Source organism: Variovorax sp. Root473, from assembly GCF_001426505.1.
GTDB lineage: Bacteria > Pseudomonadota > Gammaproteobacteria > Burkholderiales > Burkholderiaceae_C > Variovorax.
In genome coordinates, this window is sequence record NZ_LMEV01000017.1 from 342,329 (window position 1) to 398,278 (window position 55,950).

The 55,950-nt window shown below is 67.5% G+C and carries 51 protein-coding genes and 1 pseudogene (1 of these 52 running past the window's edge); 23 read left to right on the forward strand and 29 right to left on the reverse strand.

Annotation, left to right across the window (positions count from 1 at the left end; translation table 11 throughout):
- The first annotated feature begins 9 nt into the window (after window positions 1-9).
- Window positions 10-906, forward strand: coding sequence for a lipid A hydroxylase LpxO (gene lpxO / locus ASD34_RS14900; RefSeq protein WP_056578810.1), 897 nt, complete (start codon window positions 10-12; stop codon window positions 904-906).
- Between the two features lie 10 nt (window positions 907-916).
- Here lpxO and ASD34_RS14905 read toward each other — a convergent pair whose 3' ends face one another.
- Entirely contained in the window at window positions 917-1,570 is a 654-nt protein-coding gene (locus ASD34_RS14905; protein ID WP_235510076.1) for a phosphatase PAP2 family protein, read from the reverse strand.
- Between the two features lie 158 nt (window positions 1,571-1,728).
- Between ASD34_RS14905 and ASD34_RS14910 the strand changes: the two genes are divergently transcribed.
- The 3 genes from ASD34_RS14910 (at window position 1,729) to ASD34_RS14920 (ending at window position 4,061) form a co-directional block, all read left to right on the forward strand.
- The gene (locus tag ASD34_RS14910; protein WP_056578816.1) at window positions 1,729-2,409 is read left to right on the forward strand and encodes a response regulator transcription factor; all 681 of its coding nucleotides are present in this window, start codon (window positions 1,729-1,731) and stop codon (window positions 2,407-2,409) included.
- A 61-nt stretch (window positions 2,410-2,470) separates the two neighbouring features.
- Window positions 2,471-3,823 (forward strand): sensor histidine kinase, encoded by a 1,353-nt coding sequence (locus tag ASD34_RS14915; RefSeq protein ID WP_056578819.1) that lies wholly within the window; start codon window positions 2,471-2,473, stop codon window positions 3,821-3,823.
- A 16-nt stretch (window positions 3,824-3,839) separates the two neighbouring features.
- Window positions 3,840-4,061 carry an oxidoreductase-like domain-containing protein gene (locus ASD34_RS14920; protein ID WP_056578822.1) on the forward strand — a complete coding sequence of 74 codons (222 nt, stop codon included), beginning with the start codon at window positions 3,840-3,842 and terminating at the stop codon, window positions 4,059-4,061.
- A 70-nt stretch (window positions 4,062-4,131) separates the two neighbouring features.
- Here the strand turns inward: ASD34_RS14920 and ASD34_RS14925 are convergent, their stop codons facing one another.
- The 9 genes from ASD34_RS14925 to ASD34_RS14965 all read right to left on the reverse strand — a co-directional run bounded on the left by ASD34_RS14925 (window position 4,132) and on the right by ASD34_RS14965 (window position 13,948).
- Complete coding sequence (locus tag ASD34_RS14925) at window positions 4,132-4,608, reverse strand: nucleoside deaminase (RefSeq protein WP_056578825.1); 477 nt, start codon at window positions 4,606-4,608, stop codon at window positions 4,132-4,134.
- A gap of 11 nt (window positions 4,609-4,619) precedes the next feature.
- Window positions 4,620-5,390 carry an ABC transporter permease gene (locus ASD34_RS14930; RefSeq protein WP_056578828.1) on the reverse strand — a complete coding sequence of 257 codons (771 nt, stop codon included), beginning with the start codon at window positions 5,388-5,390 and terminating at the stop codon, window positions 4,620-4,622.
- Between the two features lie 10 nt (window positions 5,391-5,400).
- Window positions 5,401-6,264: an ABC transporter ATP-binding protein gene (locus ASD34_RS14935; protein ID WP_056578831.1), complete on the reverse strand. Its 864-nt coding sequence runs from the start codon at window positions 6,262-6,264 to the stop codon at window positions 5,401-5,403.
- On the reverse strand, window positions 6,264-7,298 hold the full coding sequence (locus tag ASD34_RS14940) for an ABC transporter substrate-binding protein (RefSeq protein ID WP_056578835.1): 1,035 nt from the start codon (window positions 7,296-7,298) through the stop codon (window positions 6,264-6,266). The genes ASD34_RS14935 and ASD34_RS14940 overlap by 1 nt, the downstream gene beginning before the upstream one ends.
- Before the next feature lie 154 nt (window positions 7,299-7,452).
- Window positions 7,453-8,451: a TRAP transporter substrate-binding protein gene (locus ASD34_RS14945; protein ID WP_056578838.1), complete on the reverse strand. Its 999-nt coding sequence runs from the start codon at window positions 8,449-8,451 to the stop codon at window positions 7,453-7,455.
- Window positions 8,452-8,504: 53 nt separating this feature from the next.
- Entirely contained in the window at window positions 8,505-9,770 is a 1,266-nt protein-coding gene (locus tag ASD34_RS14950; protein WP_056578841.1) for a TRAP transporter large permease, read from the reverse strand.
- 1 nt (window position 9,771) lies between these two features.
- On the reverse strand, window positions 9,772-10,389 hold the full coding sequence (locus ASD34_RS14955; RefSeq protein ID WP_056578845.1) for a TRAP transporter small permease: 618 nt from the start codon (window positions 10,387-10,389) through the stop codon (window positions 9,772-9,774).
- Between the two features lie 36 nt (window positions 10,390-10,425).
- Window positions 10,426-11,340 (reverse strand): dihydrodipicolinate synthase family protein, encoded by a 915-nt coding sequence (locus tag ASD34_RS14960; protein WP_056578848.1) that lies wholly within the window; start codon window positions 11,338-11,340, stop codon window positions 10,426-10,428.
- A gap of 307 nt (window positions 11,341-11,647) precedes the next feature.
- A complete protein-coding gene (locus ASD34_RS14965; protein ID WP_056578851.1) occupies window positions 11,648-13,948 on the reverse strand; it encodes an NADP-dependent malic enzyme in 2,301 nt (766 codons plus the stop codon).
- 219 nt (window positions 13,949-14,167) lie between these two features.
- On the opposite strand from ASD34_RS14965, the gene ASD34_RS14970 reads away from it, so the two are divergent.
- A complete protein-coding gene (locus ASD34_RS14970) occupies window positions 14,168-15,505 on the forward strand; it encodes an NAD(P)/FAD-dependent oxidoreductase (protein WP_056578855.1) in 1,338 nt (445 codons plus the stop codon).
- 98 nt (window positions 15,506-15,603) lie between these two features.
- Here ASD34_RS14970 and ASD34_RS14975 read toward each other — a convergent pair whose 3' ends face one another.
- From ASD34_RS14975 to gcl, 3 genes are read right to left on the reverse strand one after another with little or no spacing between them, the layout of a single operon-like run.
- The gene (locus ASD34_RS14975) at window positions 15,604-16,521 is read right to left on the reverse strand and encodes a 2-hydroxy-3-oxopropionate reductase (RefSeq protein ID WP_056578858.1); all 918 of its coding nucleotides are present in this window, start codon (window positions 16,519-16,521) and stop codon (window positions 15,604-15,606) included.
- Between the two features lie 23 nt (window positions 16,522-16,544).
- Window positions 16,545-17,330 (reverse strand): hydroxypyruvate isomerase, encoded by a 786-nt coding sequence (gene hyi, locus ASD34_RS14980; protein ID WP_056578862.1) that lies wholly within the window; start codon window positions 17,328-17,330, stop codon window positions 16,545-16,547.
- 17 nt (window positions 17,331-17,347) lie between these two features.
- On the reverse strand, window positions 17,348-19,141 hold the full coding sequence (gene gcl / locus ASD34_RS14985; protein WP_056578865.1) for a glyoxylate carboligase: 1,794 nt from the start codon (window positions 19,139-19,141) through the stop codon (window positions 17,348-17,350).
- A gap of 110 nt (window positions 19,142-19,251) precedes the next feature.
- On the opposite strand from gcl, the gene ASD34_RS14990 reads away from it, so the two are divergent.
- Window positions 19,252-20,154 carry a LysR family transcriptional regulator gene (locus tag ASD34_RS14990; protein WP_056578869.1) on the forward strand — a complete coding sequence of 301 codons (903 nt, stop codon included), beginning with the start codon at window positions 19,252-19,254 and terminating at the stop codon, window positions 20,152-20,154.
- Window positions 20,155-20,292: 138 nt separating this feature from the next.
- Here the strand turns inward: ASD34_RS14990 and ASD34_RS14995 are convergent, their stop codons facing one another.
- The 6 genes from ASD34_RS14995 to ASD34_RS15020 form a co-directional block, all read right to left on the reverse strand.
- Window positions 20,293-21,795, reverse strand: coding sequence for a carotenoid oxygenase family protein (locus tag ASD34_RS14995; protein WP_056578872.1), 1,503 nt, complete (start codon window positions 21,793-21,795; stop codon window positions 20,293-20,295).
- Between the two features lie 10 nt (window positions 21,796-21,805).
- Complete coding sequence (locus ASD34_RS15000) at window positions 21,806-22,243, reverse strand: DUF2141 domain-containing protein (RefSeq protein ID WP_056578875.1); 438 nt, start codon at window positions 22,241-22,243, stop codon at window positions 21,806-21,808.
- A 145-nt stretch (window positions 22,244-22,388) separates the two neighbouring features.
- Entirely contained in the window at window positions 22,389-23,498 is a 1,110-nt protein-coding gene (locus ASD34_RS15005; RefSeq protein ID WP_056578878.1) for an AI-2E family transporter, read from the reverse strand.
- 160 nt (window positions 23,499-23,658) lie between these two features.
- Window positions 23,659-24,366 (reverse strand): GntR family transcriptional regulator, encoded by a 708-nt coding sequence (locus tag ASD34_RS15010; RefSeq protein ID WP_056578882.1) that lies wholly within the window; start codon window positions 24,364-24,366, stop codon window positions 23,659-23,661.
- 5 nt (window positions 24,367-24,371) lie between these two features.
- A complete protein-coding gene (locus ASD34_RS15015; protein ID WP_056578884.1) occupies window positions 24,372-25,712 on the reverse strand; it encodes a C4-dicarboxylate transporter DctA in 1,341 nt (446 codons plus the stop codon).
- Between the two features lie 288 nt (window positions 25,713-26,000).
- Entirely contained in the window at window positions 26,001-26,711 is a 711-nt protein-coding gene (locus ASD34_RS15020) for a GntR family transcriptional regulator (RefSeq protein ID WP_082548708.1), read from the reverse strand.
- Between the two features lie 176 nt (window positions 26,712-26,887).
- Here ASD34_RS15020 and ASD34_RS15025 point away from each other — a divergent pair, with 176 nt between their 5' ends.
- From ASD34_RS15025 to ASD34_RS15050, 6 genes are read left to right on the forward strand one after another with little or no spacing between them, the layout of a single operon-like run.
- A complete protein-coding gene (locus ASD34_RS15025; RefSeq protein ID WP_056578890.1) occupies window positions 26,888-27,925 on the forward strand; it encodes a porin in 1,038 nt (345 codons plus the stop codon).
- A 49-nt stretch (window positions 27,926-27,974) separates the two neighbouring features.
- Window positions 27,975-28,970 carry a Bug family tripartite tricarboxylate transporter substrate binding protein gene (locus ASD34_RS15030; protein ID WP_056578893.1) on the forward strand — a complete coding sequence of 332 codons (996 nt, stop codon included), beginning with the start codon at window positions 27,975-27,977 and terminating at the stop codon, window positions 28,968-28,970.
- 40 nt (window positions 28,971-29,010) lie between these two features.
- Complete coding sequence (locus tag ASD34_RS15035) at window positions 29,011-29,898, forward strand: alpha/beta hydrolase (protein ID WP_056578897.1); 888 nt, start codon at window positions 29,011-29,013, stop codon at window positions 29,896-29,898.
- Complete coding sequence (locus tag ASD34_RS15040) at window positions 29,895-30,272, forward strand: RidA family protein (RefSeq protein ID WP_056578900.1); 378 nt, start codon at window positions 29,895-29,897, stop codon at window positions 30,270-30,272. The genes ASD34_RS15035 and ASD34_RS15040 overlap by 4 nt, the downstream gene beginning before the upstream one ends.
- A gap of 16 nt (window positions 30,273-30,288) precedes the next feature.
- Window positions 30,289-31,038 carry an SDR family NAD(P)-dependent oxidoreductase gene (locus ASD34_RS15045; RefSeq protein WP_056578904.1) on the forward strand — a complete coding sequence of 250 codons (750 nt, stop codon included), beginning with the start codon at window positions 30,289-30,291 and terminating at the stop codon, window positions 31,036-31,038.
- Window positions 31,039-31,048: 10 nt separating this feature from the next.
- Window positions 31,049-31,390: a hypothetical protein gene (locus tag ASD34_RS15050; RefSeq protein WP_056578907.1), complete on the forward strand. Its 342-nt coding sequence runs from the start codon at window positions 31,049-31,051 to the stop codon at window positions 31,388-31,390.
- 9 nt (window positions 31,391-31,399) lie between these two features.
- Here the strand turns inward: ASD34_RS15050 and ASD34_RS27530 are convergent, their stop codons facing one another.
- The 4 genes from ASD34_RS27530 to ASD34_RS15065 all read right to left on the reverse strand — a co-directional run bounded on the left by ASD34_RS27530 (window position 31,400) and on the right by ASD34_RS15065 (window position 34,400).
- Window positions 31,400-31,555, reverse strand: a complete 156-nt coding sequence (locus ASD34_RS27530) for a hypothetical protein (RefSeq protein WP_157609691.1) — start codon at window positions 31,553-31,555, stop codon at window positions 31,400-31,402.
- 69 nt (window positions 31,556-31,624) lie between these two features.
- Entirely contained in the window at window positions 31,625-32,140 is a 516-nt protein-coding gene (locus ASD34_RS15055; protein ID WP_056578910.1) for a hypothetical protein, read from the reverse strand.
- Window positions 32,130-33,077 (reverse strand): universal stress protein, encoded by a 948-nt coding sequence (locus ASD34_RS15060; RefSeq protein WP_056578912.1) that lies wholly within the window; start codon window positions 33,075-33,077, stop codon window positions 32,130-32,132. Before ASD34_RS15060 ends, ASD34_RS15055 begins: the two co-directional genes overlap by 11 nt.
- 294 nt (window positions 33,078-33,371) lie before the next feature.
- Window positions 33,372-34,400 (reverse strand): AraC family transcriptional regulator, encoded by a 1,029-nt coding sequence (locus ASD34_RS15065; RefSeq protein WP_056578915.1) that lies wholly within the window; start codon window positions 34,398-34,400, stop codon window positions 33,372-33,374.
- A 184-nt stretch (window positions 34,401-34,584) separates the two neighbouring features.
- Between ASD34_RS15065 and ASD34_RS15070 the strand changes: the two genes are divergently transcribed.
- From ASD34_RS15070 to ASD34_RS15085, 5 genes and pseudogenes are all read left to right on the forward strand, one after another.
- The gene (locus tag ASD34_RS15070; RefSeq protein WP_056578917.1) at window positions 34,585-35,379 is read left to right on the forward strand and encodes an SDR family oxidoreductase; all 795 of its coding nucleotides are present in this window, start codon (window positions 34,585-34,587) and stop codon (window positions 35,377-35,379) included.
- Between the two features lie 50 nt (window positions 35,380-35,429).
- Entirely contained in the window at window positions 35,430-36,671 is a 1,242-nt protein-coding gene (locus ASD34_RS15075) for a styrene monooxygenase/indole monooxygenase family protein (protein WP_056578920.1), read from the forward strand.
- 13 nt (window positions 36,672-36,684) lie between these two features.
- A pseudogene (locus ASD34_RS28545) lies at window positions 36,685-37,920 on the forward strand (styrene monooxygenase/indole monooxygenase family protein); the annotation flags it as partial.
- Window positions 37,894-38,418 (forward strand): flavin reductase family protein, encoded by a 525-nt coding sequence (locus ASD34_RS28265; protein ID WP_235510172.1) that lies wholly within the window; start codon window positions 37,894-37,896, stop codon window positions 38,416-38,418. The pseudogene ASD34_RS28545 and the gene ASD34_RS28265, both read left to right, overlap by 27 nt.
- A 51-nt stretch (window positions 38,419-38,469) precedes the next feature.
- Window positions 38,470-39,711 carry a dienelactone hydrolase family protein gene (locus tag ASD34_RS15085; protein WP_056578926.1) on the forward strand — a complete coding sequence of 414 codons (1,242 nt, stop codon included), beginning with the start codon at window positions 38,470-38,472 and terminating at the stop codon, window positions 39,709-39,711.
- Window positions 39,712-39,766: 55 nt separating this feature from the next.
- Here the strand turns inward: ASD34_RS15085 and ASD34_RS15090 are convergent, their stop codons facing one another.
- From ASD34_RS15090 to ASD34_RS15115, 6 genes are all read right to left on the reverse strand, one after another.
- Entirely contained in the window at window positions 39,767-40,126 is a 360-nt protein-coding gene (locus tag ASD34_RS15090) for a hypothetical protein (protein WP_056578929.1), read from the reverse strand.
- Between the two features lie 103 nt (window positions 40,127-40,229).
- Window positions 40,230-40,613 (reverse strand): roadblock/LC7 domain-containing protein, encoded by a 384-nt coding sequence (locus ASD34_RS15095; protein ID WP_056578932.1) that lies wholly within the window; start codon window positions 40,611-40,613, stop codon window positions 40,230-40,232.
- A 48-nt stretch (window positions 40,614-40,661) separates the two neighbouring features.
- Entirely contained in the window at window positions 40,662-41,186 is a 525-nt protein-coding gene (locus ASD34_RS15100; protein ID WP_056578935.1) for a GTP-binding protein, read from the reverse strand.
- The gene (locus ASD34_RS15105) at window positions 41,183-41,899 is read right to left on the reverse strand and encodes a hypothetical protein (RefSeq protein WP_082548714.1); all 717 of its coding nucleotides are present in this window, start codon (window positions 41,897-41,899) and stop codon (window positions 41,183-41,185) included. Before ASD34_RS15105 ends, ASD34_RS15100 begins: the two co-directional genes overlap by 4 nt.
- A gap of 347 nt (window positions 41,900-42,246) precedes the next feature.
- Window positions 42,247-43,083 (reverse strand): hypothetical protein, encoded by an 837-nt coding sequence (locus tag ASD34_RS15110; protein ID WP_056578942.1) that lies wholly within the window; start codon window positions 43,081-43,083, stop codon window positions 42,247-42,249.
- A 30-nt stretch (window positions 43,084-43,113) separates the two neighbouring features.
- Window positions 43,114-43,926 carry a 4'-phosphopantetheinyl transferase family protein gene (locus tag ASD34_RS15115; RefSeq protein WP_157609692.1) on the reverse strand — a complete coding sequence of 271 codons (813 nt, stop codon included), beginning with the start codon at window positions 43,924-43,926 and terminating at the stop codon, window positions 43,114-43,116.
- Window positions 43,927-44,263: 337 nt separating this feature from the next.
- Here ASD34_RS15115 and ASD34_RS15120 point away from each other — a divergent pair, with 337 nt between their 5' ends.
- The 6 genes from ASD34_RS15120 to ASD34_RS15145 all read left to right on the forward strand — a co-directional run.
- Complete coding sequence (locus tag ASD34_RS15120; RefSeq protein WP_200937615.1) at window positions 44,264-44,797, forward strand: sigma-70 family RNA polymerase sigma factor; 534 nt, start codon at window positions 44,264-44,266, stop codon at window positions 44,795-44,797.
- 215 nt (window positions 44,798-45,012) lie between these two features.
- Entirely contained in the window at window positions 45,013-45,150 is a 138-nt protein-coding gene (locus ASD34_RS28270) for a hypothetical protein (protein WP_235510078.1), read from the forward strand.
- A 228-nt stretch (window positions 45,151-45,378) separates the two neighbouring features.
- Complete coding sequence (locus tag ASD34_RS15130) at window positions 45,379-45,642, forward strand: MbtH family protein (RefSeq protein WP_056578955.1); 264 nt, start codon at window positions 45,379-45,381, stop codon at window positions 45,640-45,642.
- Window positions 45,642-46,391, forward strand: coding sequence for a thioesterase II family protein (locus tag ASD34_RS15135; RefSeq protein ID WP_200937591.1), 750 nt, complete (start codon window positions 45,642-45,644; stop codon window positions 46,389-46,391). Before ASD34_RS15130 ends, ASD34_RS15135 begins: the two co-directional genes overlap by 1 nt.
- Complete coding sequence (locus tag ASD34_RS15140; protein WP_056578960.1) at window positions 46,388-51,685, forward strand: non-ribosomal peptide synthetase; 5,298 nt, start codon at window positions 46,388-46,390, stop codon at window positions 51,683-51,685. The genes ASD34_RS15135 and ASD34_RS15140 overlap by 4 nt, the downstream gene beginning before the upstream one ends.
- Window positions 51,685-55,950 carry the 5' portion of a type I polyketide synthase gene (locus ASD34_RS15145; RefSeq protein WP_056578963.1) on the forward strand. Its footprint extends 306 nt past the window's final position, so only the first 4,266 of its 4,572 coding nucleotides appear in the window; its start codon is at window positions 51,685-51,687; its stop codon lies beyond the right edge, outside the window. The genes ASD34_RS15140 and ASD34_RS15145 overlap by 1 nt, the downstream gene beginning before the upstream one ends.

The following is a 55,950-nucleotide window of genomic DNA, read 5'->3' on the forward strand; positions in this document are numbered from 1 at the left end:
CTTTCACCAATGAAGTGGGTCATTCTTGCCATCTTCGTGCTCAGCGCACTCTACGTTCACTTCCGCGGCCAGGTCCGGCACAAGTTCTTCAGACAGCTCTCTGATCACTCGACCTTCCTGGCGCCGCTGAACGTCTTCATGTACCTTTTCTCGAAGGTGCCCGGCACGCCGTACCTGTCGCCGGCAGAGTTTCCCGAGATGCGCATCCTTGAGGAAAACTGGGAAGTCATTCGCGAAGAAGCGCTCGCCATGCGCAACGGCGGCAGCATCAAGGCCTCGAGCCAGTTCAATGACGTGGGCTTCAACTCCTTCTTCAAGAGCGGCTGGAAGCGCTTCTACCTGAAGTGGTACGACGATGCGCATCCCTCGGCGGCCGTGCTGTGCCCGCGCACCACCGAACTGCTGAAAGGCATCGGCACCATCAAGGCCGCGATGTTCGCCGAGCTGCCCCCGGGCAGCCGCCTCGTGCGCCACCGCGACCCCTTTGCAGGTTCGCTGCGCTACCACCTGGGCCTGTGGACGCCGGGCGTCGAGGGCTGCTACATCGACGTGGACGGCCAGCGCTACCACTGGCGCGACGGCGAGGCCGTGGTGTTCGACGAAACCTACATCCACTACGCCGAGAACACCACCGACCACGACCGCGTGATCCTGTTCTGCGACATCGAGCGCCCGCTGAAGTTCCGCTGGGCCAGCGCCGTGAACCGCTGGTTCGCGAAGAACCTGCTGGCCGCCGCCGCCTCGCCCAACGATGCGGGCGACAAGACGGGGGGCCTGAACCGCGCCTTCAAGTACATCTACCAGATCCGCGTGATCGGCAAGCGCCTGAAGGCCTGGGACAAGCGCGCGTACTACCTGGTCAAGTGGACGATCTTCGGCGGCCTCGCCCTCTGGATCTTCTGGTAACCGACGGCGCTCACGCCTCGGCCAGCACCAAGCGGGCACGCGGCGCGCGGCGCCAGCACATCACCCCCGCCAGCAGCACACCGCCAAGCACGTCGAGCAGCACGTGCTGGCGCGTGGCCAGCGTCGAGTAGACGATCCCCACGGCCCACAACCCATTCGCCCATTGCGTCCACGCGGGCGCCTGCACGCTGCGCAGCTGGCGGCCGAGCCACACGGCCGCGAACACGGCGAAGGCCACATGCAGCGACGGAAAGGCATTGCCGCCCGCATCGGCGCTCTTGAGGAACTGCAGCGCCGGGTAGTGCGACCAGTCGATCGCGAAGCGCGGCACCACCGTCGGAAAACACCAGAACACCGCCAGCCCGATGGCTGCCATGAGCGCGGCCCCGCGTGCGCAGGCCCAAAGCTCGGCCTTGTCCCGGGTGAAGGCCGGTGCGAGCGAGATGTAGAACCACAGTGAGCCATACAGCAGCATCGCCTCGTCATTCACGCCCACCCAGTGGTCGATGGCCGTGAGCGGCATCACCGTCGGCACCGACGGCGGGTGGTGCATCACCCAGAAGTACAGGACGAAGAAACCCGAGATGCCGAGCGTGGTGCCGATCATCTTCACGACCCACAGCGTGGCGAACCGCTGCCCCAGCGCCAGGTGCCAGGGCGTCACGGGGAGGGCGACGGAGTTCGGGCGGAGGGGCGTCACCGATGCGCTTTCAGGAGAGGGAAGCGCCACAGCCTAGGCGCCTGCATTGCGTGGACATTGCGCGAGCCTGTGCGAGGGCTCTCTAGAATCATCCGCCTGTCCGGTTCCTGTCCATCCCCCCAATGAGAATCCTGCTTGTCGAAGACGAAGCCGACCTGGCACAGGCGCTCGCGTCGGCGCTGCGCCAGAACCAGGCGGTGGTCGATGTGGCGAGCTCGCTGCGCGCAGCCGAGGAGGCTGCGCTCGGCGCGCCCTACGACGTGGTCGTGCTCGACCGCGGGTTGCCCGACGGCGACGGCCTCTCGCTTGTTGCGTTCCTGGCGCAGAACCACATCGCGTGCGCGGTGCTCGTGCTCACCGCCATGACCGACGTGGCCGAGCGTGTGCTGAGCCTGGATGGCGGTGCCGATGACTACCTGGCCAAGCCCTTCTCGATGGACGAACTGCTGGCGCGCGTGCGTGCACTGGCACGCCGCCCCGCGGTGCGCGCCAACTTCATCATGACGCTCGGGCAACTGCGCTTCGACCACCACACGCGGCAGGCGCATGTCGGCGAGGCCTGCCTCATGCTGCCGCGGCGCGAACTGCTGGTGCTCGAGGCACTGCTCGAACACCGCGGCCGCACCGTGCTGCGCGAGGCGTTGCAAGACCGCGTGTACGGCCACAAGGACGACATCCAGTCGAACGCGCTCGACACGCACGTCTCGCGCCTGCGCTCCAAGCTCGACAAGGCCGGCGCGCGGGTCGAGATCCACGCGATCCGCGGCGTGGGCTACCTCATGTGCACGCCTTCCTCCGCATGAGCGCAGCGCCGGGGCGTCCCAAGCAAGCTCGCGCCGCAGGGCGAAGCACGAAGGCATTCCAATGACCTTCAGCCTGCTGTCGCTGCGCTGGCGGCTGATCTGGAGCCTCATCCTCTTGCAGGTGGTGGTCGGCCTGCTCGTGATGGGCGGCTTCCTCGGGCTGGCCTGGGTGCTGGGCCGCGTGGTCGACGAGAACGGCCAGGAGACGGTGGCATCGATCCAGCGCGCGCTGATGCGCAACGCCGACGGCCAGCTCGTGGCCGAGCCGACGAGCGCGTTGCGACGGCTGCAGGAGGCCGATCCGCAGTTCTGGTTCATCGTGCGCGACAGCCACGGCGCGCAGCTGCGCCACGGCGAGGTGCCGCCCGCCTACCTGCGGCTGCTCGATGCGCTCGACGGCACCGACCGCATGGCCGTCGATCCCGAGCCCAATGGCACGCGGCCCAAGGCCCGCTTCGAACGCGTCGAATCGCGCGCGGGCCCGGTGGCCGTCATGGCGCAGACCGGCGGCCCGCTCACGCTGGAGAACACGCTCAAGGGCACCGGCATCGCCTTCCTGTTCCTCGTGGCGCCGATGGCGCTCGTGACCTGCCTGGGCGTGATCCTGGCAACCCCCTTCGTGGTGAAGCGCGGCCTGAAGGGCGTGGTGGCCACGGCGGAGCATGCCGAAGGCATCGACGTGCACGAGCGCACCACGCGCCTGCCGCTGGCCAACGTGGCCAGTGAGATCCGTCCGCTGGTCAATGCGGTCAACCGCGCCTTCGACCGGCTCAACGAAGGCTACGACCGGCAGGAGCGCTTTCTGGCCGACGCCGCGCACGAGCTGCGCACGCCCATCACCACGCTGCAGATCCATCTCGAAGGCCTGCCCAACGACCTGCTGAAGATGAAGCTCATGCAGGCCTCGGCGCGGCTGGCCACGCTGGCCGAGCAGCTGCTCGACCTGCAGCGGCTGGACCACGGCCTGTCGCTGGACCAGCAGGTGGAGTTGAAGTCGCTGTGCGAGCGCGTGGCGGCCGACATCGCGCCGCTCGCCATCCGCAGCCGCTGCACGCTGTCGGTCGATGCGCCGCAGCCGCTCACGGTGCGCGGCGATGCGCCCTCGCTGGAACGCGCGCTCACCAACCTGATCCAGAACGCCATCGAGCACGGCGGTCCGGGCTGCGACATCCAGGTGCGGCTGTGCGAGCCTTCGTGCATCGAGGTGCGCGACTCGGGCCCCGGCATCCCCGAGGCCGACCGCGAGCGCGTGGTCGCGCCGTTCCACCGGCTCGTGCCGCGCGGGCGCGGCGCCGGGCTGGGCCTGCACCTCGTGGCCGAGGTGGCGCGGCTGCATCGCGGCCAGCTGAGCATCGGCTCGAGCGAATCGGGCGGCGCGAAGATGCGGCTCGAACTGATGAACCTCGAGGCCTGAAGACAAGCCGCTTGTCATGAACGCCATCGACCGGCTGCCCGAACCCACGAACCTTGCCGGCGCGCAGGCGCTGATCGAGCGCGTGCAGGCGATGCTCGATGCCGAAGGCGTGGCGATGCGCGCGCCCCCGCCGGAGCCCACCACCTGCTGCGGGCGCGGCTGCAACGGGTGCGTGTGGGAAGGGTGGCTGGCGGCGGTGGCCTATTGGCGGGATGAGGCGTCGTTGCTGCTGGGCTGAAGAGGCGTCGCGTCGGTCGCGGAAACCGACGAGCGTTCCAGGCAAGGCGCGAACGCGCCGTGGGGCCCCACTAGCGCGATTCCCAGAACCCCCGGTGCGTGGCGATCATCTCGTCGGCCATTTTGGGCACCGGGCCGATCACCTCCACGGGTTTCTGTCCGCGCGCGAAGACCTCGCGGCAGGGCAGGCTCAGCGTCGGGTTCTCGGGGTGGTCGCCGGTGAGCGCGAGCAAGGCGGATTCTTCCGCGCCGTACACCACGCGCCCGATGTTCGCCCAGTAGCTCGTGCCCGCGCACATGGCGCAGGGCTCGAAGGTGGTCACCAGCGTGCACTGCCACAGGTACGCGGACGGCCAGTTCTGCGCCGCATGGCGCGCGAGCGTGGCCTCCGCGTGATGCACCGTGTCGATGTTGCCCTGCTCGGCGAGGATGGTCTCGCCGTCGGGGGCGACGAGCACGGCGCCGAAGGGGTGGCGGCCCATGGCCATGGCGCGTCGCGCCACGGCGTCGGCGCGGCGCAGCGCGCGGGTGATCTGTTCGGGGGTCATGCCCTCATTATTTATTGGTTCTGCGACCCGCGATGCGCCCAGCCGGTGGTGTGCTTCTCGATCAGGCTGAAGAGTTCGTACATGACCATCGCCATCGCGCCCACCACCATCAGGCCCGCGAAGGCCAGGCCCATCTGCATGGCCGAGCCGGCCGAGATCAGCAGGTAGCCGATGCCCTCGTTGGCCGCCGTCATCTCCGACACCGTGGTGCCGACGAACGCCAGCGTGATCGCCACCTTCAGCGAGCCGAAGAAGTAAGGCATGGAGCGCGGCAGGCCGATCTTGACGAGCACGTCCCAGCGCTTGGCGCCCAGCACGCGCAGCACGTCTTCCAGCTCGGGCTCGAGCGTGGCCAGGCCGGTCGCGATGTTCACCATGATCGGGAAGAAACTGATCAGGAACGCCGTGAGGATCGCCGGTCCGATGCCGATGCCGAACCACACGACGAGGATGGGCACGAAGGCCGCCTTGGGCAGCGCGTTGAAGGCGGTCATGAGCGGGTAGATCGCCGCATAGGCCAGGCGCGAGCTGCCGATCACGAAGCCCATGAGCACGCCCACCACGATCGCCAGGCCGAAGCCCGCCATCGTGACCCAGTAGGTGCGCCACGCGTGGCCCGCGATGATGGCCTTGAACTCCCAGAACTGCTCCCAGATGCGCAGCGGACTCGGAAAGATGAAGTCCGACACGCCGAAGCCCGCGCAGATCACCTGCCACAGCACGATCACCGCCACGAGCAGCAGCCAGGGCGACCAGCGTTCGAGTTGCTTGCTGTTGTTCATTGCCGCCTCCTCAGTGCGTTGCCGCCGCCGCAGCAGCGGTGGAGGTGGATGCGTTGCCGCGGATGGCGCCGATGTGGCTGCGCAGTTCGAGCACGATGTCGGTGAACTCCTTGGTGTAGGTCAGCGCCAGCTCGCGCGGGCGCGGCAGGTCGATCTCGCGCTTCACCACGAAGCGGCCCGGGCTCTTGCTCATCACGTACACCGTGTCGGCCAGGAACACCGACTCGCGCAGGTCGTGCGTGACCAGGATCACGTTGAACTGCTGTTCGGTCCACAGGTCGCGCAGGATGCACCACAGCTCTTCGCGCGTGAACGCGTCGAGCGCGCCGAAGGGCTCGTCCAGCAGCAGCATCTTGGGCTCGTGGATGAGCGCGCGGCAGATGCTCGCGCGCTGCTGCATGCCGCCCGAAAGCTGCCACGGAAACTTGTCTTCGTAGCCGCCCAGGCCCACCTTCTGCAGCAGGCGGCGGGCGCGTTCGACGTACTCCTTGCGTTTGGCCTTGAAGTTCGAGCGGTAGGGCTCGACGATTTCCAGCGGCAGCAACACGTTGTCGACCGTGGTGCGCCACGGCAGCAGCGAGGGCGCCTGGAAGGCCATGCCCGAGATCTTCAGCGGCCCGGTCACGGGCTGGCCGTCGATGCGGATCTTGCCCATCGAGGGCATCTTCAGACCCGTGGTGAGTTTCATGAAGGTCGACTTGCCGCAGCCCGAGGGGCCGACGATGGCGATGAACTCGCCGCGCGTCACCTTCAGGTCGATGGCCTCGACCGCGAAGTGGTTGGCGCGCAGCAGCTCTTCGTTGTAGGCGAGCCAGACGTCCTGGAAATCGACGAAGGGGGCGGCCGCGTCGGGTGTCGTTGCGCCGGCCGCCATCACTTGCGCAGGATTCCGCTGAGCTCGGCCGCGGGCGGGAGCAGGGCCGCGGTCCACACGGCGTCGGGGCTCACGCGCGTCTTGGTGTTGAAGGCGTCGGACACCTGCGAAGCCATGAGCGACATGCGGCCCGCGTTGACGGCGCCGAAGCCTTCGCTGCGCGCGTCGGCACTGTTGATGACGGTGTCGATGGCCAGTTGCAGACGGCGCGTCTCGAGCTTGCTGTCGATGATGCCGTCGCGCGCCTTCACCGACTCGATGCCCATGGCCGGGTTGGCGATGACTTCCTTGGCGCCCTTGGCAAAGGCCGAGAGGAACTTCTTCACCGCCGCCGGGTTGTCCTTGAGCAGCTTGGGCGAGGCGATGATGACGTTGCCGTACAGCTTCACGCCGTAGTCGGGGTAGGGCAGGATCACCACGTCGGCCGCCTTGGCGCCGCGCGCTTCCAGGTTGAGCAGCGAGGTGAAGGTGAAGCCCGTGATGGCGTCGATGTCGCCGCGCACCAGCATGGTTTCGCGCAGTGTCGGGTCCATGGCGGTCCAGTTCACGGCGCCCACGTTGTTGGCCTTCGCGAAGATCGGGAACGCGCGGCGGCCCGCGTCGAACACGGGTGCGCCGAGCTTCTTGCCGGCGAGGTCGGCCGGCTTGGTGATGCCGCTCTTCTTGAGCGCCATGACCGAGGCCGGCGTGTTGTTGTAGACCATCATCACGGCCACCGGCTTGTTCGGGCTGTCGGGGTTGTTGGCGTGGAACTCCATCAGCGCCGCCAGGTCGGCAAAGCCCATGTCGTAGGCGCCCGAGGCCACGCGCGTCACGGTGCCGCCCGAGCCGTTGCCGGCGTCGATGGTCACGTCCAGGCCGGCGGCCTTGAAGTAGCCCTTGGCCGCGGGGTGCAGGAACAGCGCGGCCGGTCCTTCGAACCGCCAGTCGAGCTGGAACTTGATCGGCGTCGGGCTCTGGGCCATGGCCGAAGACAGGCCAAAGCTGAGGGCCGAGGCGGCGAGGAAGGACTGGAGCAGGTGGCGCTTGTTCATGAAGGTTCCGAAATGTGAATGCTTCGGCATTCAAGCAAAAACGGTGCCCGCACGCGATTGGTGCGAACCCTTCCGGTGAATCACCGAGGTGCGCGGCGCGCCCAGGGCGTGTGCGGCGTGCACCGCGCCCGGGAATTGCGGCCTCGGGCCGCCGTCAGAGCGCGGCGCCGATCTTGCGCAGCTCGGCGATCTGCGGTGCCTTGGGCAGCCAGGCCTTGTCGAATTCGGCGATGACCGGCGCGGGGTTGTAGTTGCTGGCGCTCTTGAACGCGATGCCGCTGGCCTTGAATTTGTCGATCAGGCCCAGCTCGGTGGTGACGATGTCCTTGATCTGCGCGTCGAGCTGCTGCTTCACGAGGTCGGTGATGAGCGCCTTGTCCTTCGCGTCGAGCGTCTGCCAGATGCGACCCGACACCAGCGGCGCGAAGGGCATGAACAGCGCGTTCATCGGCAGCAGCGTTTTCGAGACGCGGTCGAAGCGCTGGTTCCACGAGAACTCGATGTCGGCTTCGAGCCCGTCGACCTGGCCGTTGGACATCGCGTCGAACACGCCCGGCGTGGGAATGGGCGTGGGCGCGGCGCCCAGCAGCTGGTAGAAGTCGCGGTACACCGGCGTGGGGTTGATGCGCAGCTTCATGCCCTTCAGGTCGGTGGGCGAGGCGATGTCCTTGGTCGCGAACACCACGCGCATGCCGGTGATGCCCCAGCCCAGGCCGATGGTGCCGGTCTCGCGCGGCAGCACGTCCAGCAGCTTGAGCGCCACGGGCGTGCGCACGAGCGAGGCGACGTTGGTGGTCGAGCGCACGAGGTACGGCGCGTTGATGGCCGCCACGCTGGCCACGCGCGAACCGAGTTCGGCCGCCTGGATCCAGCCCATGTCGAGCGCGCCCGACTGCAGCTGCTGCATCATGGCCGACTCGTTGCCGAGCTGGCCCGAGTGGAACACCGTGGCGCTCAGGCGGCCGTCGGTGGCCTTCTTCAGCGCCTCGCCAAAGCTCACCGCGGCGCGGTTCCACGAGTGCCCGGCGGGCGTGATGAGGCCCAGGCGGAATTCCTTGGCGGCGGCGGCACGCGACACGGTGCCGAAGAGGGCGGTCGATGCGGCGGCGGTGCCGGCGGCGGCCTGGACGAACTGGCGGCGGGAGAGGGGCATGCGTAGCTCCGGTGGGGTGAGATGAAAGAACGGGAAAGAACGCGGATCGGCGCTTACTTGATGAGCGCGAGAGAAAGACTCGGAAACAGCGACAGCAGCACGAGCGCCGCGCAGCAGATCAGGAAGAAGGGCAGCGTCACGATGAACATCTTTCCGGGCTTGGCACCCGTCACCGCCGAGGCCACGAAGAAGCTCAGCCCGACCGGCGGCGTCATCAGCCCGAGCACGAGGTTGATGACCACCACCACGCCGAAGTGGCGCGGGTCGATGCCGTAGATTTCCGTCGCAATGGGCAGCAGGATCGGCACGGTCATGATGAGACCGGGAATGCCGTCGATCACGGTGCCGATGACCAGCAGGATCACATTCACCAGCAGCAGGAAGGCGATCGGGTCTTTCGCCACGGTCTGTATCCAGGCGGCGGTGGCCTGCGGCACCTTGCCGTAGATCAGCAGCCACGAGAACACCGCGGCGGCCGCCACCAGGAACAGCACCACCGCCGAGTAGATCGCCGACTTCAGCAGGATCTGCGGAATCATCGCGAAGCGGAATTCCTTGGTCACGTAGCGCCCCACCAGCACCGCGGCCACCGCGCCCACCGCCGCCGATTCGGTGGGGTTCGCCAGCCCGCCGAGGATGGAGCCGACGATCACGATGGGAATGAGCAACGTCGGGCAGGCCGTGAGGATCGTGTGCAGCCGCTGGCGGGCGGTGCGCTTCTCGGTGCGCGGGTAGTTGTAGATCACGCCCAGGCCGGCGATCACGATGAAGAACAGCACCGTGAGGATCACGCCGGGGATGATCCCCGCGATGAGCATGTCGCCCACCGCCACCTGCGCGAGCACGCTGTACACCACGAACATCACCGAGGGCGGAATGATCGGGCCGAGCATGCCGCCGTACACCGTGATGCCGGCCGCGAAGGTCTTGTCGTAGCCCTGCTTCTCCATCTCGGGCACCATGATCTGGCTCATGATCGCCACCTGCGCGGTGGCCGAGCCGATGATCGACGACACCAGCATGTTCGCCAGGATGTTCACGTAGGCGAGGCCCCCTTTCACCGAGCCGATGAAGGCCAGCGCGAGGTCGACCAGCCGGCGCGTGATGCCGCCGCCGTTCATGATCTCGCCGATGAGGATGAACAGCGGGATCGCGATGAGGCTGTAGCTGTCGACGCCGCCGAACATCTGCACCGGGAACGACTGGAACAGCACCGTGTCGCCCGAGTTGAGGATGTAGACGATGCCCGACAGGCACAGGCAGGCACCGATCGGCACGCCGACCAGCATGATCAGCAGGAAAAAGGCAGAGGTCAGCATTTCAGTTCACGGCGTCCGCGTTGGCGACATGGAACTCGTCGTGCGCGCGCTTGGGCTGCAGGCCGAGGTCTTCGAGGAGGTTGGCCAGCGCATGCACGCTGAGGGTGAGCGAGAAAATCGGCAGGATGAGCTGCACCAGCCATGTCGGCCAGTCGAGCGTCTGCGTGCGCTCGGTGTAGAGAAAGTTGAAGCTCTCGGCCGCGAACTCCTTCGCGTCGAAGCCGTGGCGCACGATGCCGGCCGGGTCCATCCACAGCCAGCACATCGCGAGCAGGGCCAGGCCGAGCAGCAGCACGCAGCCCGAGGCACTGGCCTTGGCGAAGCGCACGGCCCGGGCGCCGAGCTTGTCGGTGAGCAGCGTCACCGCAAAGTCCAGCCGCAGCCGCGTCATCGCCGACGCACCGATGAAGGTCAGCCAGACCACGCAGTACACCGAGGCCTCGTCCACCCAGTAGATCGGAAAGCCGCCGTAGCGCGTGACCACGTTCAGCAGCACCAGCACGATGAGCAACCCCATCAGGCTGCTGAGCAGGTGGCGCTCGCAGCGCAGGACGACGTCCGACGCGTCGAGCACGCGGCGGGACAGGCCGCCGCTGTCTTTCAAGGCGTTTTCTTGCATGGTGGTCTGGGCCTTGGGGTGCGTCGCACGAAAGACTCAGGCCACCGACTGGTATTGCGTGGGCCGCGTCGCCAGTGCCTTGGCGACGACCTTCTCGATGAAGGCACGCTCTTCGCCGATGAGCGGAAGGCGCGGGCGGCGCATGTGCTCGGTGCCCACTCCGACCAGCACATCGATGAGCTTGAGGTTCTGCACCAGCTTGGTCGACACGTCCAGGTGCAGCATCGGCGTCATCCACTGGTACAGCTTGAGCGCCTCGGCAAACTTGCCCGCCTTCATCAGGTCGTACAGCGCGACCGTCTCGCGCGGGAACGCGCAGCCGACGCCGGCCAGCAGGCCGTCGCAGCCCAGCGCCAGGCCTTCGTAAGCCAGGTCGTCCACGCCCAGGAACAGCTGGTAGCGGTCGCCCACCGTGTTGCGCAGGTCGGTGATGCGGCGGATGTTGTCGGTGCTCTCCTTGATGGCGGCGATCCACTCGCAATCGGCCAGCTCGACCATGTGCTCGGGCTTCAGGTCCACGCGGTAGGCCACCGGGTTGTTGTAGACCATGATGGGTTTCTGCGCTGCGTTGGCGATGGTGCGTACGTTGAGCATCGCTTCGCGCGCGTCGGCCACGTAGATCACCGAAGGCATGACCATGTAGCCGGCCACGCCCAGCTTGTTGGCGCCGTCCACGTAGCGCAGGGCTTCGCGGGTGCTGGTCTCCGACACGTTGGCCAGCACGGGGATGCGTCCGTCGGCGGCTTCCAGGGCGATCTTGGCGACCTGCAGCTTTTCTTCGAGCGTCAACGTGCTGGCTTCCCCGAGCGAGCCACAGGTGACGAGGCCGTGGATGCCGTTGCGGATCTGGAAGTCGATGTGGCGGGCGGTGCCCTCGGCGTCGATGCTCTCGTCGGCGTGGAACTTGGTGGTGATGGCGGGAAAGATGCCTTGCCAGCGGGGATTGCTCATGAACGTGTACCTCGAAAAGAAGGGAAAGGACGCTGCGGGCAGCGGGTGGAACCAGGGTCTGAAGGCTTGGTTTTAAATATATTAGAAAGATATGTGAAATATCTGCTCAGGGTATTAGCAGATTGCGTGCCAGACGAAATGGTGGTTGGACGCTTCGAAAAGGGGCGATCGGGCACCCGCAAGCACCGCGTTGGCGCACCTGCGCACTGACGCGCCTCGGGATGCAGCGGACGAAAAAAAGCCCCGCTGCGGTGAACGCGGCGGGGCGTGCGGCTCGTGACGGAGCCGGCGGCCTGGGTCAGCTCGGTCAGTCCTGAACGCTCACCTTCGCCACGGCCAGCGCCGTCATGTTGATGATGCGGCGCACCGTCGAGGACGGCGTGAGCACGTGGGCCGAGCTTGCGCCGCCCAGCAGGATCGGGCCCACGGTGATGCCGTTCGCGCCGGTCATCTTCAGCACGTTGTAGAGGATGTGCGCCGAGTCGAGGTTGGGGCACACCAGCAGGTTGGCTTCGCCGGTGAGCGTGGTCTCGGGCAGGGCGGTGCGGCGGATCTCGTCGGACAGCGCGGCGTCGCCGTGCATCTCGCCGTCGCACTCGATGTCGGGCGCCATCTGCGAGAACAGGTCGCGTGCAAGGCGCATCTTGCGCGCCGAGCCGCGGCTGGAGGTGCCGTAGTTCGAGTGCGAGAGGAAGGCCACCTTCGGCGGCAGGCCGAAGCGGCGCACTTCCTCTGCCGCCATCACCGCGATGCTCGCCAGCAGTTCGGCGCTCGGGTCTTCGTTCACGTTGGTGTCGGTGATGAAGACGGTGCGCTTGTCGAGCGTGAGCGCGTTCAGCGTCGCAAAGCCGGGCGCGCCGCGCTTCAGGCCGATCAGGTTGCGGATGTGTTCCAGGTGCACGTCGAAGCGCCCGACCAGGCCGCAGATCATCGCGTCGGCGTCGCCCAGGTGCAGCATCAGCGCGGCGATGGTGGTGTTGGAGCGGCGCACCATGGTCTTGGCGGCCTCGGGCGTCACGCCGCGGCGGCCCATGAGCTTGTGGAAGCTCTCCCAGTAGGTGCGAAAGCGCGGATCGTCCTCGGGGTTCACGATCTCGAAGTCGGTGCCGGGGCGGATGTGCAGGCCGGCCTTCTGGATGCGTGCCTCGATCACGGCCGGGCGGCCCACCAGGATGGGCTTGGCCAGGCCTTCGTCGACGGCCCACTGGGCGGCGCGCAGCACGCGCTCGTCCTCGCCCTCGGCGTACGCCACGCGCTTGGCGGTGGCCACCTTGGCGGCGCTGAACACCGGGCGCATGAACATGCCGGTCTGGTAGACGAAGCGCGTCAGGTGCTGGCGGTAGGCCTCCATGTCCTCGATGGGGCGCGTGGCCACACCCGAGGCGGCGGCCGCCTTGGCCACGGCCGGCGCGATGCGCAGGATCAGGCGCGAATCGAAGGGCTTCGGAATGATGTAGTCGGGGCCGAAGGCCAGCTCCTGGCCGGCGTAGGCGGTGGCCACTTCCTCGCTGATGTCGGCCTTGGTGAGGTCGGCGATCTCGCGCACGCAGGCCAGCTTCATTTCTTCCGTGATCTTGCTCGCGCCGCAGTCGAGCGCGCCACGGAAGATGTAGGGGAAGCACAGCACGTTGTTGACCTGGTTCGGGTAGTCCGAACGGCCCGTGGCGATGATGCAGTCGGGCCGCACGGCCTTGGCCAGCTCGGGGCGGATCTCGGGCTCGGGGTTGGCTAGCGCCAGGATGATCGGCTGCGTGCCCATGGTCTTGACCATCTCGGCGCTCATCACGCCGGGAGCCGAGCAGCCCAGGAACACGTCGGCGTCCTTCACCACGTCGGCCAGGGTGCGCGCGCCGGTGTCCTTCTGGGCGTAGCGGGCCTTCGATTCGTCGAAGCCGCCCGCGCGGCCCATGTAGATGAGGCCCTTGGAGTCGCAGGCGTAGATGTTGGCGGGCTTGGCGCCCAGGCCGACCATCACGTCCAGGCAGGCGATGGCGGCGGCGCCCGCGCCCGAGACGGCGATCTTCACGTCCTCGATCTTCTTGCCGACCAGTTCCAGGCCATTGAGCAGCGCCGCGGCCGAAATGATGGCCGTGCCGTGCTGGTCGTCGTGGAACACCGGGATGTTCATGCGCTCGCGCAGCTTCTTCTCGATGTAGAAGCACTCGGGCGCCTTGATGTCCTCGAGATTGATGCCGCCCAGCGTGGGCTCCAGCGCCGCGATGATGTCGACCAGCTTGTCGGGGTCGTTCTCGGCCAGTTCGATGTCGAAGACGTCGATGCCTGCGAATTTCTTGAACAGGCAGCCTTTGCCTTCCATCACGGGCTTGGAGGCCAGCGGGCCGATGTTGCCCAGGCCCAGCACGGCGGTGCCGTTGGTGATGACGCCCACGAGGTTGCCGCGGGCGGTGTATTCGGCCGCGAGCGCGGGATCTTCCGCGATGTCGAGGCAGGGGTAGGCCACGCCCGGCGAATACGCCAGCGACAGGTCGCGCTGGTTCAGCAGGGGCTTGGTGGGGGTGATCGAGATCTTGCCCTTGACGGGCGAGCGGTGGTATTCGCGCGCTGCTTCTCGAAGTGCTTCTTCAGCGGGGGACAGGGATGCAGCCATTTGAAAAGTCTCCTAGGTTCTGGCGGGCAATGAGGCTACCGCAAAAGCGCGGCCTCTTCTCTCGGGGGGAACGACGAGACCTTCCATCTTCCGCCGGAATGGAAGGGCCGCCGACTCGCTAAACTTCAACACCCCCGTTTTCGGGGGGCAAATCCGTGCCGCACGGGCGGTGCGGCGAACCATCGTCCACAACCACAGAACAACACGGAGGGACATCGCATGACACCCGGACCTTTCACCGGCACCGAGCCGGACGTCGTGGTCATCGGCGGAGGCCCGTCGGGCTCCACGGTGGCCGCCTTGCTCGCAGACAAGGGCCACGACGTGGTGCTGCTCGAGAAGGCGCAGCATCCGCGCTTTCACATCGGCGAATCCTTGCTGCCGATGAACATGCCGCTGTTCGACCGGCTCGGCGTGCGCACCGAGGTCGAGGCCATCGGCCTGCGCAAGCACGGCGCCGAGTTCGTCTCGCCCTGGCACGACCACAGCAGCCATTTCGACTTCGGCCAGGCGATGGACAAGAGCTTTCCCTATGCGGTGCACGTGCGCCGCTCGGAGTTCGACGAGCTGCTGTTCCGCCATGCCGGCAAGCGCGGCGCGCGCACCTTCGAGGGCCGGCGCGTCACGGGCGTCGACATGGACGCGGGCAAGGGCACGCCCGACAACCGCCCGCTCGTGAAGGTCAAGGCCGACGACGGCACCGAGACCGAATGGCGCCCGCGCTTCGTGATCGACGCCAGCGGGCGCGACACGCTGCTGTCGAACCAGTTCGATGCCAAGCAGCGCAACCGCAAGCATGCGAGCGCGGCGCTGTACGGCCACTTCGCCAACGCCGAGCGCCGGCCGGGCCGCTTCGAGGGCAACATCTCGCTGTTCTGGTTCGACCATGGCTGGTTCTGGTACATCCCGCTGAAGGACGGCACCGTGAGCGTCGGCGCCGTGGCCTCGCCGGCGTACTTCAAGCGCCGCAAGGGCTCGCTCGAAGAGTTCCTCATGGAAACCATCGCGCTGGCGCCCAAGCTGGCCGCGCGGCTGAAGAACGCCACGCTGATGGAAGGCGCCACTTCCACCGGCAACTACGCCTACGACTCCAGGTTCTGCCGTGGCGACCGCTTCATGATGGTGGGCGACGCCTATGCCTTCGTCGACCCGATGTTCTCGTCGGGCGTGTACCTGGCGATGAACAGCGGCTTCGAGGCCGCGACCTGCGCCGACCACTGGCTCAAGGGCGAGGCGAAGGAGGCCGAGAAGGCCTTCCGGCATTACGAGAAGGTGATGAAGCACGGCCCGAAGATGTTCTCGTGGTTCATCTACCGCATCACCTCGCCCGCCATCCGCCGCCTGTTCATGGCGCCGCGCAACATCTGGCGCATGCAGGAGGCGCTCTTGTCCATCCTGGCCGGCGACCTGTTCCGCAACACGCCCATCGGGCCGCGCTTCTGGGGCTTCAAGGTGACGTACTACGCGTCGTGCCTCGGCATCCTGCCGCAGGCCGTGAAGACCTGGGCATGGCGCCGGCGCAATCTGAAAGAGTCTCTGGAAACGGCAAAAACTTAGCTTGCCCCCAGGCTGCGCGCACGTCGTGTCGCTTCGCCAACCCCCTACCGGGGGCAACACCTGAGGCCCGGCAAAGCCGGCTCCTCGGTGTTTGCTGGTCAATCCGGGGTCACCGTGTGCTGTGCCAGCGCCTCAAGCGCCTTCACCAGCGCCGAGTGGTCCAGCTGGCCATAGCCCATCGCCGCGCAGGCATTCATCAGCTGCGCCGCGTTCGCGGTCTGCGGCAGCGCCACGCCCAGCGAACGGGCGCTCTGCATCGCGAGGTTCAGGTCCTTCTGGTGCAGTGCGATGCGGAAGCCCGGCGCGAAGGTGCGCTTGATCATGCGTTCGCCGTGCACTTCCAGAATGCGCGAACTGGCGAAGCCGCCCATCAGCGCCTGGCGCACCTTGGCCGGGTCGGCGCCGGCCTTCGAGGCGAACACCAGCGCCTCGCTCACGGCCGCGATGTTCAACGCCACGATGATCTGGTTGGCCACCTTGCAGACCTGGCCGTCGCCCGCGCCGCCCACCAGCGTGACGTTCTTGCCCATCTTGTCGAGCAGCGGCTTCACGCGGCCGAAGGTGCCTTCGTCGCCGCCGCACATGATCGTCAGGCTCGCGGCCTTGGCGCCCACTTCGCCGCCCGACACCGGCGCATCGATGTAGCCGGCGCCCAGCGCGACGATGCGGCGCGCGAATTCCTTGGTGGCGATCGGATCGATGGAGCTGCAGTCCACCACGATCTTGCCCTGCGAACCCTTCAGGCCGTCGGCCACGCCTTCCGCGCCGGGGGCGCCGAACAGCACCTTCTCTACGTCCGGGGTGTCGGGCACCATGATGAAGACGATGTCGGCCTTGCGCGCCACTTCGGCGGCCGAGCCGCAGATGGTGGCCTTCGAGACGAAGGGCTCCGGCGTGTTGCCGTGCGTGTTCACGAAGAGCTCGTGGCCTGCGTCGAGCAGGTGGCCCGCCATGGGAGCGCCCATGATGCCCAGGCCGATGAATCCGATTTTTTGTGCAGTTGCTGCGGTGGTCATGTCTGTGTTTCCTTCGTGAACGTTCATTGCTTCTTCGTGAGGGCTTCGCGCCAGCCCAGGCCTTCGACAGTGGTGGCGCGGGGCTTGTATTCGCAGCCGATCCAGCCGTCGTAACCCAGCGCATCGATGTGCTGGAACAGCCACGGGTAGTTGATCTCGCCCGTGCCCGGCTCGCCGCGGCCCGGGTTGTCGGCCAGCTGGATGTGGCCGATGCGCGCCAGCTGCTTCGTGAGCGTGTTGCCCAGCTCGCCTTCCATGCGCTGCGCGTGGTAGATGTCGTACTGCACGCGCAGGTTGGCCGAGCCCACCTCGTCGATCAGCGCCAGCGCCTGGTCGGTGCGCGTGAGAAAGAAGCCGGGGATGTCGAAGGTGTTGATCGGCTCGATCAGCAGGCGCAGGCCCGCGGCTTCGAGCTCGCGCGCTGCCAGGCGCAGGTTCTCGACCACGGTCTTGTGGGCCGCGTCGGTGCTCACGCCGGCCGGCACCTTGCCGACCAGGCAATTGAGCTGCGGGCAGCCCAGCGCCGTGGCGTAGTCGATGGCGACGGCGATGCCTTCGCGGAACTCGCCGGTGCGCTCCGGGTGGCAGGCGATGCCGCGCTCGCCCTTGTCCCAGTCGCCGGCCGGCAGGTTGTGCAGCACCTGCTGCAGGCCGTTGGCGCGCAGGGCGGCTGTGAGTTCCTTCTTCTCGAAGGGGTAGGGGAAGAGGTACTCCACCGCCTCGAAGCCGGCCTTGGCGGCCGCCTCGAAGCGCTGCATGAAGGGCAGCTCGGTGAAGAGCATCGTCAGGTTGGCTGCGAACTTGGGCATGTTTCTTGTCTCCTCGGTCAGTCCAGCATCGCCACCGCGAGGGCCGTGGGTGCGTCGGCCGTGCTTTCGGCGAGTGGTTCGAATTCGTTGATGGCGTCGATCTCGGTGCCCATCGCGATGTTGGTCACGCGCTCCAGCATCACCTCGATGACGACCGGCACCTGGAACTCGGCCATGAGCGCTTCGGCGCGGGCGATGGCGGGCGCCATCTCTTCCTGCTTGTGCACGCGGATCGCCTTGCAGCCCAGGCCCTCGACCACCTTGAGATGATCGACGCCGTAGCTGCCTTCGATGCCGGCGTCGGCCGGTGCATTGATGTTGTCGAATGCCAGCTGCACGCAGTAGTCCATCTCGAAGCCGCGCTGCGACTGGCGGATCAGGCCGAGGTAGGAGTTGTTGACCACGATGTGCAGGTAGGGCAGCTTGAACTGCGCGCCCACGGCCAGCTCTTCGATCATGAACTGGAAGTCGTAGTCGCCCGAGAGCGCGACGATCTTGCGCGTCGGGTCGGCGGCGCGCACGCCCAGCGCGGCGGGAATGGTCCAGCCCAGCGGGCCGGCCTGGCCGCAGTTGATCCAGTGGCGCGGGTTGTACACGTGCAGGAACTGCGCCGCTGCGATCTGCGACAGGCCGATGGTGCTCACGTAGCAGGTGTCGCGTTCCAGGTGGTTGTTCATGCACTGGTACACGCGCTGCGGCTTCATCGGCACCGAGTCGAAGTTGGTCTTGCGCAGCAAGGTCTTCTTGCGCTCGCGGCACTCGCCGGCCCAGGCGCCACGGTCGGTGAGCTTGCCGGCGGCCTTCATTTCCTCGGCCACTTCGACGAAGAGCTCGAGCGCGGCCTTGGCGTCGGAGACGATGCCGAAGTCGGGCGTGAACACGCGGCCGATCTGCGTGGGCTCGATGTCCACGTGCACGAAGGTGCGACCCTTGGTGTAGACGTCGACCGAGCCGGTGTGGCGGTTGGCCCAGCGGTTGCCGATGCCGAGCACGAAGTCGCTCGCGAGCATCGTCGCGTTGCCGTAGCGGTGGCTGGTCTGCAGGCCGCACATGCCGGCCATGAGGGGATGGTCGTCGGGAATGGCGCCCCAGCCCATGAGCGTGGGGATCACCGGCACGCCGGTGGCTTCGGCAAAGCGCACGAGCAGGTCGGAGGCGTCGGCATTGATGATGCCGCCGCCGGCCACGATCAGCGGGCGCTCGGCCGCGTTGAGCATGGCGACGGCCTTCTCGGCCTGGGCGCGCGTGGCGGCCGGCTTGTAGGCCTTGAGCGGTTCGTAGGCGTCGATGTCGAACTCGATCTGCGCCATCTGCACGTCGAAGGGCAGGTCGATCAGCACGGGGCCCGGGCGGCCCGAGCGCATGAGGTGGAAGGCCTGCTGGAACACCTGCGGCACCTGGCCGGGTTCGCGCACGGTGACCGACCACTTGGTGACGGGCTTGGAGATCGACTCGATGTCGACCGCCTGGAAGTCTTCCTTGTACAGGCGGGCGCGTGGCGCCTGGCCGGTGATGCAAAGGATGGGAATGGAGTCGGCCCAGGCCGAGTACAGGCCCGTGATCATGTCGGTGCCCGCCGGGCCCGAGGTGCCGATGCACACGCCGATGTTGCCGGCGATGGCGCGGGTGTAGCCCTCGGCCATGTGCGAGGCGCCCTCGACGTGGCGCGCCAGAATGTGCGAGATGCTGCCGCGCTGGCGCATCGCAGAGTACAGCGGGTTGATCGCCGCGCCGGGCACGCCGAAGGCCTGCGTCACGCCTTCTTTTTCCATCACCAGAACTGCGGCCTGGACCGCTGTCATCTTTGCCATTGAAAGTCTCCTTGAGGTGGCCTCACTGTAGGAAGCAGGGCGCATTCCAAGAAGACGGCTGGGGACCATAAAACCTATTCCACCATGGAATAACTGGCTACCATCCGGCCATGGACAGATTGCTGGCAATGGAAATGTTTGTGCGCGTGGTCGAGACCGGCAGCTTCTCGAAGGCGGCGCGCGAGTTCAACACCACGCAGCCCACCGTGACCAAGCAGGTCGCGGCCACCGAGGCGCGGCTGAAGGTGCGGCTGCTCAACCGCAACACGCGCGGCGTGAGCCTCACGGAGCCGGGCGCGCTGTACTACGAGAAGTGCAAGACCATCGTGCGCGACGCCGAAGAGGCCGACAGCATCGTGCAGCTGCGCCAGAACCAGGCGCAGGGCCTGCTGCGCGTGGGCACGTCGGTGGCTTTCGGGCGGCGCGTGGTGGTGCCGCTGGCGCTCGAATACATGCGCCGACATCCGCAGGTGCAGCTCGACCTGAGCTTCGAGGACCGCTACGTGGACCTCATTGCGCAGGGCATCGACGTGGCGATCCGCATGGGCAAGCTGGCCGATTCGTCACTGGGCGCGCGTTATCTCGGCGCGAACCCGTGGGTCATGGTGGCTTCGCCGGCGTACCTGAAAAAACACGGCACGCCGAAGCGCGCGCAGGACCTGAGCGCACACGTGGCGCTGATCTACAGCAGCGTGGTGGGCGACGAGTTCTGGCGCATGCACACGCCCAAGGGCGATCCGGTGACGGTGCCGGTGTCGGGGCGTTTTCGCTCCAACAACCTGTCGGCGGTGCTGGCCGCGGCGCGTGACGGGCTGGGCATTGCGCTGATGCCGCGCTATGTGGCGAGCGAGTCGCTGGCTGCTGGAAAGGTGAATACCGTGCTGGGCGACCATGCGCTGCCTGAGCAGGAGATTCACGCGGTGTTTCCTTCGCCGAAGCTGGTGCCGGGGAAAGTGTCGGGGTTCGTGGCCTTTCTGCAGGGGCAGTTTGATGAAGGCTGGTGGGACGCCTGAGCCGTTTGTTCGGGGCGCGTGCACAGGACATCGGGTACTCCCCTCCGCGAATGTCCCCCGGGGCTGCGCCCCTCCTCCTTTATTTCGCTGCGGGGAGCACCCAATGCCCTGCGCACGAGGGCACGCTGTGGGTGAACGTCAGGCCTTCACGAAGGCGCCGTGCAGACCCAGTGGCAGCGCGTAAGGCAATGTCGCTTGCGCCACCGGCCCTGCTGCCAGGTGATCGGCCGCAAAGCACGACAACACCGTCCGCTGCTGGGAGAAATCCAGCGCCGTGCCCAACACCCAGCCGGGTTTGGTGCCGTCGGGCACGAAGACGTGTTCCTCGGCGATGGCCTGCGCGCCGTAGCTGAAGCGCTGGCTGCGTCCGGTCTCGATGTCGGTGCGCGCGACAGCGCCGAAGCCGGGCACGTCGGCGCGCGTCTGCGTGGCATGCACGACCTGGCGATGGCGCAGGCCAACGCGGCGCGGGTCGATGCGGGGGAACTCGGCTTCCAGCGGCAGTTCGCGCTGTGTGGCCTTGCCGGTGCCCAGGTCGAGCGTGGCGACGGTCAGGCGCGGCTCGTTGCGGCGCACGCGGCGCGCGCGCATCACCTCGCGGTTGCTCGTGAACACCGACTCGGCGCTCTGCGTGCGCACGTAGTCGATGTGGATGCGCGCGTCGCGCGGCGTGTCTTCTTCCCACGCATTGCCGACGTGGAACAGGAAGCCGGCCGGCAGCGCGAGCAGCTGGCGCTTGTCCCAGTCCTGCTTGTCGACCACCAGCGCGCGCATGCCGAGTTCGGGCCGCCAGACGTGGGCGTCGAGAAAGCTCGCGCCGGCCTCCTTGCGCTTGCTGTCGTACACCAGCGGCGGCATGAGGAACACCAGGTGCCGCGCGGTCACGGCGAAGTCGTGGACCATCGGCAGCTCGGGCACCGGCACGACGGCTGCGCGGCGCAGCGCGCCGCCGGGCGCGATCTCGTACAGCGCCAGCAGGCTCTGGCCCGAGCTCACGCCGAAGTTCCATACCGTGCCGTCCGGGTCGACCTTGGGGTGCGCCGAGAAGGGCATGCCCGCGAGGTCGGCGCGCCAGGTCTTCACGCCCAGCGTGTCGAGCGTGCGCGCATCGATGCGCGTGGCCGAGCCGCCCTCCCACAGCGCGAGCACCTCGCCCTGCATCGGCAGCACGCTGGTGTTGGCGACGTTGATGGCGTCGGCCGAGGTGGGCGGCTCGATGCCCGGCGGCATGGTGCCGAAGGCCTCGGTGAGGTGGCGGCCGGCCTTCACTTCGGCCACGCGCTTGGGCGTGGTGACGTAGCGGCCCTGGTGCTGCACGTCGGCGCCTTCGATCACGAAGCGGTGCACCATGCCGTCGCCGTCGAACCAGTGGTGGTAGCGCTCGCCGCCCAGGTCGTGGCCGGCCGGGCCGATGCGAAACAGCGTGCCGGCCACGGCGTCGGGAAAGCGCCCGCGCACGGTGGCGCGGGTCAGGGGCAGGTCGTTCGAGGGCGTGGCGAAGCCGATCTTCCACGGCGCGTCGGCGGCTTCGAACTGGGCTTGCCAGTTGTCGTCGGAGGTGCCCGCGGCACGCGCCAGCGGGCTGAAGAGGGGCAGGGCGCCGGCCGTGGCCAGCAGGCGCAGGAGTTCGCGTCGTTCCATGGCGTGCTCCTCAGCGCAGGTGGATGACGGCCTGCGCGTCGGCATCGACGCGCAAGGCTGCGGCCTCGAAGTCCGGGGCGCCGCGGTTGCCCTTGGCGTCGTTCGAGAAGCCGTAGCGTTCGATCGGCATGCCCATGAGGTTGGTGTCGAGCTTGCCGTTGCCGTTCTCGTCGGCGAACACGCGCAGCGCGTAGCGCCCCGGTGCCAGGTCGGTGAAGACGAAGCGCGCCTTGCCTTCGCGCAACGGCGCGGTCTGCGAAGCGACGGCCTTGCTGTCGGCGTAGCCGGCAGCGTCGGTGTACAGCGCGACGTAGAGCGTGGCGCCGGCGGCCGGGCCGTCGGCGATGCGCAGGTTCAGGTCGGCGGCCAGGGCGCCGAGCGGGGCGAGCGCGGCGGCGGTGAGCAGGGCGCGCGCGGCGGGGCGGAAGAGCAAAGCGGGAAAGTGCATGGCAGGCCTCGTGGTGGGTGGAGGGCCCGACGATCCCGCAGTCGCCGGGCGGCGCCCAGCGTCATGCGACGGAATGCGTGAATGCGCGCGCGAAATGCGCGCAGGCGGAGCGAACGCTGTGGCTTGTGCAGGGCCGCGACTGCGGTCAGACCTTCTTCTGGCCCACCTTCGCCGCGTCGGTCGTGTCCTGGGCTTCGTGGCCCGGGCCGACATGGCCGGCGTCCGCGAACAGGCTCCAGGCCGCCATGAACAGCGCCGCGATCACCGGCCCGATCACGAAGCCGTTGATGCCGAAGATCGCCATGCCGCCGATGGTCGACATCAGCACGATGTAGTCGGGCATCTGCGTGTCCTTGCCCACCAGCACGGGGCGCAGGATGTTGTCGACCAGGCCGATCACGAACACGCCCACGAAGATCAGCACGCCGCCCTGCCAGAAGTGCCCCGTGGCCAGGAAGTAGATGGCCACCGGCCCCCAGATGAGCGCCGCGCCCACGGCCGGCAGCAGCGACAGGAAGGCCATCAGCACCGCCCACAGCAGTGCGCCCTGCACACCGAGGAACCAGAAGGCGAGTCCGCCGATCGTGCCCTGCGCAATGGCCACGGCCACGTTGCCCTTCACGGTGGCGCGGATCACGGTGGTGAACTTGTTCAGCAGGTAGTGCGTGTGCGGCTTGGCCAGCGGCAGCGCGTCGCGCATGGTCTTGGAAAGCGTCGAGCCGTCGCGCACCAGGAAGTACAGCAGGTACAGCATCACGAAGAAGCTGATGACGAAGTCGAAGGTGTTCTGGCCGATGGCCAGCGCCTGGCTCGCGATGAGCTGGCTGGCCTGGCCCGCGATGGCCGAGATGCGCGCCTGCCAGGCCGCCATGTCGCCCAGGTTGAAGCGCTCCACGAGGCTCAGCAGCCACTGCGGCGCGGCATCGAGGATCTGCTGGAAGTAAGCCGCGAAGTTGATCTGGCCCGAGCGGATGCTCTGCGTGATCAGCGCAATCTCCTGCACCAGCGACACGCCCACCATCGCCAGCGGCAGGATCACGATGAACAGGCAGATCGCCAGCGTGGACAGCGCGGCCACATTGCGCCGGCCCGGCATCTTCCTGAGCAGCCATTTGAACAGCGGCGTGAACAGGATCGCCAGCGCCACCCCCCAGAGCACCGCGCCGAAGAACGGCATCAGCACCCACAGAAAGGCGACGGTGACAGCAGCAAGCAGGGCGAGGAAGACGCCGCGCTGGAGTTGGGGAGAGTTCATAAGTGTTCGGACTGTAGCCGAGCCGGAACCCACCGCCGTGTCAGCCGGCGCGCCCTTGTGCGATGCAGCAGGATCGTCCATGAAAAACGTCGCAGGCGCAGGACCGGCGGCGGGTGTCAGCTATTCAATTGATAGCTGGCGGCGGCACAAATGCACAGCGCTAGCGCTTGGCTGCGCGCGGCAGCGCCACGGGCGCCAGGGTGGCGCGCAGGCGGCTCGGTGCGTCGGGCTCGGTGGTGGCGTCGACCTCCAGCGCGCGCTCGACATTGCCGATGTGGTCGAGCATGAGCTGGCGCGCCTGCTCGATGTTGCCGCCCTCGAGCGCTTCGACGATCGCGCCGTGCTCGGCGCACGACTGCCCGGCCTCGTGCTTGGACTGGTAGAGCGTGGCGGCCAGCGTGGTGCGCGCCGTGAGGTCGCGCAGCACGTCGACCAGCAGCTGGTGGCCCATCTGCTCGGCCAGGCAGACATGGAAGTCGGCCAGCAGGAAGGCGCGCGTGGCGGCGTCGGCGCCTTCGATGGCGCGCTGCTCGTCGGCGATGTGGTCGCGCAGCTTGCGGATCACCTGGCCCAGCGGCCGGCCTTCGCTCGCGGCCAGAATGCCGGCCTCGACGATGCGGCGCGCCGAGAACGCGTCACGCGCTTCCTCGGCTGAGGGCTCCACCACGTACCAGCCGCGACGCGACTGCACCTCGACGAAACCGCGCGCCTGCAGCTGCATCAGCGCCTCGCGCACCATGGTGCGGCTGACCGAGAAGTTCTCGGCCAGCGCCTGCTCGCCGAGCCGGTCGCCGGGCGCGAGCTTCTGCGCGAGGATGGCCTCGACGACGCGTTCGGCGATGGCGGTGGGGCTGACGTCAGCGGGCATTTTTTTCAGTGGGCGGTGGAAGCGGCGGTGCCGGTGTTTACCACGGGTGCCACAGGCGCTTCAGCCAGCGGCTCGTCATCGGGCGAGTAGGTGCCGTCGAGCACGGCATGCGCACGCTCTCGGTCGATGTCGCCTTCCCATGCGGCGATGGCGACGGTGGCCACGCAGTTGCCGATCAGGTTGCCCAGCGCGCGGGCGATGCCCATGAACCAGTCGACCGACAGCACCAGCACCAGGCCGATGGCGGGAATCGCCGGAATCGCATGCAGCGTGGCCGCCAGCACCACGATGGCTGAGCCCGGCACGCCGTGCGCGCCCTTGGAGGTGACCAGCGCGATCGCCAGGATGGTCAGCAGGTCGGCCATCGAGATCGGCGTGTTGGTGGCCTGCGCGATGAACACCGCCGCCAGCGTGATGTAGATCGAGAACGCGTCGAGGTTGAACGAGTAGCCCGTGGGAATCACCAGGCCCACCGTCGAATCGCGGATGCCCATGCGGCGCAGCTTCGCCATGATCTGCGGCAGCACGCTGTCCGACGAAGTAGTGGCGAACACGATGGCCAGCTCTTCGCGCAGGTAGCGCAGCAGCTTCCACAGGCTGAAGCCCGAGAAGCGCATCACCAGCCCCAGCACCACGAACACGAAGATCAGCACCGCGCCGTAGAAGAGGGCGACCAGCATGCCCAGCTGCTTGAGCGAGCCGATGCCGTACTTGCCGACCGTGAACGCAATGGCACCCAGCACGCCCAGCGGGGCCAGCTTGATGATGATCCCCATGATCTTGAACAGCACCAGCGAGAGCGCGTCGACCACCGCCGCCACCGGCGCACCGCGATCGCCCAGCAGCGAGAGCGCGCAGCCGAACAGCACCGCGAACAGCAGCACCTGCAGCACGTCGCCGGTGGCGAAGGCGGCCACCACCGTGGTGGGAATGAGCTTCATCAGGAACTCGACCGTGCCGCCGCTGGTGAGCTTGTCGGCGTTGGAGGCGTAGGCGCTCATGGCGCTGGCGTCGAGCGCCTTGGGGTCGACGTTCATGCCCACGCCCGGCTCGAACACGAAGGCCAGCACCAGGCCCATCGCCAGCGCGATGGTGGTCAGCACCTCGAAGTAGATCAATGCCTTCACGCCGACCCGGCCCACGCGCTTGAGGTCGCCCGCGCCGGCGATGCCATGCACCACCACGCAGAACACCAGCACGGGAATGATCATCTTGATCAGCTTGATGAAGCCGTCACCCAGCGGCTTGAGCTTGGCGGCGAACTCGGGGGCAAAGAGGCCGACGAGCACGCCGATCACCAGTGCGATGACCACCTGTCCGAAGAGCGATTTGGCAAAGCGAGGCATGGAAATCTCCTGTCGTTGTCGTGTCGAGGTTTTGCATGCAAGGACCGCTTTTTCTTGCATACAAGAACTGTAGGCAAGAAGACTTCAGGAAGTTCAGAGGGTATTCCCGGGGCTTTCTGGCGCCCCCGAGGTGCCGAGGGCGCAGCGCGCGCCGCGTCCGGCATGGAATGCCGTTTGTGCAGGTCCTGTTGCCGGCTGCCGCGGTGTACGACGACCAAGGCGCACGTCACCGCGTTGGCCGAGGTCGCGAGCAGTCGACCAACTGCGCGATAAGTTCGGGAGGGCCGCTCAGCGGCCCGCGGGAGCGCCCGCCTGGCGAAGGGCGGCAAGAGCCGCTTCTTCCGTGTCTCTCAGATGCCGGTCCATCAAGGCGACTGCGGCATCCGCATCCCTTCGCAACACCGCATCGAGAATTGCCTGATGTTCGGCTTGGACATCCCTGGCCACCAGCGGGCCTTGGAGGCGGGTTTTTCTGTATCGCTGGGAATGGTCGACGAGTTGATTCCAGAATCGCAGCAGCCAATCCGAACCGCAGGCGCTGACCAGCGCGGTGTGAAACCGCCGGTGATGGGCCTCCCACTCCAACGCCAGTGCGGACCGTTCACCGAAATCTGGAAGCGGCGCGCGTGCGAGCACATGCAACGCGGCAAGCACCTCCGCCTCCCACTTTGAATCACCGCGCTTGATCGATTCGATCAGGCACAGGCGTTCGATTTCCCTGCGGGTCTTCATCAGGTCGGCCAGTTCCGCGGGGGAGGCTTCGAGCACTCGCGCGCCGCGGCGCGCCTCCATCGACACCAGCCCTTCGCTCGCCAGACGCGCAAGCGCTTCGCGGATGGGCGTCAACCCCAGTTCGAAGCGCGCTTCAAGGTCGGCCACGCGCAAGCGCTCGTTCGGTGCCAGTTCTCCCACAAGGATTTCCTGTCGAAGGCGCTGATACGCGCGTTCGGTGCGCGACCCCGCATCCATCGGCCCGGCTTCTACTGCAGACTGATTCATGAAGTAAATAGGTTTTTATGCGTAATGTAGATTTTCATGAAAGATCTTATATTTCATGAAATCACCGACCTTTTGCAAACGTGAAAAATTATCGCATGCAGGACTTCAGAGGCGACAGTGGCCTCGTGCCATGCATGTGCGAGCGGTGAGGCCGTTTTCCTCCACCTGCCCCCATCATGAAACTCAGAACACTCGCACTTCTTCTGCCCCTCGGCCTGGCGAACGGCTCCGCCTGGTCGCAGAGCACCAGCACCGTCTACGGCCTGATCGACATGGGTTTTGTCCACGAGAGCGGCGGACCCAAGGGCGCCAGCGTCAGCAAGCTGACAAGCGGTATCGCCTCGGGATCGCGGCTCGGCTTTCGCGGGACCGAAGACCTCGGCGGCGGGCTGTCGGCGTTCTATGCGCTCGAGATGGGGATCAACGCCGACACGGGCACCCTCGGGCAAGGCGGCCTGGGTTTCGGGCGGCAATCGCTCGTGGGACTTCAAGGCGACTTCGGCAGCATCTCGCTCGGGCGGCAGTACACGCCGGTCGCCCTCGTGCAGACAGAGACCGACCCCTTCGTCACCGGAATGGCCGGCGATTCCGCGAACCTGATCAGCGCGGGTGGCGCCGGCGGCAACAACCGCATGGACAACACCGTGCGCTATGCCTACACGGGCAAGTCGGGCCTGACGGCGGACGTGGTCTACGGGTTTGGCGAAGCCACCAACGACAGCCGCGCCCATCGCCAGTTCGGCGCCGCGGTCGGCTATGTCTCCGGACCCATCTACGTCAAGCTGGGATATCACAACGTCAACAATGCGAAAGCGGTGCCCGCCAAGATCACCTTCCTCGGCGCGAAGTACGACTTTGGCGTGGCGACGGCCCATTTCAACTATGTCGTGAACAAGGGGGCGGCCGTGTTCGGTCTGGTCAACGATGACTCGCGCGACGTGCTGGTTGGCGTTTCGGTGCCTTACGGCGCGAGCCGCTTCATGGCGTCGTACATCCGAAAGGACGACCGGACCTCCGCCAACAACGATGCCAACCAGATTGCGCTCGGCTACACGTACTTCCTGTCGAAGCGCACGAGCCTCTACGCCTCGATCGCCCGCATCCACAACAACGCCCGCGCTGGCGCTGCCACGGGCTTCTACCGTGTCGGCAATGCGACCGAGCAAGGCTTGGGCAGCCGGGCCTACAACGTCGGCATTCGCCATGCGTTCTGACCAAGCACTCCATTCCCTTTTTCTTTCGGCCGTTTCCCCAAGGACTTCCATGACCTTCGCACCCACTCGCCGCAAGGCCCTCTCGGTCGCCTTCTCGATGGCTGTTGCCGCGGCCTTCTCGGCTCCCACCGCCCAGGCACAAAGCTATCCGAGCAAGCCCATCACGATCGTCGTGGCCTATCCGGCCGGCGGCGACACCGACGTGCTGGCTCGCGTCATCGGCGACAAGCTGACCTCGCGCCTGGGGCAGCCTGTCGTGGTCGAGAACCGCACGGGCGCAGCCGGCACCATCGGCACTGCGTACGTCTCCAAGGCGCGTGCCGACGGCTACACGCTGCTGCTCGCACCCAACACCATCGCCATCACGCCACACGTGCTCAAGGGGGCCGCAGGCGCGTCCACCGATCCGGCCGCCGAGCTCACCTCCATCGTCCAGCTCGGCGGCCAATCGCTTTTCGTCGTGGCGACGGTCTCCACCGGCGTCTCCGATGTCAAGCAACTGGTCGCGAAGATCAAGGAAGGCAAGGTCAACTCCTACGCGAGCCCTGGCGCCGGCTCACCGATGCACATCCTCGGGGAACTGTTCGACAGATCCGCAGGCGTGAAGGTCACGCAGATTCCCTACCGGGGAAGTGCGCCCGCAGTGGCCGATCTGCTGGGCAACCAGGTTCCGATGATGTATTCGACGCTCGGCCCGGTGGCGCCATACGTCAAGGCGGGGAAGCTGGTGGTCCTGGGCGTCGCGGACGCCAAGCGCTCGCCCTTCCTTCCCGATGTTCCGACGCTGGCGGAGCAAGGCTACAAAGGCGCCGAGGTTGGCGCGTGGCAGGCCCTGATGGGGCCGAAGGGCATGCCCGCGGAAGTGGTTCAGTTGCTCAACCGGCACGTCAACGAAATCCTCAAGATGCCGGACGTGATCGCCCGCATGGATGCCATCGCGCTGGCTCCTGTAGGCGGCGACCCGGCCCAGCTCGCCAGGCTGGTGGCCGGCGACTATGCGCGCTACGGAAAACTGGTCGCCGAATTCGGCATCAAGGCCGATTGATCCGGCCACAGAGAAACCGACAGCGAGGCAATCCCGTCACGTGAACAGAAACGAGCACCATCCATTCGCCCTGCCGAAGCAGCCGCCCCTTCCTTTCGAAGCCGCGCAAACCTACGAGGAGACGGTGTTGGGCTGGGCGAAGAGCCAGTCGCTGCCGCCCGAGATCGCCGTGATGCGCGATTGCGCCTATGGCACTGATCCGCAACAGCGCTACGACGTCTACCACCGCGAAGGCGCGCACAACGCGCCGATCCTGGTGTTCTGGCACGGCGGCGGCTGGACCAACGGCTACAAGGAATACGTCGCCTTCATGGCGCCGATCGTGGTCAGGCTCGGCATGGTGCTGGTGACGCCCGGCTACCGGCTGGCACCGGCGCACAGGCTGCCCGCAGCCTTCGAGGACAGCCTGGCCGCCGTGGCACATGTGATCAGGCATGCCCCCGATTTCGGCGGACGTGGCGACCAGATCTATCTGGCGGGGCATTCCGCCGGCGCCCATCTGGCGGCCCTGGTGGTCTTGCGCCGCCGCGATGCCGCGCGGGCGGGTATTGCGCTTGCAGCCATTCGTGCTTGCCTCCCCATCAGCGGCATCATGGACCTGCACCACCCAGAACCTGCGGCCGCCAGCATGGAAGAGCGCATCTACACGATGGTGCTGAACGACGCGTCGGAGGACGCTCTGATGAGTCCGTTGTGCTGGACCGCGGGAAATCCCATCCCGATGTGGCTCAGCTGCGGTGATTCGGACAGCGCCCGAGTCATCCATTCGAACCGCAGGATGGCCGCCCTGCTGGCTCGGCAACCCGGGCCGAGCCGGTTGCATGTCGAACTCGGACTCGACCATTTCGCCACCCACACCGGTCTTCGCAACCCGGCAGCCCCGTGGTACGGCCGGCTCGCAAATCTCATGAAGGACAACCAGCCATGAAGGAAGTGATCGACGTCGGGCTGCCAGCCCTTGCACAGCCGTTCTCGTGGGCCGTGAAGGCCGGTGGGTTGCTGTTCACGACACATGCGGCCGTGCGCGCGGACGGCACCATCGACACCGGACCGATCGAGCAACAGGCACGCCTCACACTCGAAAACATCCAGCGCGCCGTGCTCGCCGCGGGAGGCCAAATGAGCGACGTTGCCCAGGTGCTGATCTACCTGACCGACGAGCGCGACATGCCTGCCGTAGATGCCGTCTACAGGGAGTTTTTTGCGGCGCCTTACCCCAACCGCTCCAGCGTTGTCGTCAAGGCCCTGGTCGTGCCCGGCATGCGCGTTGAAATGGTCGCCTATGCAGCGATCGCCACTTGAAAGGAAAGCCCAAATCATGCAATCTGCCTCTCACTCCCCCAGCAAGGAAACCGCCTTCGTGACAGGGGGCGCTTCGGGCATCGGACGCGCCACCGTGCAGCGCCTGGCCGCCGACGGATTTCGCGTCGTGGTCATCGACCGCAATGCACCGCAGGTCGAAAGCCTCGTGGACGAACTCACCCGCGCAGGACACGACGCCGCCGGCCATGCGATCGACGTGTGCGACCGGTCCAGCATGGCGGCCCTGCTCGATGCCGAAGCGCGTGTCGACGTCATGGTGTGCGCGGCTGGCATCGGCCCTTCGCGCGCCTTTGAGGAGATCAGCGACGATGACTTTCGCGCCGTGCTGGAGGTGAACGTGCTCGGGGTCTTCGTCGCCGCCCAGGAGGCCGTGCGTCGAATGAAGCCCGGCGGCCGCGTCGTGACCGTGTCTTCGCGCGCGGCATTGGGCGGCACCGGCTTTGCGCACTACGTCGCATCGAAGGCGGCGGTGGTGGGGTTGACCCGCGCGATGGCGATGGACCTTCGTGGCCGGCAGATCGCAGTCAACTCGATTGCGCCGGGCTTCACCGACACCGGCATGACCCGCGCCATGTCGCCCGAGCAGCACGCGGCGGCCAGTGCGCTGGAGCCAGCGGGGCGGCCGGCCGCGCCGGAAGAAATCGCCAATGCCATCGCCTTCCTGGCGTCGCCACGCACCAGCTTCATCACCGGACAGACGCTCTTCGTCGACGGTGGAAAATCGCTGGGCGGTCTCGGACTCTGAGGCCGCTTCGATGATTGTGAGAACCGCCTGCCTCGAAGGCTCCGTGAAGCCGCAGGACATCGCTCGTTTCGATGCGTTCATCACCAGCGAAGTGGTGCCGTTGATGAAGCGCTTTCCAGGGGTGCGGTCGGTGCGCGTGATGCGTGCGCAGTCGATCGAGGACGACGGGCCAAAGCTGTACATGACGTTTGAGTCGGCCTACGACACGGTCGATGCCATGGCAAATGCCTTCGCCCACCCGATCCGCCAGGTGCTGAAAAGCCGACTCGCGGAAATCATGCCGCTGTTCGACGGACGCTTGTTTCACATCACGCAATATCTGCTGGCCGATGAACCGGTCCTCTCGGATTGACGGCGCGCTTCATCCGCTCCGGCCTGCAAGCTTCATGTTGCGCAGGTACCTGGCGTGCAACGAAGGGCTTCGCACGAACATCTCCGGATGCGCGCCGGTCGCGCGCAGGTCGTCCGTGAATTTCTCGGTCATCGCGCCGCAGAGGATCAAGATGTCGTCGGCCATGCGGCGGATCGAGCACCGCCGCCCGCCAAACCTGCTCCCGGGTTTGCGGGAACAGGCGCGCCGCAGCCTTCACGCCATTCCGTACCGCAGCAACCAGTTCCAGATCACCGCCGAGCCGTTCGACATCTGAAGCGCGGCCTTCGCATAGCCCATGAGATCGGCGAGCCGCACTTCGGCGCGGATCACGACGTCATGGCGCTGCAGATCTTCTTCACGAACGTCGGCGCGGCGCCGGTCGAGTTCGTCGCGCAGCACCGTCGCGTAGGCGCGCGGGCTCTTCAGGCGCAGGAACATGATCGGCTCGACCAGCGCATCGAGTTCGGGGTCGACGAAGGTGTGGATTTCGGGGTCGCGCGACACGACCTGATCGCCGTGCGCGTCCCTGATGAGTTGCTGCGCCTCTTCGAGCGCGACCTCGTTCGCAGCGTAGATCCGGCCGCCGCGTCCTTCGCAGATGAACATGTACTGGTCGGGCCTCGAGAGCCAGTCGACCGGCCCGCGCTGGGCGAAGACGGCCAGGCCTTCGGCGCCGGGCAGCAGCGACTGGCGCAGCGGGTACTTGATGAGCGGGTCTTCAGCGAACATCTTGCAGCTTCCTTGAAATGAAGGCCGGTTGGGGGTCGGCGCGCCGGTCGGCGGGCACCACCAGCACGTCGCCCGTGGCCCAGCACAGCACGCGCTGAGCGACGCTGCCGAACAGGAAGTCGCCCAGCGGATTCGCGCGGCGTTTGCCGACCACGAGCAACTCGGCGCGTGCATGCTGCTGCTGCACCGTGGCCTGGCGTGCCGGGTCGCCGCGGCCGATCGCCGACAGCACGCGGTTGCGCCGCGCGCTCGACGAGTCGGTCAGCGAGAAGAGCCGCTCGCGCGCCTGGCGCATGCTGTCGTGGCGGTAGGTCTTGATGGCGTGATCCGACACCTCGGCATAGCGCAGCTTGCTTTCGTGCATGGTGTTGAGCGCATGGAACAGCTCCAGCGCAGCCTCGGGGTCCAGCCCGTGGGCCAGGCTCACGAGTTCGCGCGATGCGGGCGTGAAGTCGACGGCCACGAGGATGCGGCTGTAGCGCAGGCGCGTGTCCAGCCGCGTCACGAGCACGGGACAACGCACCTGTCGCAGCAAGCGCTCCACGGGCTGGCCGGTGAAAAACGCGCCCAACGAGCGGTCGCGCTCGTGGCTCAGCACCACGAGGTCGACATGGCGCGCCTCGTCGACGATCTGCGCAAGGCCACCGCCCGGTCCCGCGACCTGCTTGACCAGGACATCGAAGCGCGAGGCCATGGTGCGGGCCAGGCCCGCGAGCGCGGTGGCTGCTTCGGCGTGTGCGAGCGGTGAGAGATCCGCAGGCGCATACACCAGCTTCAGCAGCGCGCCATGTTCGGCCGCGAGCAGGGCGGCCCGTTCGATCGCGCGGTTACCGCGTGCCGACAGATCGGTGACGGCAAGAATGGATTGAAAAGAAGGCGTGCTGGATGCGACGCTGTCGCCGGGAACCACGTGTTCCCGCTGAACCTGATGATGCATGACGCACTCCAGTCGAACGCGACCCCGGATGACGGGGGCGCAGCCGCGCGGGGCGGGTGCCCGGCGGTCGATGGTTTGCGCTGAAAGAGAAGGGAAAGAGGCGGACCGCCGGGCTCAGGAATGTGCGGGTGTCTGCTGAGCCGCCACTGTCATCCACGCCCACGCAGGCGTGCAACCGCCGGGGCGGGACGTCATGGTGTGGAAAGAGGGGTGGGTGTTCATGCCAGGGAGTCTAGGCCAGACGCGCAAAGATCCGGTCAGTACCCGCACGATCCTTGCCAGATTGAACGCACTTCAAGCCAGCTTTTGTTCACGGCCGTCTTCCGGGGTGTGGCGCGCGCGCGTGTCCGACGGTCGCTCGCCGAAGCGCGTGCGGTACTGGGCCGCGAAATGACCCAGGTGCAGAAAGCCGTACTTCTGGGCCACGTCGCGCACGCCGGTGTGCGGGTGTGCGGCCTGCAGTTCCGCGCGCACGCGGTCCAGCCGCAGCTCGCGCAAGAACTCCATCGGTCCCTGGCCCGCATGCTGGCGGAACGCGAGCTGCAGGGCGCGTGCGCTGCAGCCGGCCTCGCGGCACACGTCGGCCAGCGACAGCGGCTGTTCGGCGTGCGCGGCCATGAATTCCTGCGCCTTGCGCACCGCGCGCGGCAGCAGGTGTCGCTGCGCGTCGCCAGCAAGGGCGCGCGAGTGGTTGTGGCCGGCCGACATCAGCAGGCTCGACATCAGGTACTCCTCGGCATGCTCGGCCAGGCGTCCGCCGCCCTGCAGCGCATTGCCGGCGTCGAGCGTGAGCCGCAAGTAGTCGATGAAGTGCACCAGCGGCGCGAGCGCGGGGTTGTCCAGCGGCACGCCGAGGTCGAACACCAGGTGCTGGCGCACGGGCGCCTGCAGCAGCGCCTCGAGCCGCGACAGCAGCGCCGCACGCGCGATGCGCACGATCAGGTGCGGGCTGTCGTCGGCCCAGCGCATCGACAGCAACTCGGTGGGCGAGGGCAGCGACGCGATGCGCGGCGTGGCTTCGACCTGCTGGCCGCCGCAGCGGATGTCGGCGCCGCCGCGCAACGGAATCTGGAGCAGGAAGAAGTCCTGCAGGTAACCCGGATCGATCTGCACCCCGGGGCCGTACTGCACGTAGTTGAGGCTCACGTCGCGATGCAGGCGCGCGCTGTGGTGGCAGGCGTCCAGTTCGGTGCGCGGGCGCAGCATCGTGAGCCCGTGCGGGCAGAACACGCGGGCCACGCTCTCGCGTGCCTCGTCCATGTCGTGGCTCTCGAACAGGCGGTAGCGCTGCAGCGGCAGCCGTGGGGCGGTGGCGGTTTCCATGGGAAGCGCACTGACCGTAGCAAAAACCCTTCCAGCCCACAATTCGGGCCGTCCCTTGGCACCTGGGGAAAAAACCTGCGCGACAGGGACACGTCCTGCGTTTTCGGGATCGGCCGGCGAGGCCTTGCGCTCTACCTTTGGCCCATTCGCCGAACCGGCGATTCAACCGAGGAGAGCAAGCGTCATGTTCAAGGGACTCGAAGGCAAGAGCGCCATCGTCACGGGTGGTTCGACATTGATAGGCGCCGGGGTGGTGCGCGCCTTCCACGCGGCGGGCGTGAAGGTGGTCATCGCCGACATCGACGCCGACAAGGGCCAGCCGCTGGCCGACGCACTCGGCGCCGGGGTGCGCTTCGTGCGCACCGACATCACCGACGACGCGCAGGTGAAGGCCTGCGTCGACGAGGCCGCCACCCGCCACGGCGGCGTGGACTTTCTCGTCAACCTGGCGTGCTCGTACGTGGACGACGGCTTCAAGTCGCCGCGCGCCGACTGGCTCACCTCGTTCAACGTGAACGTGGCCAGCGCCGTCGCGATGCTGCAGGCAGTGCACCCGCACATGGTCGCGGCCGGCGGCGGGGCGGTGGTCAACTTCACCAGCATCTCGTCGCGCGTGGCCCAGACCGGGCGCTGGCTCTACCCCGTGAGCAAGGCCGCGATGGCGCAGCTCACGCGCAACATGGCGATGGACCTTGCACCCGACCGCATCCGCGTGAACAGCGTCTCGCCGGGCTGGACCTGGTCGGCCGTGATGGACCAGCTCACCGGTGGTGACCGCGCGCGCACCGACCGCGTGGCTGCGCCGTATCACCTGCTGGGGCGCGTGGGCGACCCCGACGAGGTGGCGCAGGTGGTGCTGTTCCTGTGCTCCGAGCACGCGAGCTTCGTCACGGGCGCCGACTACGCGGTGGACGGCGGCTATTCCGCCATGGGCCCGGAGCAGGCCGTGCCCGCGATTCCCCGCCTGATGGAACCCTGATCGGCATCGACAGCAACATCCCCACGAGACAACCAAAGAAGGAGCAAGCCATGAAGCGAATCGCCATCGTCGGCGCGGGCCAGTCGGGCCTGCAACTGGGACTGGGCCTGCTGGACGCAGGCTACGAGGTCACCATGTACAGCAACCGTTCAGCGGACGACATCCGCCACGGCAAGGTCATGTCCAGCCAGTGCATGTTCCACACCGCGCTGCAGGTCGAGCGCGACCTGGGGCTCGACCAGTGGGGCAACGACTGCCCCACCGTCGATGGCATCGGCTTTGCCGTGCCGCACCCCGAGCAGAAGGGCGCCAAGGCCATCGAATGGGCGGCGCGGCTGAATTCGAGCGCGCAGTCGGTCGACCAGCGTGTGAAGGTGCCGGCATGGATGGCGCAGTTCCAGCAGAAGGGCGGCGAGCTGGTCTTCAAGGACGCCGGCATCGACGACCTCGAGGCCTGCACCCGCAGCCACGACCTCACGCTGGTGGCCAGCGGCAAGGGCGAGATCTCCAAGCTTTTCGAGCGCGACGCCGCCAAGTCGACCTACGACCAGCCGCAGCGCGCGCTGGCGCTCACCTACGTGAAGGGCATGCGCCCGCGCACCCCGTTCTCGGCCGTGTGCTTCAACCTCATTCCCGGCGTGGGCGAATACTTCGTGTTCCCGGCGCTCACCACCACCGGGCCGTGCGAGATCATGGTGTTCGAAGGCGTGCCTGGCGGCCCGATGGACTGCTGGGCCGACGTGAAGACGCCGCAGGAGCACCTGGCGCGCAGCAAGTGGATCCTCGACACCTTCACGCCCTGGGAGGCCGAACGCTGCGCCGACATCGAGCTCACCGACGACAACGGCATCCTCGCCGGCCGCTTCGCGCCCACGGTGCGCAAGCCGGTCGCCACGCTGCCGTCGGGCCGCAAGGTGCTCGGCATGGCCGACGTGGTGGTGCTCAACGACCCGATCACGGGGCAGGGCTCGAACAACGCGGCCAAGTGCGCCGATGCGTACCTGAAAAGCATCCTGGCGCGCGGCGAGGGCGCGGCCGATGCGCCGTGGATGCAGCAGACCTTCGACCGCTACTGGTTCGGCTACGCGCAGTGGGTCACGCGCTGGACCAACATGCTGCTCGCACCGCCGCCGCCGCATGTGCTGAACCTGCTCGGTGGCGCCGGTGCCGTGCCGCCACTGGCCAGCGCCATCGCCAACGGCTTCGACGATCCGCGCACCTTCTTCCCGTGGTTCGCCGAGCCCGAGGAGGCCGAGCGCTACATGGCCACCTGCGCCGCAGCGGCCGCATAGTGGGAGCACGCGCATGACACGACGCGTGGCCATCGTCGGCGCCGGCCAGTCCGGCATGCAGCTCGCCCTGGGCCTGTTGGCCAAGGGGTATGCCGTGACGGTGTATGCGAACCGCACCGCGCAGGAGATCGAAGGCGGCCCGGTGATGTCCAGCCAGTGCATGTTCGAGACCGCGCTGCAGACCGAGCGCGAGCTCGGGCTGGACAGCTGGGCCGACGCGTGCCCGGTCGTCGAGGGCATCGGCATGTCGGTGCGCAGCCCCGAGGGCCACCGCGCCATCGCGTGGGAAGCCAGGCTCGACGGCCCCGCGCAGTCGGTCGACCAGCGTCTGAAGATCGCCGCGTGGATGCAGCTGTTCGAGGCGCGCGGCGGCCGTCTCGTGCATCAGGACGCGGACCTCGACACGCTGGAAGATTGCGCGCGCACGCACGACCTCGTGGTCGTTGCGAGCGGCAAGGGCGAGATCTCGGCGCTGTTCCCGCGCGATGCGGCGCGTTCGCCGTTCGACCAGCCGCAGCGTGCGCTCGCGCTCACCTACGTGAAGGGCATGCGCCCGCGCGACTCTTTTTCGGCCGTGAGCTTCAACCTCATTCCGGGCGTGGGCGAGTACTTCGTGTTCCCCGCGCTCACCACCAGCGGCCCGTGCGAGATCATGGTGTTCGAAGGCGTGCCCGGCGGCCCGATGGACTGCTGGGACGACGTGAAGACGCCGCAGGAACACCTGGCGCGCAGCAAGCAGATCCTCGCGGACTTCCTGCCCTGGGAAGCCGAGCGCTGTGCGCACATCGAGCTCACCGACGACCACGGCGTGCTGCGTGGCCGCGTCACGCCCGTGGTGCGCCATCCGGTCGCCACGCTGCCTTCGGGCCGCCCGGTGTTGGGGCTTGCCGATGCGGTGGTGCTCAACGACCCGATCACGGGGCAAGGCTCGAACAACGCGGCCAAGGCGGCCGACATCTACCTCAAGCGCATCCCGGAGCACGGCGACGCGCCCTTCGACGCCGCGTGGATGCAGCAGACCTTCGACCGCTATTGGGAGGGCTACGCGCGCTGGGCCACCGACTGGACCCACAGCCTGCTCGCACCGCCCGCGCCGCACCTGCACAAGCTGCTGCAGAGCGCCACCCACATGCCCGCGGTGGCAAGCGCCGTGGTCAACGGCTTCGACGATCCGCGCAACTTCGCGCCCTGGTGGTTCGAAGCGGCCGAGGCCGACCGCTTTCTGGAAACCAAGGCGCGCGAGGCCGCGGTCGACCGCTTCGACCGGCGCGACTTCCGCAAGGCGCTCGGCCAGTTCAGCACCGGCGTCACCGTGATCACCACGCGTGCGCTCGACGGGCGCCGCGTGGGCATGACGGCCAACTCGTTTTCGTCGGTGTCGCTCGATCCGCCGCTGGTGCTGTGGAGCCTGGCGCGGCAGGCGCCCAGCGTGGCCGACTTCACCGGCGCGAGCCACTTCGCGATCAACGTGCTGGCCGCGCCGCAGCATCATCTGTCGCGCCAGTTCTCGACGCCGCAGGCCGACAAGTTCGGCGGCGTCGATTGCTGCGAAGGCACGGCCGGCGTGCCGCTGCTCAACGGCGTGCTCGCGCGCTTCGTGTGCCGCAACGTGCGACAGTACGACGGCGGCGACCACCTGATCTTCATCGGCGAGGTCGAAGGCTACGAGCGCTTCGACGGCGAGCCGCTGGTTTTTCACTCGGGCTACTACCAGGTCACGACGCGCCATCCGGAATGCGTACAGTGAGCCCCTGGTTCCCCACGTCCACCTTTGAGCATTGAACGGAGTCACACACCCATGCAGAACAAGGCATCCACCTCCTCGTCGCAAGACATCCGCGTCCAGGCTGCCGACGGCAGCGGCAGCTTCGGCGCCTACCTCGCCTTGCCGCGCGGCGGCACCGGCCCGGGCCTGGTGCTCGCGCAGGAAATCTTCGGCGTCAACAAGACCATGCGCGACGTGGCCGACTACTACGCCGAGGAAGGCTACGTGGTGCTCGTGCCCGACCTGTTCTGGCGCCAGCAGCCCGACGTGCAGCTGGGCTACACGCCCGACGACTGGCAGCGCGCCTTCGCGCTGTACCAGGGCTTCGACGAAGCGCTCGGCATGCAGGACATGCAGGCCGCGATCACCGCGCTGCGCCAGCGCCCCGAGGTGCCCGGTGGCAAGGTCGGCGTGCTCGGTTTCTGCCTGGGTGGCAAGCTCGCCTACCTCGCCGCCTGCCGCACCGACGCGGACGTGGCGGTGGGCTACTACGGCGTGGGCATCGACGCCGCGCTCGACGAGGCCGATCGCATCCGCTGCAAGCTGGCGCTGCACGTGGCCGAACTCGACGGCTTCTGCCCGCCCGAGGCGCGCGACCGCATCGTGCAGACGCTGCGCGGCCGGCCGAACGTCGAAGTGCATGTGTACCCCGGCGTCGACCACGCGTTCGCGCGTGTCGGCGGCGAACACTTTCATCGCGCCTCGGCGCTCATGGCGCACGAGCGCAGCGTGGCCGCGCTGAAGTCGGCCATCGGCCCGAACTACGACCTGGCGGCGCTGTGGGACAAGCACTGCGAGTACGAGTTCGGCACCCGCAACGTCGACGACACCATGGGCACGATGGTGGCCGAGCCCTACGTGAACCACATCCCGACCATGACCGGCGGCGTGGGCTACAAGAACCTGCACGCGTTCTATACGAACCACTTCGTGAACAGCAACCCGCCCGACACCTCGCTGGTGCCGATCTCGCGCACCGTGGGCGCGACGCAGGTGGTCGACGAGATGCTGTTCTGCTTCACCCACACCACCGAGATCCCGTGGATGCTGCCCGGCGTGGCGCCCACCGGAAAGCGCGTGGAGATCCCGCTGCTCGCGGTCATCAAGTTCCGCGGCGACAGGCTCTACCACGAGCACATCTACTGGGACCAGGCGAGCGTGCTGGTGCAGGTGGGCCTGCTCGACGCGGCGCTGCTGCCGGTAGCGGGTGTGGAAACCGCGCGCAAGCTGCTCGACGAGACGCTGCCGTCGAACACGCTGCTGACGCGCACTTGATACGCGTTTGATGCGTCCGCGCGGCTCAGACGCCGCGCGCGACGCGAGGGGCTGCTCAGACGGTCATGCCTTGTTCGACGTCGAGCGTCTTGCGGCGCGCCAGCGCCAGGTTCGACTTGGTCTTGTCCAGCACCAGGTAGACGAACAGGCCTTCCTTCTTCTGCATCGGGCGAATGATGTGGTACTGCTTGCCGAGCGTGATCAGCATGTCTTCGATGGTGTCGTTCAGGCCCAGGTCGCGCATCGTGCGCAGCTTGGCACGGACCACTTCGGTGTTGCCCGCGGCGGCCACTTCAAGGTCGACGCCCGAACCGACCTGGCCGAGGATCATGCCGCTGCTCGAGTCGACCAGCGCCGCGCACAGCGCGCCGTCGCAGGTCATCAGTTCGTCCATGGATTGCTTGATATTTGCCATCGAAATCTTTCCTAGTCCTCGCCCCTGAAAGTCGATGGCCGCCCGGGCGAAGGGGATGGGCGGCCACCGGTGGTGTCGAATGGGTATGCGCCGGTGCCCGGCGTCAGGCGTGCTGCAGCAGCTGCGTCGCCTGTTTCGCGAAGTAGAGGACCTGGCCGATGATGGCGTCGCGGCTGGTGACCACGCTCACGATCAGCGTCATCTCGGGATGGCGCGCCTGCAGCATCAGGATGTGGCCGTTCGCGGCCTCGATGGTCACGTTGTCGCAATGGCCGAGCTGGCTTTCCTCGCCGGCCACGGCGCCCAGCGCGGCCAGCGAACTGGCAATGGCCGACAGGCGCGCGACCTGTGCGGTGTTCTCGACGCGCGCGGCCAGCTCGAGGCCGTCCTCGGTCGAGATCACCACGGCCTTCACGCCCTTGATTTCCCGCATCAGGGTGTCGATGGCCGATTCCGCTGCCAGCCTGATTCTTGGAGTGATGTTCATTGCTGCCTGAATGGAAGAAAAGGAGAAGAAAAGGGGCGCGCCGCGTCGTCAGACCTCGAGCTGGAGCAGGAGCAGCTCCAGCAGCTGCACGACCTGCTGCGGATCGGTCACGTTGGCCGGCAGGACCGGGCATACGACGCCCTTGGCTTCCATGCGTCGCGCGTAGGCGTCGAGGCCGGGGCTCGGGTGGTTTTCCATGCGGCCCACCGCGACCACGCAGGCGGTCTGCGCGATGAGTTCGGCAAAGCCGTCCAGATAGATGTCGAGGTCGGCCAGCGGGTCGGGGCGGCTGTTGTCCACGAGGATCACCACGCCGAGCGCGCCGCGTCCCAGGATGCGCCACATGAAGTCGAAGCGCATCTGGCCGGGCGTGCCGTACAGGCGCAGCTTTTCGCCGTTGTCGAGCGTGAGTTCTCCGTAGTCCAGCCCGACCGTGGTGGTGGCCTTGGCGACCGAGGTGTCGCTGTTGCGCACGTCGGTGCTCACGGGCGGGATCTCGCTCACGCCGGCGATGGCCGTGGTTTTGCCGGCGCCCATGGTGCCGGTGAAGAGGATCTTGTGTTCTACGGTCATTGAGGGCCTGACGGCTGCAAGCCGAGTCGGTTCCGGATGCGTGCAAGCAGGCCGGGCTGCACGGTGTCGCGTGTCGGTGACGGGAAGCGGCTGTCGGGAAAGACGCTGTCGGGCGCAGAGGCGGTCACAAGAACGCCGGGGCTGGCGGCGCGTTCGAGCAGGCCCGCACGCTGCAGGTCGGCCAGGAAGTCCGCGCATTCCTGGCGTGTGGCGGGTGAGCGCTGCTGCAGCGACAGCACCGACGCCGGCCGGTTGGACATCAACGTGGCCAACCGCAGGCGGATCGGCGCTTCGAGCACCGCCGCGGGCGGCCAGCGCAGCATGCGGAATTCTTCGTGCTCGCCGATCGGCACCTCGGTCACGGCCAGCCCCAGGCCGCGGGCGTGGACCACCATCGCGCCGAGGCGGTTGAGCGCCACTTCCAGCGCATCGGTGTGCAGCGGCAGGGCCAGGAAAGGGCCGCGCTGCGGATCGGCATGGGCGACGGTCAGCGTGGGCACGGCCGGATGGGGCGGGGGCGACGCGAGCGCGACCTGGTCCCCAACGACCCGCAGATCGGCCTGCTCGGCCTTCCATGACCAGTTCTGGTGGGTCCGGTGATCGAGCAGCCGGATCAGCGACTTGAGCAGCACTTCTTCGCGGTGCGGCAGCCCCTCGACGCTGTAGCTCAGCAAGGCGCGTTGACTTTTGGGAACGGTGTTAGCGGCGGGCATGGTCCCTCCGGACGAGGCAGTCCAGGAATCGATCGCTGAAGCGATGTGTGTTGAACCGCGTCGAAAGCACCGAATCAGGGCGGTATCGCCGTTCTATTTGCAACTTGAGAACTCACTGAAGAAAGTTGGGCGGGGTGCTGATCCCATGCCGTCTCAGAGAACTAAAGCTTTCTGTCTAAGGTGTTATGTGAAAATATAACAGTTGTTTCAAATAAAAACACAAGATTACGAACAACTGTTTTCGGTAGGTCGCGGACGCGACAACGCCTCGCGTGCCGCAGCGCGGCGCGCGAGATTTCAGGGGCGTGTTGAAAGAGGCGGGCGCGAGAAAAGGCACCCGCCGGGCGTCAGTGCCCCAGCTGTGCCTGCAGCTTGGCCACTTGCAGGCGCAGGTTCGCGTTCTCGGCCGTGAGTTCGGCCACGCGCTGTTCCAGTTGCTGGACAGCGTCGAGCGCCGGTTCGGCGCCGTCTTCGGTCTCGGGCGCGGCCTCGCGCGGCTTGCGCTTGGCTTCGCGCACGCGCTTGGCGGCCTGCTTGAGTTCGTCCTTGCCGGCGTTGGCGGCCGACACCTGCTCTTCGGCGGGCAGGGTAGCGACGGCGGCGGCTGTGTTGATCGAGATCACGCCCGACTTCACCGCTGCCACCAGCTCGGGCGCGGCCTGCTTCTGGATCTTCTCGATCATCCCGACCTGGCTGCTGCTCAGCCGCGCGGCGCGGGCGATGGCCTCGCGGCTGTTCAGCGGCACGGGCGGCGGCAGGGCCTCTTCGGGCGCGGCGGAAACGCTCGACGCCGGCGCGTCATCGACATCGAAGGGCGGGTCGTCCGCCGTCGTCGGGGTGGTGGCGGTGCTGCGGGCGCGGCGCTCGTCCACGATGTCCTTCTTGCGCAATGCGAGCACGCCGCGCAGGTAGTCCGAGATGCTGCGGCGGCCCAGGTGCTGGTCGATCATCCACAGGTGCACGTCCTGCAGCGTCTTGAAGCGCGTGTTCTGCACGGTCTGGAAGGGCAGGCCGTGCTTCTGGCAGATGCCGTAGCGGTTGTGGCCGTCCACCAGCACGTCGCCCCACAGCACCAGCGCGTCGCGGCAGCCTTCGGTGAGGATGCTGCGTTCGAGGGCTTCGTACTCCTCCGGCGTCAAGGGATCGATATAGGCTTTGAGTTCTTCGTTGACGACGATGTTCATGGGTACGGGAGCGGGGAAAGGGGCGAAATTTTAGATGCCCGCACTGGTGCGGGTCGTGCGCACCGCGAGCGGCCGGTCCCATTGCAGGGGCGCGATCTGGCGACTGACGATGCGCGTGGTGGCCGAAGCCGCAGGAGCCGGCGCGGCGCACAGGGCCACGAGGTGCTTCGGCGAAGGGCGCAGTTGCCAGAAATTCCAGCGCTGCGCGGCGTCGCCGCCCATGTGCGAATCGGCGAGCGCGAAGCCGATCGTGCCGGGATCGTCCAGTGCAAAGCCGAAGCTGTCGAGTGGTATCTGCAGGCCAAGGCCACGCGCCTTGATATAGCTTTCCTTCAGCGTCCACAACTCGAAGAAGCGCTCTGCCTGATGCGTCGATGGCAAGGCGCACAGACCCTGCGCTTCGGCTGGCGAGAAGCAGTGACTGGCAGCGTCGAGCGCCGCCTTGCGTTCAATGTTCTCGGTGTCAACGCCCAGCTCGATATCGCGCGCAACGGCCAGCACGACGAGCCCGTCGGCGTGGCTCAGGTTGAAGTTCAGCCCGACCGCTTTACGCACATCGGGCGTGTCGATGCGAGGCCGCCCGAAAGCGTTGCTTGCGAACTGCCAGGCGTGCGGCGCCACTGGCGCATAGCGCGACAGCACCGAGCGCACCAGCGTTCGCGTCAGCAAGTGGCGATACCGGTCGCGTGCGAAGTGAAAGCGCTCCTGTTTCGACAACTCATCCGTACTGAGCAAAGCACGGCAGGCCGCCGTCAGCTCGGGCGTGCCGGCATCGCCGTGAAAGCAGAACCAGAGGTGAATGTCTCCAGGGGGCAGCGAGATGAGTGAAGCGTCGCTTGGCATGAAGGGGCCACAGCTTAGAGGCGATGACGGGCGATCGAGAGCTGCGCGCAGCTTTTTCCATGAAAAATGATGTGTCCTGAAGTGGACTATCATCGCCATCCCCCTCATGGGCAATGCCGGGCTCCGCGTTGATGCAGAGCTTGCGCGCCATGCGATTCGCTGCACGAATTTTCGCGGGGATTCCCATCACTCGATTCGAACGATGGCCCGGAAGGTCATCACGGTGACTTGAGATTTATGTATGAATAGGAATGATTCTTATTTGTATTTATGCATAAAAAGTAGTAATCCGCTTGCGGCCCCTTTGGCTCGCTCACAGGAGGAAGAGGTGTTGAACATGCCAGTGAATTCGTCCGATCCTTCGCTCGGAGAAGTCTTCATCGCCCATCGCATGCAGCTTTGGCGTGTCGCCCGCAAGATCGTCAACACGGCGGATCTGGCCGACGACGTGGTGCAGGACGCCTACCTGAAGATCGTCGACGGCCCCTGCGTGCGGCATGCCGACCGGCCCATCGGCTACTGCTGCCAGGTGGTGCGCAACATGGCGCTGGACTACTGCCGCCGCCACCGTGTCGAGGCCAGCTACCGCACCTTCGATGTCGACGTCGAGCTTCTGGATGTGCCGGCCGTCGGCACGCCGGATCGCATGATGTGCGAGCGCCAGGTCATCACCGCCATCGACCAGGTGCTTTCCGGGCTCGCGCCGAAAACGCGCCTCGTGTTCGAACTCTATCGGCTGGAAGGCCTGACGCAGCGAGAGATCGCGGCGCGCCTGGGCTGCGCGCTGGGGCTGGTGAATGGTCTGATCGCCGAGGCCGCCACGGCCATCAAGTCGTGCGGCCACTTGCTGCTCGAGAGCGGTTCGCGCTAGAGGCCGTGTCCCGACGGTGGGAAGGGCATGTCCGTTTCCCATGAGAATGCGCGCTGTACGCAGTGACTGGCGCTCGAGATCCGGCCTGCACGGGCAACGCGAACGGCCTTCAAGAAATGACACAGGAAAAAGACGATCTCCTCTGGGACACCGCATGGGATTGGGTACAGCGCGAGCACGACCGCGAGAATTTCGATGACGCAGCGCGCGCCGAAATGACCGCCTGGCTCCTGGCCGAGCCCTCGCACCGCCGTGCCTACGACAAGGCCGCGCAACTCTGGCTGCTCGCAGGCTTCGTGCCGCCGGTCAACGATTTCGGTGACGGCGACGAATCGCCCGACACCGGCAAGTAAGCCAGCCAGCCAACCGCATCTCTTTGCCAACGCGCGCCGTGCCGTGCGTTCCCGCCATGGCCCCGCCAGCCCACCTCGGCGGATGCAGCCATCTCCCCCGCCAATGCTCCCTCGTGAAATGAACAGATTCGCTGGCCAAGCGTCCTGTTGGCAGGGGCGCTGAGATTCGATCCGGTCCGCGACCGGCCACCGGGCGCTCCTTCTGTTCAATCACACAAGGATGCGCCGATGTCGACGAGTTGTTTTGACCGTGAAGACGAGACCTTCATCGTTCTGGTCAATCACGAAGACCAGTACTCGATCTGGCCCCAATGGAAGGCAGTTCCCAGTGGATGGACCGCCGCCGAGGGCGTTCGCGGCGACAAGAAAACCGTCCTCGCCTACGTAGAAAGCCACTGGACTGACATGCGGCCGCACTCGCTGCGCGAATGGATGCAGCAGCAGGAACAGAAAAAAGAAGGCGCACAAGCGACGGAACGCGTGGCCGGTTGATGGCCGTGCAGGCGCCTCTCTCGCTCCTGTGCCTGCCTTGTGCCGGCGCGAGCGCCACCATGTACCTGCGCTGGCGTCGTTTCCTGCCGCCGTGGGTGCGCATCGTGCCGGTCGAACTGCCCGGGCGCGGTGCGCGGATGGGCGAGGCCTTCGTCGAAGACTTTGATGCCCTGGTCGCGCGGATCTGTACCGAACAGGTCGACGCGATGCGCGGCGGCTTCGCTCTCTTCGGCCACAGCATGGGCGCGCTGCTTGCACACGGCGTGACTCGCCGGCTGCAGGCCTTGCGGCGACCGCTGCCGTGCGCGCTGCTGGTGTCCGGCTGCGCAGCCCCCGCACGCCGCGACCCGGAGCGCTTCGGCGGTGGCGAAGACGACGCTTCGCTGATCGCCGAACTGCGCAAGCAGGGCGGCACGCCCGACGCCGTGTTCGCCAGCGAGGAGCTGATGCGCATCACGCTCGACACACTGCGGGCCGATCGCCGCGTCTGCCGCAGCCATGACGCGCGTGCCGCAGTCGGTGCAGCGCCGCTGCCGCTGTCCCTGCATGTCTTCGCAGGGCGGCAGGACGACATCGAGGTGCCGGCCATGGCGGCCTGGGCCAAGGAAATCGCTGGCGTCTTCACGCTCGACTGGTTCGACGGCGGTCACTTCTTTCTGCGCCAGCACGAGACCGAATTTCTTACGGCGCTCGCACGGCATCTGCCGACGCAGACACGCCTTCACGCGTACCAAAGGGTCGATCCATGAACGAACCGCTCGCAACGGCATCCGCCGGCCGGCAACCGCGCAATTTTGTGGCGCACCTGCGCGCGTTGGCCGAGCGGCGTCCGCACGACGTCTGGCTCACCGTGGTCGACGAAGTCGATGGCGTCTACAGCGAGCTGCCTTTCACCTATGCTGTCTTCGAACAACGCGTTCGCGCGCTCGCGGCTCGGCTGCAGCAGCAGTTCGCCAAGGGCGACCGCGCACTCGTCATGCTCGACAACGGCGACCACTATGCGGTGAGCATGCTGGCCTGCTTCTACTGCGGCGTGATCGCGGTGCCGGTGTTTCCGCCCGAATCGACAAGGCCACATCATCTGGCGCGGCTCACCGGCGTGGCGGCCGATTCGCAGGCGCGCTGTGTGCTCACGTCTTCGGCCTTGAACACCGCGATGGCCGCGGCCGACAACCAGTTCGGCGATGTGCAGATCGTCGCCGTCGACACGATCGACATCGCGCTCGCTGATGCCTGGCTGCCCTTCGAGCCGGGCGACGACGACATCGCATTCCTGCAATACACCTCAGGCTCGACCTCGGCACCCAAGGGCGTCATCGTCACGCACGCCAACCTGATGGCCAATGAGCATGCGATCCAGGTCGGCATGGGCATCGGGCCCGACGACAAGTTCGTCTCGTGGGCGCCGCTCTATCACGACATGGGCCTCATCGGCGGCCTGATGCAGCCGCTCTACAGCAGCATTCCGCTGGTGCTGACCTCACCGCGCTATTTCCTCGAGCGCCCGGTGCGCTGGCTGGAGCTGATTTCGCGCCACCGCGCCACGCTCAGCGGCGGTCCGGACTTCTCGTTTCGCCTGTGCCTCGAACGCGTGAAGGACGCACAGATCGCGCAGCTCGACCTCTCGAGCTGGCGCGTGGCCTACACCGGTGCCGAGCCGGTGCGCGCCGACACCGAATTCGACTTCATCGAGCGCTTTGCCCCTGCAGGCTTCGATGCGGGCGCGGTCTACGCCTGCTACGGCCTCGCCGAAGCGACGCTGTTCGTGACGGGCGGAAAACGCGGCGCCGGCATGGTCGCGCGCAGCTTCGGCGCCGACGGCCTGGCCTGCGGCGTGGGTACGCCGAGCGAAGACGGCACGTTGCTCGTCGGCTGCGGCGCGGTGGCGATTGAGCACAGGGTCGAGATCGTCGATCCCGCCACGCTGTCGATGGCCGAGCCCGGCTGCATCGGCGAAATCTGGGTGAGCGGCGCGAGCATCGGCGCGGGCTACTGGGGCAGGCCGCGCGAATCCGCGGAGACCTTCGTCGAGCGTGCGGGCCGCCGTTGGCTGCGCACTGGCGACCTGGGCTTTGTCTGCGACGGCGAGCTCTACGTGACCGGCCGGATCAAGGACCTGATCATCGTGCGCGGCCACAACATCTATCCGCAGGACATCGAGCGCGTTATCGAGGCCGAGGTCGATGCGGTGCGCAAGGGCCGCGTGGCGGTGTTCGCCGCCCATGGACCCGATGGCGAGGGCATCGGCGCTGCGGCCGAGGTGTCGCGCAGCATGCAGAAGCTGGTGCCGGCGCAGGTGCTGGTTGAGGCGCTGAGTGCTGCAGTGAGCGAGGTGTTCGGCGAGCCGCTGTCGGCCGTGCTGCTGCTCAACCCCGGCGGCATGCCCAAGACCACGAGCGGCAAGCTGCAGCGCAGTGCGTGCCGTGCCGGCTGGCTCGATCGCAGTGCGGATGCGTACGCCATCTTCGAGTGCGGCGCGTTCGTCAGAGGCGGCCCTGTCGACACGCAGGCCGAAGCGTCCGTGCTCGATGAGACCGAGCGCGCTGTCGATGCGATCTGGCGCGAAGTGCTCCGGCCCGCCGACGCGAAGCCTTTTGCGCGCGACGCTCATTTCTTCACGCGCGGCGGCAGTTCGCTCACTGCCACCCAGGTCGCGGCCCGTGTATCGGATCACTGGAACATCGACTTTCCGGTGCGTCTGATGTTCGAGCACCCGCGGCTCTGCGAATGCGCCGCCGCCCTGCGCCAGCGCCTGGTCGAAGGCGAGCGTGCGCGGCCTGCGCCCATCGCGGTGCTGCCGGCCGAGCGCCGGCTGCATGCGTTGCCGCTGTCCCACGCGCAGGAGCGCCAGTGGTTCCTCTGGCAGCTCGACCCGTCGAGCGCGGCGTACCACGTGAGCGGCGCGCTGCGCCTGGCCGGCGCCTTGCGGGTCGATGCGCTGCGCGCGGCGCTGGACGACCTGGTCGTGCGCCATGAGTCGTTGCGCACCGTGTTCCGCGCGGGCAGCGACGGCGTTGCCGCGCAATGGATCCAGCCGGCCGGCACGCTGCCGCTCGAAGTGGTCGACCTGCGCGACGTGCCCGCTGGCGAGCGCGGCGGACGCCTGGAGAGCGAGGCCCGTCGCATCAAGAGCGCGCCCTTCGACATCACCCGGGGCGGCCTGTTGCGCGCCGCGCTGCTGCGCCTGACCGACGACACGCAGGTGCTCGCCGTGGTGATTCATCACATCGTGTCCGACGGCGCCTCGATGCAGGTACTGATCGACGAACTGGCCGCGGGCTATGCGGCGTGCCTGCAGGGCCGTGCCGCGGCACTGCCCGTGCCGCGCGTGCAGTACGCCGACTACGCGGTGTGGCAGCGCGAATGGCTGGCCGCCGGCGAGGCCGAACGGCAGCTCGCCTGGTGGCAGAAGGAACTCGGTGACGAGCAACCGGTGCTCGAGCTGCGCACCGACCGCCCGCGCAAGCCGCAAGCCAGCTACCGCGCTGCACGTCACGCCTTCGAGTTGCCCGCGCCCCTGCTCGGCGAACTGCGCGGCGCTGCGCAGGCCGAAGGCGCCACGTTGTTCATGGTGCTGCTCGCCGGCCTGCAGGTGCTGTTGCACCGCTACACCGGGCAGGAAGAAATCCGCGTCGGCGCTGCGATCGCCAACCGCAACCGGGTCGAGTTCGAGAACGTCATCGGCCTGTTCGTCAACACGCTGGTGCTACGCAACCCGATCGATGGCCGCACGCCGTTGTCGCGCGTGCTCGCGCAGGCCCGTGAAGCGGTGATGGGCGCGCAGGCGCACCAGGACGTGCCCTTCGAGCAACTGGTGGAGTGTCTGCAGCCCGAGCGCAGCATGAGCCACAGCCCGCTGTTCCAGGTGATGTTCAACCATCTTTTCCAGGACCATCGCCCGCTGCAGCGCCTGGACGGCATCCAGGTGCAGGACCACGCGCTGCCCGACCTGCAAACCCAGTTCGACTGGGTGTTGGAGGCCCGCGAGCGGCCCGACGGCCGGTTGATGTTCGCCGTGATCTACGCCGACGACCTGTTTGAGCGCGAAACCATCGTGCGCATGGCGCAGCACTACGTGGCGGTGCTCGGTGCGCTCTGCGCTGACACCGACTGCGCCGTAGGCGACATCGCCTTGCTCGACGCTGCGGAGAGCGCGCAACTCGCGGGATGGAGCGTCAATGCGCGCCGCGAGCCGCAGCCCCAACCCGTGCACTGCACCATCGCGCAGCATGCGAAGCAGCAGCCCGATGCCATCGCGCTGCTGTTCGGTGAAGAAGCGCTGAGCTTCGCCGAACTCGATCGCCGCGCCAATCGTCTCGCGCACCGCCTCGTCGCGCTCGGCGTGAAGCCCGACGTGCGCGTGGGCATCGTGATGGAGCGCTCGGTCGAGATGGTGGTAGGGCTGCTCGCCATCCTCAAGGCCGGCGGCGCGTACCTGCCGCTGGACCCCGACTACCCGCTGCAGCGGCTGGCCTACATGGTCGAAGACAGTGGCATCGCGCTGCTGCTGACGCACCGCGCCACGCGCGAGCACATCGCCGAGCGCGCGGGGCTCGCGTGGCTGGAGGTCGACAACACCGATTTCTCGAGCGAGCCAGACACCGACCCCGGCGTCGCGCTGCACGGCGAGAACCTCGCCTATGTCATCTATACCTCCGGCTCCACCGGCAAGCCCAAGGGCGCGGCCGTGCGCCACGCGGCGCTGCACAGCTGCATGGCCTGGATGCAGGACACCTACCGCCTCGGCCGGGACAACACCGTGCTGCACAAGGCGCCGTTCGGTTTCGACGTGTCGGTGTGGGAGATGTTCTGGCCAATGACCGCAGGGGCGCGGCTGGTGGTGGCCAACCCTGGCGACCACCGCGACCCGGCGCGACTGGTTGAGCTGATCCGGCGCCACCAGATCACCACGCTGAACTTCGTGCCCTCGATGCTGCAGGCCTTCCTGGCGCATAAGGACATCGAGTCGAGCACGCGGCTCAAGCACATCATCTGCGGCGGCGAGGCCATGCCCGCCGAGGCGCAGAAAGAGACGCTGCAGCGCCTGCATGGCGCCACGTTGCAGAACCTGTATGGCCCGACCGAAACGACGATCCACGTCACCCGTTGGACCTGCCGCGACGATGAGCAAAGCCTGGTGCCGATCGGCCAGCCGATCAGCGACACCCAGTGCCACATCCTCGATGCCGAGCTCAACCCGGTGCCGCGCGGCGTGGCCGGCGAGCTGTACCTCGGCGGCGTGAGTCTCGCGCGCGGCTACCTTAATAAGCCCGGCCTGAGTGCCGAGCGCTTCGTGGCCAACCCTTTCGGCGCGGGCGACCGGCTCTACCGCACGGGCGACCTCGTGCGCTGGAACACCGAGGGCCAGATCGAGTACCTGGGCCGCATCGACCACCAGGTGAAGATCCGAGGCTTTCGCATCGAGCTCGGCGAAATCGAGGCACAGATCCTCGCGCAGCCCGCCGTGCGTGAAGTCGTCGTGGTGGCGCGCGAGGGCGCTGCGGGCGCCTCGCTCGTGGCCTACATCGCCGCGCACGCGCAGCAGGCGGTCGACACCGCCGCGCTGCGCGAGCAACTGAGCGAGGTGCTGCCCGACTACATGGTGCCGCGTGCCGTGATGGTGCTCGAAGCGCTGCCGCTGAATGCCAACGGCAAGGTCGACCGCAAGGCGCTGCCCGAGCCCGAAGGCCTCGGCCGCGCAAGCGCCTACGAGGCACCAGAGGGCCATGTGGCGCGCGCGCTCGCGGCCATCTGGTCGGAGGTGCTGCAGGTCGAGCAGGTCGGGATGCACGACAACTTCTTCGACCTCGGCGGGCACTCGCTGCTGCTCATCCGCGCGCACCGCCTGCTGGAAGACCGGCTGCAGTGCAGCTTCCCGCTGGTCAATCTTTTCAAGTACCCCACCGTCGAATCGCTCGCGCGCTGGATCGAGCAGGGCGGCGCGCAAGCCGCGGCCGTTTCCGCAGCGGGCGCCGACGACCGCGCGCTGCGCCAGCGCGCCGCCATGCTTCAACGCCGCAAAGTGGCAGAGAAAGTCCATTGATGACCACGTCCTTCAACGAATCCGCCGAACCCACCGGCCTGGAGATCGCCATCGTCGGCTTATCGGGCCGCTTCCCCGGCGCCGACGATGTGGACGCCTTCTGGCGCAACATCGAGGGCGGCGTGGAATCGGTGTCGCGCTTCACCGATGAGCAGTTGCGCGAACGCGGCGTGCCGCAGAGCCTGCTGGACGACCCCGACTACGTGAAGGCCGGCGCGATGTTCGAAGGCTTCGACCAGTTCGATGCCGGCTTCTTCGGCTACACGCCGCGCGAGGCCGAGAACCTCGATCCGCAGCAGCGCGTCTTTCTCGAATGCGCCTCGGCAGCGCTTGAACATGCCGGCTGCGACCCCGAGCGCTGGTCCGGCAAGGTCGGCGTGTATGCGGGAGAAGGTGCCAACGTCTACCTGATCCGCAACCTGCTGCCGTCCTTCGGCCTCGGCGCGCATACCGGCATTGCCGACCTGCTCGGCCTCATGAGCGGGAACTCCGGCGGTTCGCTGTGCACGCGCGTGGCCTACAAGCTGAACCTGCGCGGCCCCGCCGTGAGCGTGCAGACGGCCTGCTCCACGTCGCTCACGGCCGTGCACACCGCCTGCCAGGCGCTCCTGAGCCATGACTGCGACATGGCCCTGGCCGGCGGCGTGTGGCTCAACCTGCTGCAAGAAGGCGGCTACCGCTACCAGGCCGGCGCGATCCTCTCGCCCGACGGCCATTGCCGTGCCTTCGACGCCGATGCGGCCGGCACGGTGATCGGCAGCGGCGCGGGCATCGTCGTGCTCAAGCGCCTGGACGAAGCACTGCGCGGCGGCGACACCATCCACGCGATCATCAAGGGCACCGCGGCCAACAACGACGGCTCCGCCAAGGTCGGCTTCACCGCGCCCAGCGTCGACGGGCAGGCCGAGGTCATTCGCGCGGCGCAACTGATCGCGGGCGTCTCGGCCGGCACCGTCGGCTACATCGAGGCGCACGGCACCGGCACCACGCTGGGCGATCCGATCGAGATCGCAGCGCTCACGCAGGCCTTTCGCGCCGACACCGAGCGGCGCGGCTTCTGCGCGGTCGGTTCGGTCAAGACCAACATCGGCCACCTCGATGCGGCGGCCGGCGTGGCGGGGCTCATCAAGGCCACGATGGCGCTCAAGCACGGCGTGCTGCCGCCCAGCCTGCATTTCACGAAGCCCAACACGCAGATCGATTTCGAGAGCAGCCCGTTCTATGTGAATGCGCAGTGCCAGCCTTGGCCCGAGGGTCGCACGCCGCGCCGCGCGGGTGTGAGCTCGTTCGGCATCGGCGGGACCAATGTCCATGTGGTGCTCGAAGAAGCGCCCGCGATGCAGCCCACCGCACAGAAGGCCGCGCGGTGGCAGGTGCTGCCGCTGTCGGCAAAGGAGGAAGCTGCGCTCGTCCAGGGTCGCGAGCAACTGGCGACGCATCTGCGGGCGAACGACGGGCTGGCACTCGAGGACGTGGCGCACACCCTGCAGAGCGGGCGCCGCGCCTTTACGTGGCGCAGCGCCGTGGTGGCGAACCAATCCGGGCTGGCCGCGGACATGCTCTCGTCGCCCGCCCTGGCGGTAACCCGTGCTGCCGCCTCGCCGCCCGAGGTGGCCTTCCTGTTCCCCGGCGGCGGCACCCAGCATGCGCGCATGGGCGAAGACCTCTACCGCGACAGCGCCGTCTACCGCGAGGTGCTCGACCGCTGCGCTGCCGTGCTCAAGGCCGACAGCGGAATCGACCTGCTCGCGCTGCTGTTCCCCGAGGCCGGCGATGAGCAGGCCGCCAACGAGCGCCTGTTCCGCATCGAGTTCGCACAGCCCGCGCTGTTCGCGACCGAGTACGCCATGGCGCGCTGGTGGATGAACTGCGGCGTGCAGCCCGCGGTGCTGCTGGGCCACAGCCTGGGCGAATACGTCGCAGCCTGCCTGGCCGGCGTGTTCACGCTGGACGATGCGCTGCGCATCGTCGCCGCGCGCGGCCGCCTGATGCAGACGCTGGCGCCCGGCGCGATGACTGCCGTGCCGCTGTCCGAAGCGGAACTCGCGCCGTTCCTCGCCACGGGATGCGATCTGGCCGTGGTCAACGGCGAGCAGCTTTGCGTGCTCGCCGGTCCGGCCGATGCCATCGCGCGTGCCGAAAAAGAACTGCTCGCGCGCCAGCATCAACCACGCCGCTTGCATGTGTCCATCGCCTCGCACTCCCGCCTGGTCGAACCCATGGTGGCCGAACTGGAGCGCCTGATCGCCGCAGTGCCGAAGCAGGCGCCGCGCCTTCCCTTCATCTCCAACGTGACGGGCCAGCCGATCACTGCCGAAGAAGCGACCAGCCCCGCCTACTGGGGCCGGCATCTGCGCGGCACGGTGCGCTTTGCCGACGGCCTGCGCGAAGTCTTCGCCGTGCCCGGCCGCGTGGTGCTCGAGGTAGGCCCCGGCGATACGCTGGCCGGGCTGGCGCGCCAGCACCCCGGAGGCAGGTCGGCCGCGGGCATCTGGGCCAGCCAGGCCCATCCGCAGCAGTGGGCGCGGAATGCGCAGCAACTGGCGAACGCCGTCGCGGGCCTCTGGACCGTGGGCGTGGATATCGATTGGGCCGCGTGCCGCACCGGTCCCGCGCCGCGCCGGGTGCCGTTGCCTACCTACGCGTTCCAGCGCCGCCGGTTCTGGGTCGAGCCCGAGCCCGGTGGTGCCGCGCAACCGGCACCTGCTGCCGCGCCCGGTCTCTTCTATGCGCCGGCCTGGAAGCGCACCGCGCTGCCGCCGAGAGAGACGACGACCGGGTCGTCGGGCTGCACGCTGGTGCTCGGCGATGCGAACAGCTTCACCGACCGCCTCGGGCGCACGCTGCGCGAACAGGGCGGACGCGTGATCCTCGCGCTGCGCGGCAAGAAGTTCGCGCGCACCGCCGAAGGGCAGTACGCCATGCGGCCGGCCGAACGCGTCGACCACGAGGCACTGCTGCGCGAGGTCGAGTCCGAGGCCGGACCGGTCACGCGACTCTTCCACCTGTGGAGCCTGGACGGCGACGCCCCGGCACCTTCGCATGCCGCGGCCTACGAGGCCGGCTACTTCAGCTTGCTCGCGCTGGGGCAGGCGCTGGACATCGGGGGCGGCGCGGTTCGCGCGCCGCTTGCGCTCACCGTCGTCACCGACCGCGTCGAGGATGTGGCCGGCACCGAGACGCTGGCACCGGAAAAGTCGACCGTGCTGGGCATTGCCAAGGTGCTCGGACAGGAGTCGCCCACCATTGCCTGCCGCGTCGTCGACGTGGTGCTGCCCGCGCCCGAGAGCGTCGCCGAAGCCGACCTCGCATGCCGCGTGGTCGAGGAGGCAGCGGCCACGCAGGAGGACTTCGTCGTCGCCTACCGCGGTCCGCACCGCTGGACGAAGACGTACGACGCGTTGCCGGCGCAGATGCCGGGCGTGCAGCGGCTGCGCCAGGGCGGCGTGTACATGATCACCGGCGGGCTGGGCGGCGTCGGCCTGGCGCTCGCGCGCTACCTCAGCAAGACCTGGCAGGCCAGGCTGGTGTTGCTGGGCCGCACGCCGTTGCCCGAACGCACCGAGTGGTCGCGCATCGCCGCATCGGTTGACCAGCCCGCGTCGCTGCGGCGCAGGCTGCAGCAACTGATCGAACTCGAAGCGAACGGCGCGGAAATGATGCCCATCGCGGCCGACGTCACCGATCCGGCACAACTGCGCAACGCACTGGCGGCGGTGCACGCGCGCTTCGGCGCGGTCAACGGCGTGGTCCACGCCGTCGTCCAGCCCGACCGCGGCATGATCGCCCAGCGCACCCAGGCCTTGGTGGAGGCCGCGTTCGCGCCCAAGATCGCGGGCACGCTCGCGCTGCTCGATGCGCTGCGCGCCGAGCCGCTCGACTTCGTGCTCTTCTGCTCCTCGGTGGCGAGCCTGATCGGTGGTCTTGGCCGCAGCGACTACGCGGCCGCGAATGCGTACCTCGATGCGCTGGCCCATGCGCATCGGCGCAGTTCCGCGCTGCCGGTTTTCTCGGTGAACTGGGATGCCTGGCGCGATGTGGGCGTGGCGGTCGGCATGGACATGCCCGAAGGCGTAGGCCTGGACGAGCGCACCGGCGTGTCGGCTTTCGAACGCATTGCGAACGGGCCCGACCTGCCGCAGACGGTGGTGTCCATCTCGCCCTTCGCGCCACGCTTGCGCCCGCTGGACGGCCTGTTCGAGTCGCTGGACGACGAGCCCGCGCCCGAGGCCCGCACGGGGCATCCACGCCCGGTGCTGCAGACC

What these genes read in the sequence shown, in the direction of transcription:
- ASD34_RS15120 (WP_200937615.1), top strand. Translation starts at nt 44,264, where the DNA reads ATGCCAGTGAATTCGTCCGATCCTTCGCTCGGAGAAGTCTTCATCGCC.
- ASD34_RS15115 (WP_157609692.1), bottom strand. Translation starts at nt 43,926, where the DNA reads ATGCCAAGCGACGCTTCACTCATCTCGCTGCCCCCTGGAGACATTCAC.
- ASD34_RS15010 (WP_056578882.1), bottom strand. Translation starts at nt 24,366, where the DNA reads ATGCCCGCTGACGTCAGCCCCACCGCCATCGCCGAACGCGTCGTCGAG.
- ASD34_RS15065 (WP_056578915.1), bottom strand. Translation starts at nt 34,400, where the DNA reads ATGGAAACCGCCACCGCCCCACGGCTGCCGCTGCAGCGCTACCGCCTG.
- ASD34_RS14915 (WP_056578819.1), top strand. Translation starts at nt 2,471, where the DNA reads ATGACCTTCAGCCTGCTGTCGCTGCGCTGGCGGCTGATCTGGAGCCTC.
- ASD34_RS15005 (WP_056578878.1), bottom strand. Translation starts at nt 23,498, where the DNA reads ATGAACTCTCCCCAACTCCAGCGCGGCGTCTTCCTCGCCCTGCTTGCT.
- ASD34_RS15085 (WP_056578926.1), top strand. Translation starts at nt 38,470, where the DNA reads ATGCAGAACAAGGCATCCACCTCCTCGTCGCAAGACATCCGCGTCCAG.
- ASD34_RS14995 (WP_056578872.1), bottom strand. Translation starts at nt 21,795, where the DNA reads ATGGAACGACGCGAACTCCTGCGCCTGCTGGCCACGGCCGGCGCCCTG.
- ASD34_RS15015 (WP_056578884.1), bottom strand. Translation starts at nt 25,712, where the DNA reads ATGCCTCGCTTTGCCAAATCGCTCTTCGGACAGGTGGTCATCGCACTG.
- ASD34_RS14930 (WP_056578828.1), bottom strand. Translation starts at nt 5,390, where the DNA reads ATGAACAACAGCAAGCAACTCGAACGCTGGTCGCCCTGGCTGCTGCTC.
- ASD34_RS15095 (WP_056578932.1), bottom strand. Translation starts at nt 40,613, where the DNA reads ATGAACATCACTCCAAGAATCAGGCTGGCAGCGGAATCGGCCATCGAC.
- ASD34_RS15000 (WP_056578875.1), bottom strand. Translation starts at nt 22,243, where the DNA reads ATGCACTTTCCCGCTTTGCTCTTCCGCCCCGCCGCGCGCGCCCTGCTC.
- ASD34_RS14945 (WP_056578838.1), bottom strand. Translation starts at nt 8,451, where the DNA reads ATGCCCCTCTCCCGCCGCCAGTTCGTCCAGGCCGCCGCCGGCACCGCC.
- lpxO (WP_056578810.1), top strand. Translation starts at nt 10, where the DNA reads ATGAAGTGGGTCATTCTTGCCATCTTCGTGCTCAGCGCACTCTACGTT.
- ASD34_RS15020 (WP_082548708.1), bottom strand. Translation starts at nt 26,711, where the DNA reads ATGAATCAGTCTGCAGTAGAAGCCGGGCCGATGGATGCGGGGTCGCGC.
- ASD34_RS14910 (WP_056578816.1), top strand. Translation starts at nt 1,729, where the DNA reads ATGAGAATCCTGCTTGTCGAAGACGAAGCCGACCTGGCACAGGCGCTC.
- ASD34_RS27530 (WP_157609691.1), bottom strand. Translation starts at nt 31,555, where the DNA reads ATGGCCGACGACATCTTGATCCTCTGCGGCGCGATGACCGAGAAATTC.
- ASD34_RS15090 (WP_056578929.1), bottom strand. Translation starts at nt 40,126, where the DNA reads ATGGCAAATATCAAGCAATCCATGGACGAACTGATGACCTGCGACGGC.
- ASD34_RS15070 (WP_056578917.1), top strand. Translation starts at nt 34,585, where the DNA reads ATGTTCAAGGGACTCGAAGGCAAGAGCGCCATCGTCACGGGTGGTTCG.
- gcl (WP_056578865.1), bottom strand. Translation starts at nt 19,141, where the DNA reads ATGGCAAAGATGACAGCGGTCCAGGCCGCAGTTCTGGTGATGGAAAAA.
- hyi (WP_056578862.1), bottom strand. Translation starts at nt 17,330, where the DNA reads ATGCCCAAGTTCGCAGCCAACCTGACGATGCTCTTCACCGAGCTGCCC.
- ASD34_RS15075 (WP_056578920.1), top strand. Translation starts at nt 35,430, where the DNA reads ATGAAGCGAATCGCCATCGTCGGCGCGGGCCAGTCGGGCCTGCAACTG.
- ASD34_RS15060 (WP_056578912.1), bottom strand. Translation starts at nt 33,077, where the DNA reads ATGCATCATCAGGTTCAGCGGGAACACGTGGTTCCCGGCGACAGCGTC.
- ASD34_RS15050 (WP_056578907.1), top strand. Translation starts at nt 31,049, where the DNA reads ATGATTGTGAGAACCGCCTGCCTCGAAGGCTCCGTGAAGCCGCAGGAC.
- ASD34_RS14965 (WP_056578851.1), bottom strand. Translation starts at nt 13,948, where the DNA reads ATGGCTGCATCCCTGTCCCCCGCTGAAGAAGCACTTCGAGAAGCAGCG.
- ASD34_RS15025 (WP_056578890.1), top strand. Translation starts at nt 26,888, where the DNA reads ATGAAACTCAGAACACTCGCACTTCTTCTGCCCCTCGGCCTGGCGAAC.
- ASD34_RS14925 (WP_056578825.1), bottom strand. Translation starts at nt 4,608, where the DNA reads ATGACCCCCGAACAGATCACCCGCGCGCTGCGCCGCGCCGACGCCGTG.
- ASD34_RS14950 (WP_056578841.1), bottom strand. Translation starts at nt 9,770, where the DNA reads ATGCTGACCTCTGCCTTTTTCCTGCTGATCATGCTGGTCGGCGTGCCG.
- ASD34_RS28270 (WP_235510078.1), top strand. Translation starts at nt 45,013, where the DNA reads ATGACCGCCTGGCTCCTGGCCGAGCCCTCGCACCGCCGTGCCTACGAC.
- ASD34_RS15130 (WP_056578955.1), top strand. Translation starts at nt 45,379, where the DNA reads ATGTCGACGAGTTGTTTTGACCGTGAAGACGAGACCTTCATCGTTCTG.
- ASD34_RS14960 (WP_056578848.1), bottom strand. Translation starts at nt 11,340, where the DNA reads ATGAGCAATCCCCGCTGGCAAGGCATCTTTCCCGCCATCACCACCAAG.
- ASD34_RS15030 (WP_056578893.1), top strand. Translation starts at nt 27,975, where the DNA reads ATGACCTTCGCACCCACTCGCCGCAAGGCCCTCTCGGTCGCCTTCTCG.
- ASD34_RS15055 (WP_056578910.1), bottom strand. Translation starts at nt 32,140, where the DNA reads ATGTTCGCTGAAGACCCGCTCATCAAGTACCCGCTGCGCCAGTCGCTG.
- ASD34_RS15100 (WP_056578935.1), bottom strand. Translation starts at nt 41,186, where the DNA reads ATGACCGTAGAACACAAGATCCTCTTCACCGGCACCATGGGCGCCGGC.
- ASD34_RS15135 (WP_200937591.1), top strand. Translation starts at nt 45,642, where the DNA reads ATGGCCGTGCAGGCGCCTCTCTCGCTCCTGTGCCTGCCTTGTGCCGGC.
- ASD34_RS14940 (WP_056578835.1), bottom strand. Translation starts at nt 7,298, where the DNA reads ATGAACAAGCGCCACCTGCTCCAGTCCTTCCTCGCCGCCTCGGCCCTC.
- ASD34_RS14970 (WP_056578855.1), top strand. Translation starts at nt 14,168, where the DNA reads ATGACACCCGGACCTTTCACCGGCACCGAGCCGGACGTCGTGGTCATC.
- ASD34_RS14955 (WP_056578845.1), bottom strand. Translation starts at nt 10,389, where the DNA reads ATGCAAGAAAACGCCTTGAAAGACAGCGGCGGCCTGTCCCGCCGCGTG.
- ASD34_RS14920 (WP_056578822.1), top strand. Translation starts at nt 3,840, where the DNA reads ATGAACGCCATCGACCGGCTGCCCGAACCCACGAACCTTGCCGGCGCG.
- ASD34_RS15105 (WP_082548714.1), bottom strand. Translation starts at nt 41,899, where the DNA reads ATGCCCGCCGCTAACACCGTTCCCAAAAGTCAACGCGCCTTGCTGAGC.
- ASD34_RS15110 (WP_056578942.1), bottom strand. Translation starts at nt 43,083, where the DNA reads ATGAACATCGTCGTCAACGAAGAACTCAAAGCCTATATCGATCCCTTG.
- ASD34_RS15045 (WP_056578904.1), top strand. Translation starts at nt 30,289, where the DNA reads ATGCAATCTGCCTCTCACTCCCCCAGCAAGGAAACCGCCTTCGTGACA.
- ASD34_RS15140 (WP_056578960.1), top strand. Translation starts at nt 46,388, where the DNA reads ATGAACGAACCGCTCGCAACGGCATCCGCCGGCCGGCAACCGCGCAAT.
- ASD34_RS14990 (WP_056578869.1), top strand. Translation starts at nt 19,252, where the DNA reads ATGGACAGATTGCTGGCAATGGAAATGTTTGTGCGCGTGGTCGAGACC.
- ASD34_RS14935 (WP_056578831.1), bottom strand. Translation starts at nt 6,264, where the DNA reads ATGGCGGCCGGCGCAACGACACCCGACGCGGCCGCCCCCTTCGTCGAT.
- ASD34_RS15040 (WP_056578900.1), top strand. Translation starts at nt 29,895, where the DNA reads ATGAAGGAAGTGATCGACGTCGGGCTGCCAGCCCTTGCACAGCCGTTC.
- ASD34_RS14975 (WP_056578858.1), bottom strand. Translation starts at nt 16,521, where the DNA reads ATGACCACCGCAGCAACTGCACAAAAAATCGGATTCATCGGCCTGGGC.